The sequence below is a fragment of the Pontibacter sp. SGAir0037 genome (genome assembly GCF_005491705.1).
In the GTDB taxonomy this organism is placed as follows: Bacteria; Bacteroidota; Bacteroidia; order Cytophagales; family Hymenobacteraceae; genus Pontibacter.
In genome coordinates this window covers 1,787,819-1,845,489 of sequence record NZ_CP028092.1, presented here as the reverse complement: position 1 = coordinate 1,845,489, position 57,671 = coordinate 1,787,819, and the positions used below count along the sequence as shown (strand labels likewise).

Genomic DNA, 57,671 nt, shown 5'->3' with positions numbered 1-57,671 from the left:
TTCTAAAGCGGTTCGTGCATGATCTGAAAGGCAATGATCCTCAAATTGTTATTGTACCCACTGCATCTACAGTTCCAGAAGAAATCACCCAGGATTATGTAGACGTGTTCAAAAGCCTGGGTTTAAAAAACCTGGAGGTAATGGATATAAGGAACAGGGTTCAGTGCAAAGATCCTGCCTTTTGCGCAATGGTAGAACATGCGGCTGGATTTATGTTTACAGGTGGCGACCAGCTCCGGCTCACTTCTATACTGGGAGGATCACCTGTACTGGAGCTGATTAAAGAGCGTTTTACTTACGATGAAATAATAATTGCCGGTACAAGTGCCGGGGCTGCTGCTTTATCTACTCCTATGATCTACGAGGGAGAAACAGTGGGTGGTTATATTAAAGGAGATGTCCGTATTACCACAGGACTGGAGTTTTTGAGAGATGTAGCCATAGATACTCACTTTATCCAAAGAGGAAGAATTGTGCGCATGGCACAGGCTATTGCTACCAACCCTGGGTGTATAGGCATAGGCTTGGAAGAGGATACCGCTATTTATGTAACCGATGGCTATAAGCTTGAAGTACTGGGAAGCGGCCTGGTTACTATTGTAGATGGCATGGACATTTCGCGCACGAATATTTACGAGATAAATACGGGTGAGCCTTTTACGGTATGCGATTTAAAAGTGCATTTGCTTTCGAGAGGTGAAAAATATGATATCCCTACTTACGACCAGTTGCACTTATAAGAGAGCAGCCTTAATCTAACATTATACCTGAAACTACTGTATGAAAAGAGCTGAATGGATAGCTTTATGCCAGGGACTTTACTGGACCGTACCCGGCGTCTGGCCATTGATTCATATGCCGAGTTTTATTTGGGTAACAGGCCCTAAAGTGGATTTGTGGCTGGTGCGCACCGTTAGCATCCTGCTTGTGGTAATAGGACTTGTGCTCTTATTTGCTGCTGTCAGGAGAAGAGTGACACCCGAGATAAAGTGGTTGGGAATAGGAGGCGCGGCCGGTATGGCTTATATTGATTTCTACTATAGCCTGATAGATCGGATTAGAAATGTGTATATGCTCGACGGGGTTCTGGAGATTATTCTGATCATACTCTGGTTATGGGCCGGGAAAAAAGGGGTTCAGTATACAAGCAGACCAGATACAACCTGATCCTGAAGAAATATTGAACACGCCGGGCGTAGTTGCAGCTAGAAAGTTTTCCGATGAATTGAAGCAGGATCTGCCAAGGGCTACCTGAGTTTCATTTCCATCTGGTACAAATCAAAGCCTTCGGCCCAGTAGTCTTTCTGTTTCCTGACGAGCTTAAATCCTGCCTTTTCATAAAATTTATAAACTAGCTGCGAAGTTCTGACAATTAGTAGATTTATAGCGGGCTGTGTTTTCACTTCTGTTATTCGGAAATGAACCAACTGGCTGCCATAGCCTTTGCCCTGTGCATCAGGGTGAACAAGATCCCAGGATAACTTGGCACTTCCATCATCTTCGAAATAATTAATTCCGCCGGCACCTAAAACCATGCCTTCATCTTCTATAACATAATAATGCCGGGCATGATGGTTCAGGTAATCTCTAAAGTCCTGCTCTTCGTCAGGATGAAAAAAAGCTGGCATGTTCAGCCGTATCAAAGCTAAAAGATCATCTTTGTCTTTGCTGGAATATGCTCTGATTATCACAATGCAGTTTTTAAGATTTTTGTGCGTCAGGTTAAAAGCTTTAGTTGATGCGCTTATCCTGCTTTATACTTTAGCAGGTAATAGTATGGAAATATCCGCAAAATATTTACCTTGTTGTATAAGATTCAAATCTAATTCTCTCTCCTTCTATGTCAACAAACCGACGTCAGTTTTTGCAGCGTATGGGAAGTATAGCGGCAGGTGTTGCTGCCTTATCCGTTTCAGGGATGGATGCATTTGCATCTGGGGCTCCTAAAAAGCTGTTCTTTAAAATTTCGCTGGCTCAATGGTCGCTGCACAAAGCCTTGTTCAGCAATAAAATGAACACCCTTGATTTTCCGGGTATGGCCAGAAATACGTTTGGCATAGATACCGTGGAGTATGTGAGCCAGTTTTTCCAGGACAAGGCAAAGGATCATGAGTTTTTAAGGCAACTCTTAGCCAGGTCAAAAGACAATGGAGTTACCAATCATCTGCTGATGGTAGACCAGGAGGGGGAACTGTGTACGCCTGATCAGAAGAAGCGGGCTGAAGCTATAGAAGGTCATTATAAATGGGTGGATGCTGCCAGGTATCTGGGCTGTAAATCGGTACGCGTAAATGCTTTTGGTTCCGGATCAAGAGAAGATGTAAAGGCAGCGGCTGTGGATGGATTAGAAAAATTAGGGGAGTATGCAGCTAAAGCAGGTATTACGCTACTGGCAGAGAACCACGGTGGATATTCGTCGGACGCGGCCTGGCTTGCCGATGTGATAAAGCAGGTAAACAGTAAAAACGTAGGTACACTTGCCGATTTTACGAATTTTTGCATAAAACGGGAAGGCCCGGGCTTCTGGGAAGGGAAGTGCCTGGATTCGTATGACCCGTATAAAGGAGTGAGTGAACTTATGCCATATGCAAAAGGAGTGAGCGCTAAAACTTTCGAATTTGATGCACAGGGGAATTGTGTTGAAACTGATTATCCAAGAATGCTCAAGATCATTAAAGAAGCAGGCTTCAAAGGCTACCTGGGAATTGAGTACGAAGGTGATAGTTTACCTGAAGAGGAAGGCATCCGGAAAACGAAAGCTTTGCTGGAGCGGGTAGGGCAGGCGTTCAGTTAATCACTTTTGTTCCATTGCTCAAGAGTGTTCCCTCAAAGGCATTTTAACCAAAAGAGCGGCTTCCGTTAGCCTAAGCTAAACAGAAGCCGCTCTTTTTAATTGAGCTGTAAGAAGTGGTGCTATAGGTGCGCTTGTAATAATTAAGCCGTTACCATCTCCTTCAGCTCACTTACCACTTTGGTCATAGAAGATTTGGCGTCTCCGAACAGCATGAGACAGTTCGGGTAACCAAACAGCTCGTTCTCTATACCGGCATACCCGGCACTCATACCTCGCTTGCAAACAATTACAGTGCGTGCCTTGTCGGCATTCAGTACAGGCATACCAAAGATCGGGCTTCCGGGATTTGTTCTGGCTGCAGGGTTTACCACATCGTTGGCGCCTATAATAAGAGCTATATCTGTATTGGCAAATTCATCGTTGATGTGGTCCATCTCGATCAGTTTATCATAAGGTATATTTGCTTCTGCCAGCAGAACATTCATGTGCCCGGGCATGCGCCCAGCTACCGGGTGAATGGCAAACTTAACTGAAGTCCCTCGTTTTTCAAGCAGGTCGGTTAGCTCGCGCACCACGTGCTGGGCCTGTGCTACTGCCATACCATAACCGGGTACTATAATCACAGAAGAAGCGGAATCAAACAACATGGCAGTTTCTTCTACACCTACTTCTTTCACAACGATTTCTTCGCCACCGGCAGCGGCAGCGCCCGAACTTGTCTGTCCGAAGCCGCCTAATAGTACGTTTATAAGTGATCTGTTCATGGCTTTGCACATGATCTGCGTCAGGATGATGCCAGATGCTCCCACTAAGGCACCTGTAATGATAAGGACCTGGTTATTGAGCACGAAGCCAGTGGCACAGGCCGCTATACCGGAGTATGAATTCAGCAGGGAAATAACTACAGGCATATCAGCCCCACCGATCGGAATAACCGTCAGGATGCCCAGTAAAAGCCCGACACCAATCACACCTATCATCCAGATTTCATCATTCGGATTAAGTACCACCATAACCGATAACGCAAGTGCGGCAACAAAAAGAACGGCATTTAGCGCATGTTGTCCCCCGAAAGTAACGGATCTCCCGTTTATCAGGCCCTTCAGTTTGCCAAAGGCAACCATAGAGCCCGTAAAAGTGACGGCACCGATAATGATACTGATCACAACCGTTACGCCAACTACTACCGGCATGCTGAGATCCGCCTCATGGGCCAGCCTCCAGTATTCTGAGGCAGCTACCAACACCGACGATGCACCTCCGAAGCCGTTGAAGATAGCTACCATTTCCGGCATCGAGGTCATTTCTACACGGCGGGCGGCAATAAGACCAATGGCCGAACCAATCAGAATGGTAACAAAGATTTCTGTAAAGCTTAAAACCTGGCTATCGAGCAGCGTAGCCAGTACAGCTACCAACATGGCTACTGCCGATAAGGTATTGCCTCTACGTGCTGTGGCAGTTTTGCCCAGCATTTTGATGCCTACAATAAACAGCACCGAAGCGATGAGATATGCTATTTTAATGAGTAAGTCTTTCTCCATGAGCTGCTATTTTTTCTTTTTAAACATTTTCAGCATGCGGTCTGTCACCACATAGCCTCCAACCACATTCAGGGTGGCAAGAAGCAGTGCGGCAATACCAAGCCCTTTACTAACCGACCAGTGTAGGGAGCCGGAGGCAACAATGGCGCCCACAATGGTAATGCCCGAGATGGCATTGGAGCCCGACATCAGCGGTGTGTGTAGGGTAGGAGGAACTTTAGAGATAAGCTCAAAACCAATAAAACTGGCCAGTACCAGTACATAAAGGAGTACTAAGAGTGATTCTGCATTCATACTGTTTTAGCTAAGATTTCTTTTGTAAACTGATGTACCAATTTCCCCTGGTGAGTGATCAGGGAGCCTTTGGTGATTTCTTCTTCCAACTCCCACTTAAAGCCGTCTTTACCGGCCAGGTGGAGGAGTAGCGTACTGATGTTTTTGGCGTAAAGCTCGCTGGCGTTCACAGATACCATGGCCGGCAGGTTGGCCTCTCCGATAATGGTTACGCCATGCTTTACCACCGTCTGGTTAAATTCGCTCAGGGCACAGTTCCCCCCGGATTCTACGGCCATGTCCACAATCACAGAGCCTGGTTTCATACTGGCCACCATTTCTTCTGTAACCAGAATAGGAGCCTTTTTACCGATAACCAGCGCTGTGGTAATTACCAAGTCAGCATCAGCAATATGTTTGGAAATCAGTTCTTTTTGCTTTTGAAGGTATTCAGCAGATACCTCTTTCGCATAGCCTCCCTCTGTTTTTACACCCTCTGCCTGTACTTCCAGAAAGCGTCCTCCAAGCGATTCCACCTGCTCTTTTGTTTCAGGCCTCACATCGGTTACCTCCACTACCGCACCCAAACGCTTCGCTGTGGCAATAGCCTGTAAACCTGCTACACCCGCTCCGAATATCAGTACCCTGGCAGGAGTGATGGTGCCTGCAGCCGTCATCATAAGCGGGAAAATCTTACCCAATGCATTGGCGCCTAACAACACAGCTTTGTAGCCACCGAGGTTTGCCTGCGAGCTGAGCGCATCCATTTTCTGAGCACGGGAAATTCGAGGCACGGCATCCATGGCAAAAGCAGAGATCTTTTTCTGCAGGCAAACATCCACGACTTCCGGTACGGTATAGGCATATAAGAATGAAATGACGGCACTTCCTTCCCGCATCATCAGTACTTCTTCCGGTGTTGGTGCATTTACCTTTAACAGGACATCGGCATCACCGAGAAGGGGCGTCTTATCTGGGAAAATAATGCCCCCTGCGTTTTCATAGGCACTATCGTAAAAGCCTGACGCCATACCGGCTCCACTTTCTATGCCACATTTAAAACCGGCTTTTGTGAGCGACTTCACAACATCCGGCGAAAGCGCAACCCTTTGTTCGGGTACCTTGCTCTCTTTTACAACTGCTACATTCAAGGTGAAATAATTTAAGGTTATAACTATAGATTGAACATCAAGAGTGATTCCTCACTTTGTAAAAGTGTTAAAAATATAGCTGTAAATATATGATTTCATTTCTTAAACCAAGAATAATATATTAAATTAAATATCTGTATTTGATAAAGTGTGAATTTCGGACTGCATAGAAGCTGTTTCTATGAGAATTCAGTAATTCTACCTGACGCTTAAGCAGAGACTAATTTAGAATTAGGAATTAGGAATTCGGAATTAGGAATAAAGGAAAGGTGTGAGCCCCTCCGTAAGTATGATAGGAGCAGTTGCACGTTAACCTTCATTCGCGCATCTCCTAATTTCCACATCACCTAAAATAAACCTATTTCAGGTTGCTGAACTTGCGCTGCATGATTTCCTGCACAGGTACATTCTCAATCTTACTTTCCAACCAGGAAATAATATCGAGGTAAAGGAAAGGCCGCCTTTCAAAAGGGTTGGCAGCAATGGTGATAAGCTTCTCTTTAAGAGTGATGAAAGCGTCTTTCAACTCATGTGGCGTAATGTTGCCAAGGTTACGGAGAAATTTAAAGATCTCGACCTGCATCTGCTGCTGATCGTTCATTTTTCCCAGGAACCGGTATACCGAGCGAATCTGGTAATCGAGTTCATAGTCATCACCGGCATCGTAATGGGCAATTAAATTCAGGATGCGGGCAAAACACTGGATGTCTTCGCGCAGGTTAATGTCTTTATAGTGGATAATTTTGTTCAGGTACTTAATAGCCATCCGGTTATCACCGCTTCCGAAGTACAGGCTGGCAATTTTAAAGTAAAAGACCAGCATGCGGTGCGGGTCTAGCTGTGCCTGGTATTGTTTGAGCAGTTTTAACAATTCCGGAACAAGCTGCACCCCCTCCGAAAAATTACCTTTCATAAAAAAGGCGTTGATCTTATTGGTGTAAATGTACAGAAACAGCAGTACATCTGTATTAGGGTTACTGCGCCTGTCTTTGTCAGATGCGAAAGCCTCAAGCCTATCGAGCACCTTCACAAACTTGGTATAATAAAGCAGGTTGTATAAGGCCAGTAGCAGGTTATGAAGTCCTTTAATATACTGTGTGGTATGCGGGTTCTTCATCTCAGGATATTCCTCGAACAGGTCTACCCACTTCTGTGCATAGCGGTAGCAGGATCTGAAATCCTGAATCACATAATAATACCACACATTCGACTGGTAGTAATAAAGCCTTTCCAGGAAACTGGCGGTACGGATGTTCAGTTCAGGCAGATTAGCTTTAAAATAGGCTGTGATGGCATCATGATCTTCGCGGTTACGGGCATGTCCCAGGTTGATATACATCCCATACAGCCGAAGCGCCACATTCGACAGGCTATGAATACGGGATACATGAGAAGCAATTTCTATGGCTTCTTCAGATAAGGACTCGGCTTTGCCACGCAGACTTCGGGTTATGTACTGCGATTCGATTAGCTTCTCAAAATCGATGGCATTAAGGGCAATATGAGGCATTTGTGCCTGTAAGGCCGCTAATTTTACTTTCTCCAGCATTTTAAGGCTCTGCTGGTAAAAGCCTTTGTTGTAGAGTACTCGCGCAAAGTCTAGTTGCTCCCTGAGCTGTATATCCATATTCTGGCTGCCATGGTAGAGCCTGAGGCTGGAGAGCATCTGCTTGTACAGGTTAGCCTTTAGGTTAGCCAGTTGTACCCGTTTTATGCTCGGAACCTGTTGCAGTATTTTTTCATCGTCGTACTGCTCCTGGCTATCCATGGCATCAAAAAGTTGCAGGAACTTTAAACCTTCGTTAGATCCTTGTCTGTTTGTGAACAAACGGAAATGCCTTTTCTCTGAGCGGGTTAGAGATTTCACTAATTGAAAAACAGGATCATTAATTTCGTTAGACATTGTAGTTTTTTATTGTCTATCTATTTGTTATTCAATAATATATAATTTATAAAATTGTACTTAGAAATAGTAGGCAAAAGTTTAAATAGTTTTGGAAACCATCCTGAAAGCAGGAAATTTGAGGCAATACTATAAAAATGTTTCTGCATTAACGATCAAATAAAAGATGTCAGCACAGAAAATACAAATTTTTGATACCACATTGCGCGATGGAGAGCAAGTACCAGGTTGTAAACTTAACATGCAGGAAAAGCTTGTTATAGCCAGGCAACTGGAGCTCCTGGGAGTTGATGTGATAGAAGCTGGTTTTCCTGTTTCAAGTCCTGGTGACTTCGAAGCGGTAAAGGCTATTGCTGCACAAACCAGAGAAGCAACTGTGTGTGGCCTCACCCGTGCCGTTGAAAATGACATTCGTGTTGCTGCAGATGCTTTAAAATTAGCTAAATATCCAAGAATACATACGGGTATTGGCACCTCTGAATCGCATATTAAATTTAAGCTGCGCACCACACAGGAAGACGTGATAGAACGTGCTGTGGCTGCTGTTAAGCTGGCTAAAAGCTTCGTAGAGGATGTAGAGTTTTATGCCGAGGATGCCGGTCGTGCCGACAATGTTTTCCTGGCACGCGTTTGCGAAGCCGCTATTCAGGCGGGGGCCACTGTCTTAAACATTCCGGACACTACGGGTTACTGCCTGCCACATGAGTACGGCGCTAAAATAAAATACCTCTACGAAAATGTAAAGGGAGTAGAGAAGGTACGACTTTCTACCCATTGCCATAACGATTTAGGATTAGCTACTGCTAATTCCATTGCCGGTATTATGAATGGTGCGCTTCAGATTGAGTGTACTATAAACGGAGTAGGAGAGCGTGCCGGTAATACTGCCCTGGAAGAAGTGGTCATGATCATGCGTCAGCACCCTTACCTGAACCTGGATACCAACATCAATACAAAGTTACTGACAGAAACCTCTAACCTGGTTTCGCACATGATGCGCATGCCGGTGCAGCCTAACAAGGCAATTGTCGGCTCAAATGCCTTCTCTCACTCCAGTGGTATTCACCAGGATGGTGTGATCAAACATCGTGAGACGTACGAGATCATCGATCCGCGTGATGTGGGCGTCGACAATTCGTCTATTGTGCTTACAGCCCGCTCCGGACGTGCTGCCCTGGCTTACAGGTTGCAGAAAATTGGCTACGATTTCAGTAAAGAAACATTAGACAAAGCTTACGCGCTTTTCCTGCAGGTAGCAGACAATAAAAAAGAAGTAGTGGATGAAGACTTGCATTCATTGGTGGAACAAGAGAATCTGATTGCTGCAAACTAAAAGATGGCAAAGACATTATTTGAAAAAATCTGGGACGCACATGTGGTGCGTTCTATACCGGGTGGCTTAGATGTTTTTTACATTGACAAGCACCTGATACACGAAGTAACGAGCCCGCAGGCTTTTGATGAAATTGCAGCACGTAATCTGCCTTTGTTCCGCAAAGACCAGATTGTGGCAACTGCTGACCATAATGTTCCGACACGTAACCAGCACCTGCCTATACAGGACCCGCTGTCGCGCTCGCAGGTAGATAAACTGACCCAGAACTGTGCCAAGCACAACATAGAGCTTTTCGGCCTGGGGCACCAGAACCAGGGTATTGTACACGTAATTGGCCCTGAGCTGGGTATCACGCAGCCTGGCATGACCATGGTTTGTGGCGACAGCCATACGTCGACGCATGGTGCCTTTGGTGCTATTGCTTTTGGTATAGGTACCAGCCAGGTAGCCCAGGTAATGGCCTCGCAATGCTTGCTTTTAAGTAAGCCTAAGAAAATGCGTATTACCATAGAGGGAAATGTGCGTGCCGGTGTTACTGCCAAAGACCTGATCCTGTATGTGATTTCTAAACTGGGAACAGGCGGTGCGACTGGTTATTTTGTGGAGTATGCCGGTAGTGCCATCAGCGCGTTAAGTATGGAAGGCCGTATGACGGTTTGTAACATGAGCATCGAAATGGGTGCCCGTGGAGGTATGATTGCGCCGGATGAAACCACATTCGATTACCTGAAAGGCCGCACTTATGCACCGCAGGGAGAGCGTTGGGAGCAGGCGCTTGCTTATTGGCGTACCCTGTATTCAGATGCAGATGCTACTTTCGACAAAGAATATTTCTTTGCGGCGGATGAGATAACTCCTATGATTACTTATGGCACTAACCCGGGCATGGGCATAGCTATTACGGAGCCTATTCCCTCTACCGTGCCTTCAAACGAGGTTGTAAGCTTCGAAAAATCCTTAAAGTACATGGGCTTTCAACCAGGTGAATCACTGCTGGGGAAAGAGATCAATTACGTGTTTATAGGCAGCTGTACCAACTCCCGCATCGAGGACCTGCGTACAGTAGCTGCCTATGTTAAAGGCAAGCAGAAAGCACAGCACGTGGAGGCCATCATAGTACCGGGCTCGAAGCAGGTGGAAATACAGGCGAAAGAAGAGGGGCTTGACCGGATTCTGGCTGAAGCTGGCTTTGAATTGCGTGAGCCTGGCTGCAGTGCCTGCCTTGCCATGAACGAAGATAAAATTCCGGTAGGCGCTTATTGTGTATCTACTTCCAACAGAAACTTTGAAGGCCGCCAGGGCCCCGGCTCCAGAACCTTGCTGGCCAGTCCGCTTGTGGCTGCCATAACCGCTGTAGAAGGTAAGATTGTGGATATAACTCAATATCTGAACTAATGGAAAAGTTTGAAGTGTTAAGATCGTCGGCAGTTCCGCTTCCGATTGAAAATATAGATACAGACCAGATCATTCCGGCACGTTTTCTGAAGGCTACCTCCAGGGAGGGTTTCGGTGAAAACCTGTTCCGCGACTGGCGCTACGACAGCGATAACCAGCCGAAGTCTGATTTTGTGCTGAATGACAGCCGCTATAGCGGCAGAATTCTGGTGGCCGGGCAAAACTTTGGTTGCGGCTCCAGCCGCGAACATGCGGCCTGGGCCATATATGATGCTGGCTTTAAAGTAGTTATATCGAGCTACTTTGCCGATATTTTTCGGGGTAACGCCCTGAATAATGGGCTGCTGCCTTTGCAGGTATCAAACGAAATGCTCGAAAGGCTTTTTAGGCAGATAGAGCTGGACCCGGAAACAGAACTTGTAGTTGATCTGGTGAATGAGGAGTTTTTTGTTCCGGCCTGGAATGAAAAAGTTTCTTTTCAAATAGACCCTTATAAGAAAGAGTGCCTTATAAACGGGTATGATGACATTGATTTTTTAGTAAACCAAAAAGAAGCAATCGAAGCTTACGAAAAGAACAGAGCATGGGCGTATTAAAAAAGAGAATAGCCGTTCTATCAGGAGATGGAATAGGACCGGAAGTGTGTAATGAGGCAATTAAAGTTTTAGAAGCCGTAGCAGAGCGTTTTGGGCATCAGTTCACATTCGATGCCCAGTTAATGGGTGCTTGTGCAATAGATGCCACCGGTAAACCTTTACCGGAAGAAACACTGGATGCCTGTTTCGATGCAGATGCTATTTTGTTAGGCGCTATCGGCGATCCGAAATACGATAACGACCCGTCGGCTAAAGTTAGGCCTGAACAAGGATTGCTGCGTCTGCGCAAGTCGCTTGGGTTGTATGCCAATATTCGTCCTGTAACAGCTTACGATGTGCTGGTAGAGCACTCTCCGTTAAAGAACGACCGCATAAAGGGAGCTGATATGATGTTCTTCCGGGAGCTTACAGGAGGCATCTATTTCGGCGACAAAGGCAGAACAGCCGATGGAGCCTATGACCACTGTACCTATAGCCGCGATGAAATTGCACGGATTGCGCATCTGGCTTTTCAGGCTGCCGGAAACCGCCGTAATAAGCTAACCTTAGTAGATAAGGCCAATGTGCTGGAAACTTCGCGCTTATGGCGTGAAGTAGTACAGGAAATCGCTCCAACCTATCCTGATGTAGCCGTTGACTACCTGTTTGTAGACAATGCCGCCATGCAGTTGATCCTGAACCCAAAACAGTTTGATGTTATTCTGACGGAGAATATGTTCGGTGATATTTTATCAGATGAGGCTTCGGTTATTGCGGGTTCGCTAGGCTTATTACCCTCTGCCTCTGTAGGAGACCGGGTAGCACTTTTTGAACCGATACACGGCTCCTATCCTCAGGCCAAAGGCCGTAATATAGCCAATCCGATTGCCACTATCTTATCGGCTGCCATGATGTTGGAGCATTTTGGTTTACAGGATGAAGCGGGGCTTGTAAAAGAAGCGGTATTGAATGCTTTAGATAAAAAAATATTAACTCCGGATTTAAATGCAGCCACGATGGCTTATACCACAGACCAGGTGGGTAGCTTTATTGCGTATTATGTGCTGGAGGGTGCTACAGAAACCTTGCCTCACAGAAGTAATATTGAACTTGGGTTAAGCACCATCATTTAAATTTGTTGCTATAGTAGTAATAAAAAGTCCCTGGACTGTCGATCAGTCCGGGGCCTTTTATTTTATCAGCTCATGTATTCATTATACTCCGGGTGTCTCCGTGTATAAGCTTCTACTGCGGGGCAGGATGGTATAAATTTCAGGTTGTTCTCCTTTACATAATCCAGACCTGCCTTTACAAGTTTATTGGCAAGCCCCTGGCCCCGGTAATCTTCCGGGATAAAAGTATGATCAAAGTCCAGCACACCGTCCTCGGGATACGTATAAGTTAGTTCTGCTTCCTCATCTCCAAGCTTGGCATAAAACCTCAGATCATCGTCATCGTGAATCACATTCATTTCCATATTTCTACATTCAAGTGTAAAAGGTATACGGCAGTACCAGAGAGGTGTTCTGCTAAAGAAGCAACCACAAGCAGTTGCAGAGCGAGTATAAAAAGCAAGAGGTCAGACAACTTTAGCCTGACCTCTTGCTTTTTATATGATACTGGATGACTTAGTTACCAGGCCAGGAGATCCAGGGAATTCTGGCAAGTATTAGAATCAGGCCAATCGCATAAAATATGTAGATGCTGGAGAAGCCCTTGCGGTTCCCGATCATTCGTTTTGCTCTGGAATATCCAACAGTTATCAGTACAACTGCAATAATCATGGTAAGCGGGTGTTCCAGAAAATACAATCTTGAAACAGAGTCACTCATTGTTTCACCGGAGGCGAGGGAAGCACCACGGGGAGAAACAAAATACAATATAGCACCAAATACCCATTGCAGGTGAGTTGGGATAAGGCCCAGTAAGCCAAGCTTTCGGTCTCCATCTGTAAAAGGTCTGTTTTTGCTATAACCTACCAGGGCAGCTATAATAGAAATAGCCAGGCCTGTAAGAACCAGGTAAGCCATGTAGGAGTGTAAATGCAGTATTCCTGTATACATAGATTAGGTTTTGAAATTTGAGCGAAAGATAATTAAAAACCTATAATAAAGCGAGGTTTAACCACCTTCTACGCCTAAAAAACAGCAAAGCCCTGTACTCTGAGTACAAGGCTTTGCTGTCTGGTTATATCTTTAATTAAGCGCGTTTCACATTTACGGCGTTTAATCCTTTTCTCCCGTCCTGTAAGTCAAAAGTAACTTCATCGTTCTCTCTGATCTCATCTACGAGGCCAGAAACGTGTACAAAATACTCTTGGTTTGAATCTTTGTCTTTGATAAAACCGAACCCTTTCGAGTCATTAAAAAATTTTACTGTTCCGTAATTCATGATGTATGTTTTTATAGAAACCTTATACGTAAGAGTATCTATATTGGGTTTTATGAATTTTGATAAAAATGCAATAAAATAATTTATTTGTGCTAAAGGATTGATAATGAGTAAATTTATTATGAGTAGGAGGTGGTTCTCCTAACCACTTAGCACCCAGGAGGTATACCAGAAAGTCAGAAAAGCTAAAATCTAAAGGTTTGTAATACCTGTACCTTCCCTTTTCTTTGGTACCAGTCGTTGTACACCAGTTCTGCCTGCACTATCTCTGAGGAACCGAAATGGTAGTCCCTGTATTCCTCCAGCTTCAGCAAAAGCCTTTCATGTTGTTCTACCTGGCGGCGGAATCGTATAACTGTGCTATGTGCTGTTTGTATTGTATAGCGGCGGTCCATGGACTGCTGTAAGCCTGATCTTTTAAAAGTTTCCCTGATAACGTCTCGAAACTTGTTTAAGCTATTAGCTGCAGGAAAGCCCTGCACCATAATACAAGAGGGTGAGGCCGTAATACCTTTAAAGTGAATAGTGAAAGGATTAATAACAGAGACTGCTTCGGCTACCAGTTCAGTATAGTCTTGCAAGTTGATAGAGGAAAGAAGAAAGCCTTCGTAGCAGGAAATGATTGACATCACTGTAACATGAATATCTGAGGCAGGATAATAATACTGATGCGGCTCTAGCAACCTGATGTCTGCTAAAAAACCTTGTGTTTTTTCTAAAACGTGTGGGGCTGGCCTGAGAAGTAATGTAAGGCCATACCTCCGGTCGGAAGAGGCATCAAGGAGCGGGTCCAGCTCAAAAAGTCCTTGTTTGAAGGACTGAGACGACTGCTGCCAGAGCTGTCTATAATGCGTTTCTAGATTCATAACCGGTAAATTAAAATAAATACATATTAAGTGCTTCTGAACCCGTAGATGCAGATGGTATAGCTCGGGAAAAGAAAAAGAGAAATCTGTTTTTCAAATTTCTCTTTTCGGAAGCACGAATACAGGATATGCTACTTCTGTAATTTATAATGCACTTTAGGCAGCTTTCGCATGAGAGCAGCGCTTGTTTCCGGTGTTATGTCTCGCTGCGGATTTGCCAGCATCTCGTAGCCAACCATAAATTTTTTTACAGTTGCGGAACGAAGCAAGGGCGGGTAAAATACCAGGTGCATGTCCCATTCCGGGTGTTCTTTGCCATCGGTAGGGGCCTGGTGTATGCCTGCTGAATAGGGAAAGGAGATGCCGAAAATATTATCGTACATCACCGTAAGCTGTTTATAGGCATCGGCCAGCGAGCGTGTTTCTGCATCAGTTAATGCCGTTATATCCGAAATATGCCTTCGTGGAATAATCATGGCTTCGAATGGCCACACTGCCCAAAACGGAATTAAACCTACAAAATGCTCATTCTCGAACAAAATACGATCTTTTTTTTCAAGCTCGGCATGCAGATAGTCGATCAGCATGGTACGGCCGTACTTTTCGTAATAGCGGGAAAACTGAAGCTGCTTCTTAAGCGGTTCATCCGGAATGGATTCCTGTGCCCAGATCTGCCCGTGAGGGTGCGGATTAGAGCAACCCATTACCTGACCTTTGTTCTCAAAAATCTGCACATAGTTAACATAGTCCCTGGCGCCAAGCTCCACATATTCTTTCTTCCATAGCTCCACGACTTCTTTTATTCCTTCTACCTCCATTTCGGGTATGGTAAGGTCGTGGCGGGGCGAGAAGCAGATTACTTTGCAAAGCCCCCTTTCACTTTTAGCCAGGAAAAACTCTCCTTCCGCCATTTCGCCACTCGGTACATCTTCTGTAATAGCGGCAAAATCGTTCTGAAAAGAATAGGTGCCTGTGTAATCAGGATTTACTTCGCCGTTTGCACGTGTATTGCCGGGGCACAGGTAGCAGGTAGGATCATAAGCTGGTCTTTTAGCCTCAGAGACCTGCTCTTCCTGTCCTTGCCAGGGCCTTTTGGCGCGGTGAGGAGAAACCTGAACCCATTCAGCTGTTAAAGGATTATACCTTCTGTGCGAATGGTCCTCAAAATTAAACTGACTCATGTAAATAGTTTTCTAGCGTTAAAAGTAAATCTGGTAACGTTTAGGCTGTAGCAAGCTGGCTTGTACCGTTTGAAATAGCAACTTCATAGGTCTTCATGTCGACTCCAAATTCCTGCCTATAAGCCTCCCTGATCTGGCTGATGAAAGCTTCCTTCTCTTCTTTAAGTACAAGGTTAATGGTACAGCCGCCAAAGCCGCCTCCCATCATTCTGCTACCTACCACGGCAGCCGTATTTTTCGTGAAATCTACCAGAAAGTCAAGTTCAGGGCAGCTCACTTCGTATAAAGCGGATAAACCTGTATGCGAACCATACATCTTTTCTCCGAATCCTTCTATATTGCCCTGCTCTAACAAGGTACAGCCTGCCAGCAAACGCTCGTTCTCTTCAATGACATAGCGGCAACGGTTATACACTACTGTCCCGATGGCTTGCTTTACTTCCTCCAGCATTGGCAGCGTTACATCGCGCAGGCTTTTCACTTCCGGGTGTTTTTGCTGAACTGCGGCTACCCCTTGCTCACATTCCTGCCTTCTGGTATTATACTCTGAACTGGCCAGCGAATGTTTTACCTGGGTATCGCATAAAACGATCTGGTAGTTCTGCAGGTTTATCGGGAAATAGCTGAAATCAAGGGAGCGGCAGTCGAGCCGCAGGGCGTGGTTTTCTTTACCCATTACGCTGGCAAACTGGTCCATGATGCCACATTTTACACCGGCAAACTCATGTTCTGCTTTCTGGGCAAACTTAGCAAGCTGTGTTCTCTCTACCCCAAGGTTAAATAGCTGGCTCAGGGCAAAGGCTGCTCCGCATTCCAGGGCTGCAGAAGACGAAAGTCCGGCTCCAACAGGAACGTTTCCCCCGAAAACACAGTCGAACCCACCGATGGTATACCCAGCCTTTTGCATTTGGTCCACCACGCCTAAAATGTAGTTTGCCCAGCCCGTTTCAGAAGGTTTCAGGTTGCCGAGTTCTGTTTCGAAAGATTCCTGAAAATCGTAAGAATAAAGGCGGCAGTTGGTACGGCCGTTTTCAGAAATCGCAATGATCATTTCTTTATCTATAGCAGCCGGGAGTACAAAACCATCGTTATAGTCGGTGTGTTCACCAATCAGGTTAATTCTTCCGGGAGAGCGCACCAGCATCGGCGCTTTTCCATACAGTTCTTCAAACTTTTCTTGGATACCTTTAAAGTCCATGTTTAATTATTTACTTTAAGTTTATGCTTTTGTAAATTATAAATCCGATCAATAAACACTTCTATAAAGCAATACTGGTAAGCACGCTGCTTAAAAGGGCAAAACGGGCTTGGGTGCAGATTTTCAAAGTTATCAATTATCTTATGTCTGTACTTATATTATCTAAATTATTAGAAGCAGGATAAAGGCTTTTTTGGACATGGAACAGCGTAAGCAATTTATACAGCTCTTATATAGTACCAGGCAATTTATAACTAAAAGTAGTGGGCGCTCAAGAAGCTTTTTTTTGATAACAGGCGGCTTTTTTATACCTGTTGTAACTTATACTGTGTTTAAGCGTTGCAATCTGTTACGGAATTACAGGTGCAAAGCCTGTATATAAATTGGACTAAACGTATAACATCGATAATGAAAAAATATATTGCCATCTGTTTTACCTTTTGCAGCATGCTTTTGTTGGATTCCTGTGCCAAAAACCCTGTTACTGGTAAACGAGAGTTTATGTTTATTTCGGAGGAGCAGGAAATTGCTATGGGCAAAGAAGCCGATCCGCAGATTGTAAGTGAATTCGGCCTGTACGATAATGCCACCTTGCAAAACTTTATTAAGGAAAAAGGCCAGCAGATGGCAAAGATCTCTCACCGGAATAACCTGCAATACGAGTTTAGGGTGCTTGATTCGCCTGTGATTAATGCCTTTGCCGTACCGGGAGGTTATGTTTATTTTACAAGGGGCATACTCGCACATTTCAACAACGAGGCGCAGTTTGCCGGTGTGCTGGGTCATGAAATAGGGCATGTGGCGGCGCGGCATACCGCGCAACAGCAAAGCAAGTCTGTTCTGGCTCAGGGAGCTCTTATTGTGGGTATGGTGGTATCGCCGGAGTTCGGGCAATTTGCCGAAGCTGCCTCTCAGGGGGTTGGTTTGTTGTTTCTTAAATTCGGAAGAGACGCCGAACGCGAATCGGATAGGTTAGGCGTGGAGTATTCTTCTAAAATTGGGTATGATGCTCAATATATGGCAGACTTTTTTCAGACACTGCACCGCCAGCAGGTAGCAGCAGGAGGAGAGGAGATACCTGATTTCCTTTCTACACACCCTTCTCCGGAAGACAGGTATGCTACTGTGCAGCAACTGGCGGCTGAATGGAAGCAGAAATTAAGCTTAACCAGTCCGCAGGTAAACCGCAACAATTATCTGCGCATGATCGACGGTATTGTGTATGGCGAAGACCCTAAGCAGGGCTTTGTAGAAAGCAGCGTTTTTTACCACCCGGAACTCAAGTTCCAGTTTCCGGTACCGAATGGCTGGCAGCATCAGAATTCGCCTACCCAGTTCCAGATGGCCCCTAAAGATGGAAAAGCTATCATGAATTTAACTTTGGCAGCAGGATCGTCTTTGTCAGCGGCGGCACAGCAACTGGTGCAGCAATACCAGTTAGAGGTGCTGGAGTCTAAGAACGTGACGGTGAACAATATTCAGGCGCTTGCCATGGTCGTTGATCAGAAGCCGCAGCAACAACAGCAACAGCAGCAGCAGCAGCAGCAGCAGGCAATAAGAGGACTGATATACCTGTACCAGTACGGCGGCAATATCTACAACCTTATGGGGATCAGCACGCAAACCGATTTCAATAATTATGCACCTGCTTTTCAGGCTACCATGCAGGCATTTAAAGCTTTAACTGACACAGAAAAGTTAAACAGACAGCCGGAAAGGGTGCGGGTGAAAACAGTAGCACAGGCTACGACATTAACCCAGGCCTTACAGAACTATAAAGTAGCATCTAACAGAATGGAGGAAATGGCCATCCTCAACGGCATGCAGTTATCAGACAGGCTGGAGAAAGGCACACTGATTAAAGTAATCGAAAAATAAAGAATTGTTTTTAGCTTTTTCAGTTTTTCAGTCTTTTGTCCGGGGAGGTAATACAGTAATGGTGCTGTCTCCCTGGGCATCATAATTTATGATGATTTGCTGTCCTTCGCTGTCAGTGGTCATTTTAAAGCTGTTTTTCTTCACAAAAGCAGGTCTTTCACCTGGTTTATACTTTTTAACAGCTGCTTTGGCTGGCTTGGAGACTACTACGCGTCCATCGGCATAAGTGGTTTTAACCGGCCATCCGTCCTCATACTTTTCTTTCCGGTCGAGGGAAGCATCCTGGTGATAGTAAACCCACTCTCCGGTACGGTAATAACGGGTGCTATCCGGTATCAGGCTGTATGCTGCGGTGCCCGTAACGGCCACCGTTCCGTTAGGATAGTATTGGGTAGTATGAATAAGGCTTTCCCAGCCTTTTTTCCGGCATTTTTCTACCAGTTTTAAACTGTTGTCGGGGTAGAAGGTGCGCCATTTGCCTACCATAAAGCCATGTTTGTAGCGGCCCTTCACCTTTGTTCTTTCTTCAGGAGCTGTACCTTCGGTAAAGGTTACCCATCTGCCATGGTGTAAGCCCTGCTTGTCGAACTGGTTTTTAAAGAACAGGTTGATAACAGGGAAATGTTTTAACTGGGCATGGGCTTTGTTTGCTTCTAAAAACAGCGAAAAGCTAAAAAGGGAAATAAGGACGGTAATCTTTTTCATAGTAGTTCGATTAAGTTAAGAGCATCGGTAAAATCAAATTAACTATATTTTTAGTTAAAAGCAACTTAACTTTTTTGATTTTTAGCAGAACTTAATTTATACAGCTGAAACATCAACATTAGAAGAGTAAAAGCGGTAAGACCTAAAGGAGGTGGGCAAGTATGAGGCTGCATATGGCCGTAAAGTTTAATAGCTACCTTTGTATAAACAAACAGCAAGAAGATGCATTACAGAAAACTAGGAAAAACAGGATTCAATATTTCTGAAATATCATTAGGAACCTGGCAGGTCGGTGGGCGCTGGGGCGATCCTTTTAATGATAAGAATGCGGAAACGATCATCAACAAAGCAATTGATGCCGGAGTTAATTTTATTGATACTGCGGATGTATACAGTGATGGCCTGAGCGAAGCGGCTGTGGCGAGAGTTGTAAAAAACAGAAGCGAGGAAATTTTCATAGCTACGAAATGCGGTCGCCAGATTCAGCCGCACACGGCTGAAGGATATACGGCGGAAAAGCTGGTAAAGTATGTTGAGGAAAGCCTGCAGAACATGAAACTCGACACGCTCGATCTGGTTCAGCTACATTGCCCGCCAACTGAAGTATATAATCGGCCTGAGATTTTTGAAGCCTTTGACAGGCTAAAGGAGCAGGGGAAGATAAAGAATTTAGGTGTTAGTGTGGAACTGGTGGATGAGGCGCTGATGGCAATGCAGTACCCGAATGTGGCGACGGTGCAGATCATCTACAACATGTTCCGTTTAAAGCCTCATGAAAGATTCTTTGCCAGAGCCAAAGAAAACAACTGCGGCATAATTGTGCGGGTGCCGCTTGCCAGCGGTTTGCTGACAGGTAAAATGTCTGCCGACACTACATTTGGTCCTGAAGATCACAGGTCCTTTAACCGGAACGGAGAAGCGTTTGATAAAGGCGAGACGTTTTCGGGTGTGGATTTTAACCTGGGGTTGGAAGCGGTAGAGGAGCTGAAAAAGCTGTTTCCCGGTCAGGAGCCTTTGGCAGCCTGGGCCTTAAGATGGGTGCTGATGTTTCCGGAAGTTAGCACGGTGATTCCTGGTGCATCCAAGCCGGAGCAGGTAGATTCCAACATACAGGCAGCAGAACTGCCTGCCCTCACACAAAATCAGATGCAAGGGGTGCAGCAGATTTACGATAAGTACATCAAACCCACGGTGCATGATTTATGGTAATTTGTCTGATATGTAAGCAGGTGAAATGAAGTATAGTAAACTAGGAAAGTCCTCGCTTCAGGTGAGCGGGGTAAGTTTTGGATGTATGTCTTTGAGCGGTAGCGAAGACGAGAACATCAAATTGCTGCATCGTGCATTCGATAAAGGAATAAACTTTTATGATACCGCTGATCTGTATGGGGCAGGTGCGAATGAAGCTACCGTGGGCAAAGCCTTTAAAAACCTGCGCAACAAAGTGCTTTTAGCCACAAAAGCAGGTAATCAACTGCGCGCAGATGGGAGTGGCTGGGACTGGAACCCGAGCAAAAGCTACATCCTGGAAGCTGTAGAGAAAAGTTTAAAGCGGCTGCAAACTGATTATATTGATTTGTATCAGCTGCATGGCGGAACCATAGAAGACCCGATAGACGAAACCATCGAAGCCTTTGAACTGCTGAAACAACAAGGTAAGATCAGGTACTACGGTATTTCCTCTATCAGGCCCAATGTGATCCGGGAATACGTGAAGCGCTCAGGCATTGTGAGTGTTATGATGCAATATAGCCTGCTCGACAGAAGGCCGGAGGAAACTGCTTTAGAATTGCTGCAGGAAAACCAGGTGGGGGTGCTGGCAAGGGGAAGCTTTGCACAGGGCCTCTTACTGGGGAAGGAGCCTAAAAGCTACCTGAGTTATAGCTCGGTTGAAGTTTCGAAAGCAGCTGAAGCTATTACGTCTGTTGCAGCTACTACTAGAGATGCGGCAACAGTGGCCGGGCGGTTTGTGCTACAAAATGGGGCTGTCACTTCGGTAGTGGCCGGTATACGCACCGAGGAGCAACTGGAGCAGGCGTTGCTTATAGCGGATGCTCCGGCTTTATCTGAAGAAGAAATGGCTTATTTAAAGCAAGCAATAGCTGTTAATCAATACGAGCAGCACCGTTAAAAACAAAGTCGCTGCCTGTACATACAAGGCAGCGACTTTGTTCTTCTTTTCTAAAACGGGCTGTTATTCCACCTCTTCCTGCTGTGCAGCTAATTGTATGAGATTGGTAGTTGAGGTATTATCGAACAGATCCACATCCGGCCATACCTGGTGTTGCAGAATCACATCTTTTATAGCATTGTTAATCTCTTCAGCCACTAACAGCGGTTGCTCTTCGTTGCGGGTGTTAGCCAGTACAACAAAGCTAAACTCGTCATTCAGCCTGGTTAGCATCGCCGAAGTGCCCGGTAAAGAGCCGGAATGGCTCCAATTCAGAAATCCCAGGTAACTTCTTTTTAAAAGGCTGCTCAGTACAAAGTCCTGCTTAGACGGGTTCCTGTCTATGCGCACCATAAACTTCATCAGGTCTGTAGCGGTTGCTACCCAGCCTCCATTGGCATCCATGCGGCTGATGTTATACATATAGGGCGTAGCATCGTTCTGGTAGTACTTTACTTCTTGCGGAAGGTGTTGCTCAAAGGTATTTCCGGCAATCTCCATATCTGTAATGCCCGAAGGAAGCAGTATTTCTGTTCGGATATATGCGGCATAAGGCATGCCTGAAACTTTTTCGATGATGCGGCCTAGTATGCAGTAGCCTAGGTTGGAGTAGTTGTAACTGGTGCCGGGGGTATATTTCAAAGGCTTGTTAAGTAAGGCGTCAGTTATCAGCTCCTTTTGTGAGGAGCTAAAGTTCATGAACATCGGGTCTCCCTTCTCGTTCACCCAGCCTGATTTATGCTCCAGCAGATGCTCCACAGTTATTTTATCTATATCAGAGCCAGGTCTTGGAGTACCATAGTCAAACTGAAGCACACCACGGCTGCCAAACACTCTGTCGTTTAAGCTTAACTTACCCTCTTGTACCAATTTAAGAACGGCAATGGCTGTAATAGGCTTTGAAAGACTGGCAATCCTGAACTTACTGTTGTTTTTGACCAGTTCGTTCTGTTCGATGTTTGCATACCCATAGCTCTTGGTTGCTACCAGCTTTTCGTTCCTGACAATGGCAACCGACAAACCCGGTATCTTATACCGTTGCATTACCTGTCGCGCCGCGAGGTCCAGATCAGGAAAGTAAGAGTTAAGCTCTACATTAAAACTAATCGCAGCGCCTGTTTCAGTTACCAGTTTATAATATACGGGGCTGGAGAAATCATTCCTTGTCAGGCTGCTGACCTGCTCAGCATCGTCTACATACAGCTTCGATTTGGCAGATCGGGTGGTGTAGGTTGCAACAAGCTGCTCCGGGTTAACATGGTCCGGAACTGTAAGTATAATGTTTGGTCCTGAAATGTCGGCAGCAATGTCTGCCGAAAGGCTTGGGTTATTCGATTTTAAGAAGACATAGGAAAGCAATTCCGATTCGGCAGAAATCGCCTCTGGAATAGCAGCTTCGCTGGCTTCGTTAATCTGGCAACCAAATATAAAAATCAGGAGAAAAATGGCTAAAAGTTTTCCCGTTTTCATTTAAAGTTGAAAAGTAAATATGGCTGATTTGTAGCTGGCTATAAAAAAGCTATTGATTTTTTATATCATTGTTAAGTATAATTTTTAGTGTTAGATGTTAAGCTATTCACACAGTGGCCGCTTTCGAATAGGCCTGTTGCGTCTGATGCAAATATAAAGATAAGCTTCAGAATTCAGATAAATTATAATATGAATAAATAAAGAATATGCTTGAAAAATAACAATAAAATATAACTTTATATATGCAGTTAAAAAGATATTGCTATTTCAAATTTTATCTGTTCCTGATAAAGTTATAAAATCAACATAAGCTATATAGGAATTCTTGTGGCCAAGCCTGATCATGGTAATGTTCTAACTATGGGTCGGGCGTGTGCTGTAGATAGCATGTGCGGGACAACTGGTAGAGGCTTACTATTGATTGGGGTTACCTGTTCTGAATAGATTTTTCAGGAATTGTAATTATAATGGATAGCGCTTTTATAATGCGATAAAGACGTACTATCAGTGAATTTACTGCTTATTAGGTAATCTTATTATAGGCCTGTAAGCTTCCGGTATTACAGCTAAATGTAAGGAGTTATAAGATTGTAGAAGTGGCAGAAGCATAGAAAAAAGCTAATTTTAAAAAAAACTCCTTATATTTAAGAATTCAAAAAATAGTGCTCTTTTGCTGCTATTTTTTAACACAAAATAGCTTTTAGTGGTATTTTTTCAAATATAGTCCTGGTTTACAGGGAGAACCTATAAATTAACGTATTATTGATTAAAGAAAGAACTTTTATGAGCGGCACTGCTAATAGTACCTTACAGATTTACAATAAACAGGTAGGTCTAAAATTCCAGTTGTACAACAGCCTTTTTACTGCACTTCCTTTTCACCGCGTGGAGAAGACAGGTGTGCTGTTATCTATTTTCCTGGTGCACTGCGAAGAAGGTTATGCCAAGCAACAAAGCCCTGTAGAAATCATCAGTTCATTCCTGAAACAATATACCTCTTATAAGCACGAGCAAGAGCAGATTGATCTGTTATATCGTTTTGTACAGTATGCAGAACGGCAGGTTGTTCTTTTTGATGCTTTGGAAGATGCTGCCTACCGCGATATAAACGATACTACCGGAGCAGGAACTTTAAAGCATCTGAAGTCAGAACTGATGCACCCGCAGGCACAGGTGCAGCTGGCCGAAAAGTTAAAGGATTTTTCGGTAAGGCTGGTGTTAACGGCACATCCCACGCAGTTTTACCCGAGTGAAGTGCTGGGCATCATCAATGATTTGTCGAAAGCGCTTATGAGCGACAATACGGCCCAGGTAAACAGCTACCTTCAGCAGTTAGGAAAAACTCCTTTCTTCAAAAACGAAAAGCCGACACCTTACGACGAAGCCGTTAACCTGATCTGGTACCTAGAAAATGTCTTTTATCAATCAGCCGGACAAATCCTGCATTACCTGAAAAGCCAGTTTCCGAAAGAAGTAAGTAATACAAACCAGCTTATCCGGCTTGGCTTCTGGCCGGGGGGCGACCGGGACGGCAATCCTTTTGTAAATGCAGGCATCACTCTAAAAGTAGCGCTGGCTTTACGGGGCAGTATCATTAAATCCTATTACCTGGATGTGCGCCGGTTAAAGAGAAGGCTCACCTTTAAAGGTGTGGCTGATGTTTTGGCTAAACTCGAAGATAAGCTATACAACAATCTGTTTATACCGGGTTATGAAATAGATCTTACCAAAGAAGAGATTCTGGATACCCTCACCCGTATCCGTGAAACTATTATTCAGCGCCACAACAGCCTGTTTCTGGACATGGTTGAAACGCTTCTCCGGAAGGTGGAGCTGTTCGGGCTATTCTTTGCCTCGCTTGATGTTCGCCAGGATAGTTCAGTGCATGCTGAACTTCTGGAAACAATTGCCCAGGAAACCACTGCGCTGCCAAAAAACTACAAAGAGCTAACGGATGACGAGAAAATGGAGGCTTTGCTTGCAGCAGATGCAACAGTTGATGCTGCTGAGCTGGAAAATGAGCTGTTCCGTGATACGATAGAGACAATGCAGGCCATCAAAACCATTCAGCTCGGAAACGGGGAGGATGGCTGCCACAGGTACATTATCAGCCACAGCACAAAAGCACTGGATGTAATGGAGGTTTATGGCTTGTTCCTGCTAAGCGGCTGGCAGCGCCACGAATTAACGATAGATATAGTACCGCTGTTTGAGTCTATCGAAGACTTGAGAAATGCAGCTGATGTCATGCAATCGCTTTATGAGAACAAAACCTATAGAGCTCATCTGAGAGCGCGCGACAATATCCAAACCATTATGCTGGGCTTTTCGGATGGTACGAAAGATGGTGGATATTTAATGGCGAACTGGAGCATTTACAAAGCAAAAGAACAGCTTACCCAGATATCGAAGCAGTATGATGTGGAGGTGATCTTCTTTGATGGCAGAGGAGGACCTCCGGCACGCGGCGGCGGCAGGACCCATCAGTTTTACGCTTCGATGGGAAATAATATCTCCAATAAAGAAATACAGCTGACGATTCAGGGGCAAACCATCAGTTCTAACTTCGGAACAAAAGATTCTGCCCAGTTTAATATGGAGCAGTTGCTGCATGCGGGTATCAGAAGTAACCTGTTTACGTCGCAGGATACTACCCTGAAACCTGAAGAAGAAGAACTGCTGGTGCGGCTTGCCGATGAAAGTTTCAAGGCATACAGTGAGCTGAAGAATCATCCGGAATTTCTGGAGTACCTGAACTATGCCAGCCCGTTGCGGTATTATGCCGAAGCGAATATCGGGAGCAGGCCCTCTAAACGCAAACCGGGTAAGTTAAACCTGAATGATTTGCGCGCCGTGCCTTATGTCGGCTCCTGGAGCCAGTTGAAGCAGAACCTGCCGGGTTATTACGGAGTAGGTTTTGCCATGCAGAAACTCGAAGAAGAAGGCAAGGGAGAAGCTATAAAAGAGCTTTACCAGCGTTCGCTTTTCTTTAAGACGCTGATGGACAACTGCGAAATGGCCATGAGTAAATGTTTCTTTCCGCTTACGGCTTTTCTGGCCAAGCACAAGAACTATGGAGAACTCTGGAAGAAAATATACGAAGAGTTTGAGCGATCGAAGAAGTATGTACTGGGCTTGTCCGGTGCTACTCATTTAATGGAAGACAAACCAGTGAACAGGCTGTCAATACAGATGCGCCAGCGCATTGAATTGCCTCTTTTAACCATACAGCAATATGCACTTACCAAGATAAGAGAAATGGAAGAAGAGAATAAACCAGCCGGCAACAAGCAGGTATACGAAAAGCTGGTAATGCGCTGCTCGTTTGGTATTATCAATGCGGAGCGAAATTCTGCTTAAAGTATATTGCTATTTTAATGGCTTTGTAGTGGCGGTATTAGCATTTATCGTTTATTTCCACCACTACGTTGTCTCCTGTTTTGTGTGAACCTTTTATAATAAACAATGCCAGCTTATATTATTGTTGAAGTAGAAATTACAGATCCTGAAGCTTATATAGGATATACCAAACTCACACCCGCCACCATTGCTGCCTATGATGGTAAATTTATAGTGCGCGGCGGTAGTACAGAATCGCTGGAAGGAGAATGGCAGCCTAACCGGATGGTGGTGCTGGAGTTTCCCAGTGTTGATCGGGCAAAAGAATGGTGGAACTCTCCTGAATATGCTCCAGCCAAAGAGATACGGCAGAAAGCTGCCAATACTAAAATGATTGTCGTAGAGGGCTTTGCTAATTAGCAAGGCCTTTTTTATAAACAAGTATAATATTTCAAAACTTTATTGGAATTCTCCTGATTATATTGTTGATTAAAGTGATGTGATTAGTGTGTGAGTACTCTCATACAGTTTATACTACTGCTGAGGTTCGTTTGCCATCATCTCATGCATAAGAAGGTTTGTTATGAATAAAGCTACTCGTAAATCTTCCTTGTTTCAATCAGAACTTGTATGGCCGTTTGTTCTGATTACCAGTCTCTTTTTCCTTTGGGGCTTAGCTAATAACATGACGGATACACTCTTGTCTGCTTTTCAGCGGATCATGTGTATGTCCGACTTCCAGACCTCCTGGATTCAGATGGCTTTCTACGGTGCCTACTTTTGCCTGGCGCTTCCTGCCGCCATTCTTATCAAGCGCTATACTTATAAAACTGGTATACTGGTTGGGCTGGGTATGTTCATAGCAGGCGCACTGTTGTTTTACCCGGCCAGTATCACCATGAGCTTTGGTCATTTTCTAATTGCTATATATATTCTGGCAGGCGGACTGTCCGTTCTGGAAACAACTGCCAATCCTTACATTGTGGCAATGGGACCCGAAGCATCAAGTACCAGGCGTTTAAATCTGGCGCAGTCGTTTAACCCCATTGGCTCTATCACCGGTGTTTTATTGAGCAAGTTTTTCATTCTTTCGCAGCTAAACCAGTTCGGTGCAGCCGAAAGGGCCGCTATGAGTAGCGAAGAGCTGGCTGCAGTGCAATCAGAAGAATTAACGGCAGTAATGGGACCGTACGTAGGTGTGGCTGTCTTTTTGTCGCTTATCTGGCTGTTGGTAAAGTTTACCAATATGCCCAGGGCGTCTGATTCAGGGTCAGTCCTGCACATCGGTTCTTCTTTTCAGCGGCTTATCCGGACACGCCATTATGTATGGGCGGTGGTGGCGCAATTTTTCTATGTCGGAGCTCAGATTTGTGTCTGGTCTTATACTATTCGCTACGCCATGCAGGCATTAAGCATAAATGAGGATGCTGCAGCCACTTACTATACCATCGCCCTGGTTGTCTTTATGGCGTCGCGTTTCATCTTTACCGGCCTGATGAGTTTTATTAGTCCCAGGGCGCTATTACTCCTGACAGCTGTGGTGGCTGCACTGCTTACCTTTCTGGTTATTTATAGCGACGGACAAACAGGAGTTTATGCGCTTATAGGCATTTCGGGTTGTATGTCGCTGATGTTCCCGACTATTTATGCCATGGGTATCAAAGGTTTGGGAGAAGATACAAAATTAGCCGGCTCAGGTTTAATTATGGCCATACTGGGTGGTGCTGTCTTAACCTCTGTGCAAGGCTATGTTTCCGATGCCACACAGAATATCCGTATAGCCTTTTATGTGCCTCTGGCCTGCTTCGCCCTGGTGGCTGTTTATGCTGCCATTGCCGGGAAACTAGAAGCGGCTTTCAGGAATAAGAGCGTGGGGGATACCATGGCCACCGACCACTTGCCAATACATAAAGTGGCGGGCTGATCAGAAAATTACAAAATGATTCTGCGAAAGTATTTGGCTATGTTAGATCAAATGCCAATATTAACATATAACATTAAACTTCATGTTTGATTTAACTGATAAAGTGGCTGTTGTAACCGGGGGAGGAAGCGGAATCGGGAAAGCCGTTGCGCTAACTTTTGCTGCCCAGGGTGCCCTGGTGCATGTGCTGGATGTAAACCCGGGTCAGGCCATGCAGACTGTAAACGAAATTGAGCAGTCGGGAGGACAGGGAGTACCGCTGGTATGTGATGTAACAAACCAGCAGGAAGTTGTAGCCGCGTTCCATCGTTTGGATAAAATCCATATACTGGTTAACAGTGCCGGTATCTCGCATATAGGAAAAGCAGATACCACTTCTTGAACAGGATTTTGAGCGTGTGCTGGCTGTAAATGTAAAAGGAGTTTACAATTGCCTTTTTGCAGCCATACCACGCATGAAAGCAAACGGAGGAGGTGTTATTCTGAACATGGGTTCTATTGCGGCAGTAGTTGGCTTACCGGATCGTTTTGCTTACTCTATGAGTAAAGGAGCTGTGATGGCCATGACCATGTCGGTGGCGAAAGATTACCTGCAGGAGAATATCCGCTGTAACAGTATTTCGCCTGCCAGAGTACACACACCTTTTGTAGATGGGTATCTTGCCAAAAACTATCCCGGACAGGAGGCGGAGATGTTTCAGAAGCTCTCCAAAACACAGCCCATCGGCAGAATGGCAAATCCGGATGAAGTAGCCAAGCTGATTCTGTACCTCTGCTCGGATGAGGCATCTTTTATCACCGGAAACGACTACCCGATTGATGGCGGTTTTGTTAAATTGAATAACTGAAAACTAACAGCCTGCTTGCAAGGCCAAACCAGAAAATGAGATTGATTCGACACGGAGAACTCTCAAAAGAGAAAACAGGCATTGCCATAGGAGATGTTTTATATGATACATCTGCTTTTGGAGAAGATTACAACGAACAATTCTTCGAAAGCGATGGCTTAACACGATTACAGCAATTTGTGGAAGCCAATGAAGGGAAATTAGCGCGTGTGCCCGAGGGCAGCCGCCTGGGAAGCCCTGTTGCACGTCCTTCAAAAATAGTATGCATCGGATTGAACTATGCCGACCATGCCCGCGAAACCAACGCAACACCACCCGCAGAGCCGGTTATATTTATGAAATCCACCACGTCCCTGGTTGGTCCGAACGATGCTGTGATGATTCCGAAAGACTCTGTTAAAACAGACTGGGAGGTAGAACTGGCATTTGTGATAGGTAAAAAAGCCCGCTATGTAGAAGAAGCTCAGGCAATGGACTATGTGGCAGGCTATGTGCTGCACAACGATGTGTCTGAACGGGAATTCCAGCTGGAGCGGGGAGGGACCTGGGACAAAGGCAAAGGTTGTGATACGTTTGCGCCACTCGGACCATACCTGGTTACCACAGACGAAGTACCGGATGTAGACAACCTGCGCCTCTGGCTGAAGCTAAATGGTGAAACAATGCAGGACGGCAATACAGCTGATTTTATTTTCAGGATACCGCACCTGGTTTCTTATGTCAGCCGTTTTATGACTTTGCTGCCGGGCGATGTTATTTCTACGGGTACTCCGGCTGGCGTAGGACTCGGCATGAAGCCGCCTGTGTATCTGAAGCCGGGGGATGTGGTGGAGTTGGGTATAGATGGTTTGGGAACTTCCAGGCAGCAAATTATAGCCTATGCTACGCATTGATGCACATCAGCATTTCTGGAAATACGATCCGGTAAGGGAGGAGTGGCTGACAGACGAAATGGCTGCCATCAGGCGTGATTTCATGCCCCAGGACCTGCAGCCTGTGCTGGCGAAGTATCAGTTTGACGGTTGCGTGCTGGTACAGAATGGCGAACCGGAACTGGAAAATGATTTTCTGCTGGAATGTGCTGCAGCGCATGATTTTATTAAAGGTGTTGTAGGGTGGGTAGATTTACTGGCTCCGGATATAAATGAAAAACTGGCTAAATACCGGATATACCCGAAACTGAAGGGTTTCCGGTATATCCTGCAAAGCAGTTATGACAGGGCGCTTATGTTAAAGCCGGACTTTATGAGAGGCATCAGCGCCTTGGGTGAAAACGGCTATACCTATGATATTCTTATTTACCCGGACCAGCTTAAGCATACCAAGTATTTTGTCGCTACCTTTCCGGATCAGGCTTTTGTAGTGGATCATCTGGCTAAACCTAATATCAGAGAACAAAAACTTTATGATTGGAAACGGGATATGCTTACCCTGGGGCACTTCGAAAATGTTTTTTGCAAACTATCAGGTATGGTGACGGAAGCTGATTTAAAAAACTGGAGAAAGGAAGACTTCAGGCCTTATCTAGATACTGTTGTGGAGGCTTTCGGAACTAAAAGAATTATGTTTGGCTCAGACTGGCCGGTATGCCTGGCGGCAGGTTCTTATGATGAAATACTGGGAATTGTGCAGGATTACTTCGCTGAATTCAGTCAATCGGAGCAAGCTGATTTTTTTGGTGGTAATGCAGCAGCCTTTTATAAACTCAGATAAACAGGCTTCACATGGATTTGAATCTTCAAGATAAAGTGATTATCGTTTCTGGCGGGGCCAAAGGAATAGGGCTTGGCATCGTAAAAGTGCTGGCGGCAGAAGGGGTTGTGCCAGTTATCCTGGGGCGCGATGAAAACGATAATGCAAAGGCTCTGCAAGAAGTAGAGGAAGCTGGTGGCAAAGCTTATCAGGTAGTGGCGGAACTGACAAAACCTGACGCCTGTGAAACAGCTGTACAGGCAGTACTTCAAAGATGTGGCCGAATAGACGGACTCGTGAACAATGCCGGTTTAAATGATGGGATAGGGCTGGAGAACGGGAACTATGAAATGTTTCTGCAGTCATTGCACAACAGCCTGGTACATTATTACCTGCTGGCACATCATGCCTTGCCGGCTCTTAAAATATCCAAAGGCGCCATTGTAAATATCAGCTCCAAAACGGCAGAAACAGGTCAGGGCGGCACTTCAGGCTACGCTGCTGCAAACGGTGGGCGCAATGCACTAACCCGGGAGTGGGCTGTGGAATTGCTCAAGTATGGCATTCGGGTAAATGCCATTGTCGTAGCCGAAAGCTGGACCCCTCAGTATGAGAAATGGATTCAGACCCTGCCTGACCCTAAGGCAAAACTTAAAGAGATAACAAGCAGAATTCCGCTGGAGAACCGAATGACTACACCCGAGGAAATCGCCAATACCGCTGCCTTTTTGCTTTCGGAACGAGCCAGCCACACAACAGGCCAGATGTTGTATGTGGATGGAGGGTATGTACACCTGGACCGGTCTCTAGCCAATGCCTAAGAACACGCTTATTAACTTATTTACACGCGCAGGCTCTTCATGATGAAGCCAATGAGTGGCATTGTTTAGGAACTCGAGTTTGCCATTGGGGCACTTGCCGATGCTGGGTTCCGCCATTTCCTGCCCTAGCGTCGCATCGTTTTTTCCCCATATCAGCAGGGTTGGCGTTTCTACTTCTTTATCGATAAAGAGGCTGCTGTATTTGTAGGCTCTGTACCAGTTAATCATGGCTTCGATGGCATTGGGTTGTTGCCAGGCTTCTTTATAGGCTACCAGATCTTCTTCTGTAAAAGCGCCTTCTCTGGCTGTGCCCGTCATGCTCTTGACCAGAAATTTAAAGTCGAATGCTTCAGCTGTTTTTTCTGGCAGAAAAGGCGCCTGAAAAAAGCCGGTATACCAGCTCTTCAGCATTTGCGAAGGGTTCTTTTGCAGGTTTTCTTCCATAACAGCCGGGTGTGGCATATTCAGGATCACCAGTTTTTGGAGCAAATGCGGGAAGTGCATGCCCATTGCCCAGGCTACAGCTCCGCCCCAGTCATGGCCTACCAGTATTACTTGCTGTTTCTGTAACTGTGCTATCAGCTTTACAATATCACCTGTGAGCTTCTCCAGCGTATATTCCTGCACATCCGAAGGCTTGCTGCTGAGGTTGTAGCCCCTTTGGTCAGGCACTACCACATGGTAGCCTTTCTCAGCAAAAAAGCGAAGTTGCTTATGCCAGCCATACCAGTGCTCCGGGAAACCGTGCAAAAAAATTATAGTGTCGTTCTTCGAATCACCGGCTTCAACTACATGTAAACCAATGGCCGCTTCTGTGTGATAGGTGCTGTGATGTATTTCCATAGTGCAAAGCTTGAGCAGTTGTTCTACGTTGCTTATACACGAGCTAACGGAAGAGGTTTAGAAGCTGCCTTGCATTTTCTTTTGCAGGTTTGAGGCGCTCCAGTGGCCGCTGGCAATCAAGCGACGTATGGTATACAAAGGTTCTTCTTCATCGCGGGAGGTAGAAAGCTGAAAGGCGGCCGCTATGCCACGGCTTTTCAGTTCCGGAATAGCTTCTTTGTTCCAGAGGCCAAACGGATAGGCAAAATACTTCACAGGCTGGCCGGTGATCTCCTCCAGCTGCCTGGAAGGCTTCTCCACCTGTGTTACCCAATCCTGTTCCTTCAGCTTTTTTACATTCTGATGATCCCAGGTATGGGAGCCGATAACGTGGCCGGCATCTGCTAATTCCTTTACTTGTGCTCTGCTCATGTAGCGAGGTCGCCCCAGCGATACTGTCATGATAAAGAATACGCCCTTAAAACCATGCTTCTCAAGCTCGGGCAACGCTACTGTATACTGGTCCAGATTGGTGTCGTCGAAAGTGAGAATAACAGGTTTGTCAGGTAAGGGAGCACCCGTAGCCAGGTAAGCGAACAGCTGGTCTGGCAGGATGGTTTGATAGCCACTATCGGCCAGCATCTTCAGCTGCTCTTTAAACCGTTCTACCGGCACAATATAATCTTTGGCAGCCTGTGAGTCTCTGGCGTTCCAGTCCCTGATCTGGTGGTAGCAAAGAATCGGAACCTGCTTTCTGGCTAAAATTTCAGCAGGAGTAGCCATGGCAGGAGAGGGAGCTTCCGCCGTTTTTTCTGCAACAGTATTTATTGTTGGGATAGAGTCGACTGGTGCTGCCGTACTGCTTGTCTGTACTGCCTCCTTCCTGTTTAATTGAAATCCTGATGTATCACCTGACTTATTATAAAAACACACATACACAATTCCTGCAGCTAATATAGCAACAGCCAATAGCTTTAAACTTCTCCTCATCTGCTAATCCTAAATTAGAGGTACAAGATAAGGTTTGTCGCTGATTATGCCTTTGGGATAATCAAAAAGAGCAATAATTTTCTGAGGAAAAACCGTGTGTCATGCTTCATCTTGGTTGCGGAAAGATGAAGCATCTACCGGGCGGCCGTCAGGGTTAATAAACTGTACCTGCTGCCTTGGATAAACAGGTATGATTTTATGAAGGTATACTTCTTTGTTCAGCTCTTTGGTAATGCGGATGGTAAGTTCACTTTTCCATTTTCTTCTTTCACGGGCACCAACCAGGTAGCGAATGGTGATGTTGGACCAGGAATCGTCCATCGAAAGGAACACCTGGGGCTTATCCGTAACCACATCATGCAAACCTACTTTTTGCAAAAGCAGCGCATAGGTACGTGCCGGTTCTATCATATAGTTGCCTAACAGCTCTAGTGCAACCCTTTCCAACACCTCCATTGCCAGCTGCATGTCAGATTCATTGGCTACGGCTACAGCTAGTTCATCCCATACATAAGGGAAATCTCCTGTCAGGTTGATGACGGTGCCTGAAAGAATCTCATTGTTCGGAAAGGTAACCATTCTGCCTGTAGGCTGCTCTGCCTGCACAAAACCGGACTGGTAGGGGCCCCCGATTTCCCAAACTGTGGTTGTGAGGAAATCTATGCGGTATACATCTCCGAACACATCTCCCACACGAATGCGGTCGCCTACGCGGTAGTAGCCCTGGAAAGAGTTCAGGAGCCAGCCTGTAAAGCTTTCGATCGGTGTTTGCAACGACCAGGAAAGCGCAAGGCCTATCAGTCCGAAAGAGCCGACTAAAGCTCTGATATCACCGGCAACCACACTAAAGGCAATGCCAATGGAAAACAGCCATACTGCAATAGTAGCCATGGTTATAATGGCATTAGAGCTGTGCCAGTTCCCGATCAGTTTCTGAAGCAGCATCTTCACAAGCCGTGCAAACAGCCAGGCAAGGAGCAATGCAATAAGCGCAATAAAGATTTTAGGAAGGTTATACAGAAATCCTTCCCACAGGTCCTGCAGCGCCCCGATGGCTTCGTCGGCCGATTCTTTTGTAGAAGGCCCTTCATTTACTGTAGCTGCTGTATCGGTTTGCTGCAGATCATCTACCGCTATTTCATTTATTGTAGCAACAGTGTCAGAAATTTGTTCGGTTTGCTCTGTTTCCTGTTCCAGCAGCCCTGCTTCTCCGGGTGTGAGAAGCAGCAGGATAAAACCAGTAATGGCAACAGCCAGAACAGATGCCTGCCGGAAGTTCTTTAGCCTCTTTTCCGCAGCACCTCTTACGTTGGCACCTCTTCTCATTTTCTTTTGCCTGGTGCCGTTGATGCGCTTCTGCTGCGGCCGTGCACTTACAGCGCCTGTCGGATGCTGTTGTAACAGTTGCTGTTCTCTTCTGGTGGCGGGCCTTGTATTAGTGTTTTTATTCCTGGCGTTTTTATTGCTGTTTGGATTTAGCATGTTGTGCAGTAACAGTTCATGGTTTTATTTCTCAGAACTTATACGGCTGTTACAGGAGAATAGAAAAGGTAAATGGATCAGTCTAAACGAATGCGGCTGTTCTGCCAGATAAAATGGAGAAGTGCTCACTTTAAATCAGCTCAGCAGTTCTCCCACATGCTTGCGGATGTTGTGGCAAATCTGGTCGATCGGCAAATCGTTGGCATCCGAACCAAAGGGATTTTCAATCTCTTCTGCTATCAGTTCTAAACTTACCAGGGCATAAAGTATCAGAATAACCACAGGAATAACAAAATAGCCCATGCTGAACACCCACCCGAAAGGAAGCGTCATGACGTAAAAGAAGACGAACTTCTTGATAAAGACACTATAGGTAAATGGTATAGGCGTATTTTTGATGCGTTCACATGCGCCACAGTGATCAGTCAGAGCATGCACATCCTGCTGCAGCGCCAGTGTTTGTGAAGTGGAAAGATGGCCGATTTCGTGTAGAGCGTTTACCTTGGAAAACAGAGATGCTGCAATCTGGTTGGGCAGATGCTTTTCCCGCTTCAGGTCCAGCACCGGGTCAATTTCATGAAAGTCCTCATTTTCCCGGAGGAGGTACTTTAAGGCAAATGCATAACTCGGAATAACCTGCCGGAAGAATTTGCGGTCTTCAGGATCTTTCACACAAGCCTGCACTTTTATGGCCAGGTTACGGGAAGTGTTGGTTAGTCCGCCCCAGATTTTACGTCCTTCCCACCAGCGATCATAAGCCGTATTCGTTCTGAAAACAAGTAACAGTGAAATGACGAAGCCCAGCACACTATGCATCATTCCTACGTTGCGGATGTACTGCGACTCGGCCAGGTTCAGGAAATTAAGTTCTACATAGGCAATTAAACCGGAGTAAATACCTATGCCAATCATCAAGGGCAACAGTTTGCGAAAAGTATCGGCCCTGGAAAACCTGAAAATAAAGATAAACCAGTCTTTAGGATTGTAGTTGATCAAGGGTAGTTAGATGGTTAAATGTTAGAACGATAAATGCTTAAGAGTTAAGTTTTTAACTGATGGGTAATGTAGGCTTCATGGGGGGTGCTTGTTCTAAAGCAAGCATTTGCAGCACCATTGAAAGTTTAAACATGTTTTCAATGGTGCTGGTGCATGATAGGGAATGAGCTCCTTTTTTGATAAGCTTTAGGTTTAGTTTCCGAGATACGGGGTAGCTTTATAGCAAGCTTACTGTTTTGTCCATATCTCATAAATAGGACTGCCGGTGCTGCTTAAGCCTTTATGGTGCCATTCATTTCCTTTCACCTCATAATCGAAGCTTAGTACCGCGCCGACTCTCTTCGGATCGCGGGAGAAGAAATCAATCGTTTCGGTATACTTACCGTTGGCAGCGGTATAGGTGCCGCCGCCTGTGCCGGAGAACTGCTTGGTTTCGGTATTATAGGCAACCCACTGAAAGCGGGAGCCGGAAAGAAACTTGATCGTTTTGCGGGCCCCCTGCTGCATGGCGTTTACCTTGCCGTCCTGACCGGCTCGGCCTGTAATGCGCCAGGCTCCTGCCAGAGGAGTTTGCGTATTTGCCTGATCCAGCCTTTCCCAGGTTTGCTGTTGATTTCCAGACCCACTGAGCTGCCACCTGCCCTGCTGTTGCCTTACCTGAAAGCTTGACGAAGTTCCGACCTGCGTCGAATCCCAGGTATTGAATTCATAGGTTTCGGTATAGGTGCCATTCGAAAGTAGGTAGGTGCCGCCATAGGTGCCCAAAAACTTTTTATCTGTTTGGTTGTAGAAGGCGATAGTAAAGTAGCCATCAGAGGCAATTTTTACAGCAGTTATGCCTTCGCCAAGCTTACTTACCGCATCGCTGGCCGCTACCAAACGCCAGGCACCGGCCATATTAGCTGCCTGTGGTGCTGTTGAGGCGCTAACTGCTGTACTGTGTTGCAGCAGGCCAGGGGAGGAACAGCTCAGGCAAAGCACGCTGAATAAGACAATGGCAAATAGCCGGGTTAAGTTTAAAGAAGCTTTCATGACAATAGTTGGTTTTAATGTATATAGGCAGGATGTTAGCGATCAGAGGCCAAGTACCCGGTTCAGCTCCGGCATCTAACATTCTGCCTGTTCTTATCATTTCAGCATTTCATCCAGCGTGCTGGTAGATACAGCATGGTAATTAGGTCTGGCTTTGGCATAAATAGCCGCAGCTTTTCGTTTACCGGCCGGTGTGGCTGCCAAGGCCTTGTAAATAGGCACCAAAAACTTACGGCGGCCTACATGCGTCAGGAAATTGTCTAAAGCCTGATCGGCAGCTGTATAGTTGTTGCGTATGGTATGCAGGAACCAGGCGGCCAGAATTTCTGAGTTGCCAGAGTTGGTAAAGTTAAAAGCCTTATCCAGTGCCGCCATCTGTTGCTGCGGCATCTGCTCAGGCAGCAGCCTGATAAAGTGCAGCCATTCATGGCTCGACCAGTCCTGGGTTTGTAACTGTGCAGCAGGCGTGCCCTGGCTCCAGGAGGTGTAAGCCTGTTCTACATTGGCGAAGCGGCTGGAACTTGGCTTGTAATGGTTTTCGGGTAAGCCTGGGGAATAAACCCAGCCATTGATGTTGATTTTTTCTTCCAGTTGTTCGTCTCCCCGGATTAGTTCTGACTTCAGGAAGTTCAGGAAGCGGTCGGTGTCGGTTGTTTGAAAGGCAAAGGTTTTAAAGTATTTGTTCAGAAAAGCATCAAAACGCTCACGGCCTACGGCTGCCTCTATGTTTTTCAAGAAGAAGTTTCCTTTTTCATAAGCAATATCTGTTAAGCCCTCGTCCGGATCACGGCCTTCCAAATCCAGTTTTAAACGGGTGTCTTCGCTGTCTCTGCCAATATCATCCAGGGTATGCTGCAGATCCTGGTAACCGAGCACCTGTAGCATATCGGCATATTCTTTTCCATAAAGTTCTTCCATAATGCGCTGCTCGAAATAAACGGTAAAGCCTTCGTTTAACCAGAAGTCGTTCCAGGTAGCATTTGTAACCAGGTTGCCGCTCCAGCTATGGGCCAGCTCGTGTGCAATAAGGCTGGTGAGGGAACGGTCTTTGGCTAAAACAGTTGGCGTAACAAAGGTCAGACGCGGGTTTTCCATGCCTCCGAAAGGGAAAGAAGGTGGCAGTACCAGCAGGTCGTAACGGTCCCAGCGGTAGCGACCATAGAGTTTTTCGGCAGCCACCAGCATCTTGTCCATCTCTGCAAATTCATAAGCTGCCGCATCAATGGTGGCAGGTTCTGCATAGATGCCGGTTTTCTCACCTATCGGCCGGAAGACCAGGTCTCCTGCTGAAAGCGCCATCAGGTAAGAGGGGATAGGCTGACGCATAAAGAACTTGTATTCGCCGGTGGCATTCTTTTGCTGTGGGTTTTCGGCACTCATCACAGCCAGCAGCTCTTTCGGCACTTTTACCTTGGCGCTATACGTAATGCGGATGCCCGGGCTGTCCTGAATCGGAATCCAGGTGCGGGCCAGGATAGCCTGTGACTGGGTAAACAGGAACGGGTATTGTTTACCGGCTGTCTGCTGCGGATTAAGCCACTGCAGGGCTGCCGCCTCAGGCGAAGTGCTGTATTGGATGGTGATAGACTTTGTTTCCGGCTTAATGGCTATCGACAAAGGCTGGCCGAAAGGTTCTTTTGCCTCTCCTAATTTAAAGGTAGTTTCTGTTCGTTCATCACCTAAAAAAACTTTTTCAATCTGGAGATCGCGGGCATCCAAAATAATTTCGTCCGTCTTTGCCAGATTTTCTATCTGGTAAGTAGCTGTGCCGCTGATGATTTTTTGTTCAAAATCCACGGCAATATCCAAGTCGAGATGCTTTGTGACTGCCTCAGTTGGTTTCGAATAGCTGTGCACATCCCGTGGTAAGGTGCCTGAATTTTCTTCTGTAGTACTCATTGTCTGGTCAGATTTAGCATTCTGGTTATTGCAGGAGGTAAGCATTAAAGAACCAGCCACGCAACATCCTAATAGGTATCGGTACGTTTTATTCATTTTTATAAAGGTGCTTTACAATTGGAAAGTTACAGGTTTTATGGGGAAAGGGAAAATCAAGTGACAGGAAGCATATCGAAACTTTTTTAGGAGGCAAGGTTAAGCTGGGTATAGTTCTTGTAGTGCTTTTATTATGTTAAATATTGATTACTTAAATTATTCTGTTGTGGATAAGGTCTGACACAAAACATTTTACTGGAAATTGAAGTACATAAAGCTTAAGTAGCTAAATGCCCTTATCAGGAGTAGTTAATTAGCACTAATCTAATATTAATATACTCGAAATTCTATACTGGACAAAGCTCCGGCGCAATTAAATACTAAAAGATATTAAAATGAACCCTTATATAAAAATGAAACCAACCTATCTGGCTGCTCTTTGCCTGCTTTTGTTGGCCACCTTTGGCTGTAACAGAAACGGAGGCGATGGTAAAAATGGCGACGGCTCAGGCGGACTTTTCGGAAGTAAGTCTGATGAGGTAAAAACAGACAGCCTATTCATTAAAAAATACATCAGCAATAAGCAGGCATTCAAAGAGCAGGAAGAGCTGGTGTACTTGTTCTACGGCGACCGTGACTATACGTTGGGCTGGTTTAAAGATGATAAACTGGTGCCTCAGACAGAGCGGTTTTTAGAAGTCATTAACCGGGCTACCAAGGAGGGCCTTGACCCGAAAGAGTATAAAGTGGTGAACTTCGAGGAAATGTTTAAGCGGTATGATGCAATGAGCAAGCGCGATACAGCCCGTCACCAGCTTCAACAGGAAATCGATGTGGCTTTAACGGCATCTTATTTTAATTATGCTTCTGATTTCTATACCGGGCGTATCAACCCTTCTGATACAAAGCAGGTGAACTGGAATGTCAGGAAAAATAAGATAAAGCTTCATAAAGCCCTTCAGACGATTCTGAAAGAGCGGGAGAGTACATACCCCTATTATGAATTTGAAGCCCTGCACGATGGCTATGTGAAGCTGCGGGAAGCCCTGCAGACTTACAGAGCTCTGCAGGAAAAAGGAGGCTGGCCTAAAGTAGAACTCGGTGCCAGTAAGTCGCTTAAAAAAGGAGACACGGCTGAGGCTGTTCTGACTATACGCAAACGCCTGAACCCCGGGCAGCAGTTAGATCCGGCCAATCCGAGCTTAAGGCTATTCGACGACAACCTGGACAAGCAGGTGAAGCAGTTCCAGCGTTTACACGGCCTTGCCGAAGACGGTGTTGTGGGTGGCAATACTCTTAAAACCATGAATGTGTCTATTGAGGACCGGATTGACCAGATTATGATCAATATGGAAAGGTGGCGCTGGATTCCGAAACGCATGGTTCCTAAAAAGCTGGACCAGAAGTATGTGTGGGTAAATATCCCCGAGTACAAACTTTATATCTACGAAGATCCTGATAACGACCCGGAGGCGGAGCGTCAGTATAAAAAAGTAGAGGAGATGCGGGTAATTGTAGGTAAAACTATGCACTCGACCCCGATTTTCAGTGAGAAGATGGAGTATGTGGTCATGGCGCCTTACTGGAACGTGCCCAACAGCATTGTTGCCAATGAGATAAAGCCTGCTATCATGCGCGATCCGAACTACCTGAACCGCAATAATATGGAGATTGTGACTAAAGACAAAGCAAACAATCCGATCTCACAGGATGCTATTGACTGGGCTAGTGTAACCGAAGAAAACTTTCCATACCTGATCCGTCAAAAGCCAGGACCAAAGAACTCTTTAGGCTCTATTAAATTCCTGTTCCCGAATGAGTATTCCGTATACCTGCATGATACACCGGCAGATGCACTTTTCAGCCAGACAGACCGTAACTTCAGTCATGGATGTGTGCGTGTGGAACGGCCCGTCGATTTAGGAACTTATGTCTTGAAAGATATGCCAGAGTGGAATGCCGGCAAAATTCAGGAAACGATTAACGGCGGAGAGGAAACCTGGGTTACTTTACCGAAGCCGATACAGGTATACCTCGTCTATTTTACCAGCTGGGTAGATGACAATGGCAACCTGAACTTCCGGGAAGACATTTACGGGCATGATAAGAAGCTGGAAAATGAGTTCTTTAGCTAAGGGCTCTCTTCCGATTTAATTTTAGATTATGAAGAACTATAAATGGACAGGTTTATTTCCGGCGCTTCTCTGTATAATGATGGCTTGCGGGCCACAGCAGGCAGAGGAAACAGCTTCTGCTCCGGCAAAGACAGAAGACTCTCTGGCCGCTAACCAACAACTGCAGATGGCCGGGGATGCGCAAAAAGAACCGGACAGCACCTTACAGGACCTGGAGGAGCTAACCCTGCATGCCATTGGCGACGATAATGACAGCACCAGATTCGATCAGGATACGCTTGAAGTAAAGGCTGGTGCCAAAGTGGTTCTCCTCTTGATTAACGAAGGAACAGAGCAGTCCATGATACACAACATCATCATTACAAAGCGTGGTAAAGCAGGGGCAATCGAAAGGGCAGGTAAGAAAATCGGAGCATCTGGTAGCTATGTGCCCACCAGCCCAGATGTAATTGCTTCGTCACCTCTGGCCCTGCCAGGGCAGAAGGTGACGATTGAGTTTAACGCGCCTGCAGAGGCGGCTACCTACGACTTTGTCTGTACTTATCCGGAGCATCATCACCCAAGAACTGGTCTGCTTGTGGTGAAAAAATAATTAGACTAATTTTATATGGCAAAAGCCTGCTCTTTTTGAAAGGAGCAGGCTTTTTTATTTAGTATTTCCTGTGTCTGATGGCCATATACTGCATAGGTGTCTGTAAAAGTACAATTTTGATTGCCCTAGGTGTTTGTTGTTGCCCGAAAGTTTTCAGTAGAGCGGTCAGGGCCCGATGCTTCCATTCATATGCTAAGCCGCATAACCCAAGGCAGGTAATGCGAGTGGGGGAGAGGAGGAGGCAGGCGCTTCCGATGGTTAAGGAAGGGGTAATGTTATGACTACCTAACTGGCAAAACTGAGGCGTCTACAGAAGAAAGTTTCCCGCTTATTAATCCTTCTTTGCCTACAGTCGTGCCGGTGAAGGCCTGCTGTTATCTATAGTTAGGTAAAGCTTACAGGTGGTTTTCGCTGTTAAAACGGCAGAAATTATAGAGAAGAATCTATGAGTCAGAATAGGAGACCACAATATAAGTTTAAAATACTGTTTACAAATGTATATAGAAATGTAAATAGTAAATTATAGTTCCTATCGTAAATGTTATAATTGTATTATATTAGCTTGATTATGAGTGTAAAATGATGATGATTTAAAGTTTTTGTTTGCATTTAAAGAGACTATTTATTTTACCTTATAAACAAGCATTATTAAGCTTCAGAAATAAAGTTTACATTTGTATTACAATTGTAAATAGTGATATGATTGATCGGATAAGGCAATTAATGGAGTATAAAGGGCTATCTTCGTCTCAGTTTGCAGATAGCATTGAGATTCCGCGGGCGGTGCTCAGTCATATACTGAGCGAAAGAAATAAACCCAGCCTGGATGTAATGGTCAAGATTGCTGCAGCCTTCCGGGACATTCGCATGGCTTGGCTTTTTATGGGTGAAGGAAGTATGGTAGAAGCAGCAAAGGAATCTACGGCTCAAGCTGCTACTGCTGCGGAGGAGGTAACAAAACCAGAGACTCCATCTGAACCATGGCAGGAAGGGGCAACAGGTCCTGCGCCTGAAAGAACGCAGCCATCTCCGGAAAATGCGCAAGCCAAGGCTGCAGCTGATACTGGAAATGTTATAAATAAAGAAACTAATGCCTCCTTTCTGCAGGCGATACTTGCCAACCCTAAATCAATTGAGCAGGTTATGATCTTCTACACAGACAGGACATTTGCCGTCTATAAGCCTGGTTAAGAATTGAATTTTGCCAATATCTGTCATCGTGTTGCTTAAAGTACCTGTTAATTGATCCGGACATCAAATCCGGCTCCGCTATGTGTAATCAGGCAGTGAAACTTATAGACCTTTTAGCGCTGAACCGGCCAGTCCTCCTTTACCTCTATCCGCCGGTGTTCCTGCTTAAATCTGGGTGTGGCCTGATATGAATCAGCTCCTGTGCTGACAATTGTCATCTTTTCCAACAGAGCGTCCTTCTACTTTTGTACTAGTCTTAAACAAAGAAACAAGAGATGGAAGCCGCACTCCAAACCGATGTTCATACCTGTTATCATTGCGGGGACACCTGTAATGAAGCACCCATTGTCGCACATGATAAAACGTTCTGCTGCGACGGGTGCAAAGCCGTGTATGAGCTCCTTGAAGAAAACAACCTCTGTACTTATTATAACCTGGAGCAGAGCCCGGGTATTACAGGTAAATCTACTGCAGGGGAAGCCAGGTTTGCCTACCTGGATGATGCCGGTGTAGAGCAACAACTGATCAATTTCAGGAACGAGTCTATTTGCAAGCTTACTTTTTACATACCCCAGATGCATTGTAGTTCCTGTATCTGGTTACTGGAAAACCTGTTTAAGCTGAACCCGGGCATTTCTGAAACCACGGTTAACTTCCTGCGCAAAGAAGTAGCCATTACTTATTTTCATCAGAAGACAACTTTAAGGGAGGTAGTGCAGCTGCTTTCCCGCATCGGGTATGAACCATCCATGACACTGGCCGATACCGACGGGAAAAAGAAATGTACACAGAGCCGCGCCATTATCTATAAATTAGGAATAGCAGGCTTCTGCTTCGGTAACGTTATGCTGCTGGCTTTCCCCGACTACCTGGCGGTAACCGAAGGGTTGCAACGTACTTTTGGCTCCTTCTTTGGCTATTTAAGCATTATCCTTTCCATTCCGGTTTTCCTGTATAGCGCCAGGGGGTTTTTCACTTCCGCACTGGAAGGCATCCAGCAGCGTATGGTGAACATCGATCTGCCTATCTCTACGGGTTTGCTGGCCCTGTTTATAGTTAGCATCTTTGATATTGTGACCCATCGCGGCCCGGGGTACCTCGATTCGTTTACCGGGCTCGTGTTCTTTATGCTGATCGGAAAATATTTTCAGCAGCGAACCTACGATACCTTATCGTTCGATAGAGACTACACCGCTTATTTCCCGGTTTCAATTACAGTGCTGAAAGACGGAGTGGAAGAAGCAGTGCCTGTGCGAAACCTGAAAGTGGGAGATCGCATCCGTATCCGCAACCAGGAGCTTATACCTGCTGATGCCATACTCCTGCGGGGGCATGCAATGATCGACTATAGCTTTGTATCAGGCGAATCAGATCCGGTGCAGAAAGTAGCAGGCGAAGTGATTTACGCAGGTGGTCGCCAGGTAGGGGAGAGCCTGGAACTGGAAGTGGTAAAAGAGGTGTCGCAGGGTTACCTTACGCAGCTGTGGAACGACCATGTCTTCTCCAGGAAAGAAGAGCAGAAATTACATACTTACTCCAATGTGGCGGGTAAATGGTTTATCATTGTTACCTTGTTTGTAGCCGCCGGGGCACTTTGGTACTGGGTGCCGCGCGACATGGATATGGCCATGAAAGCTTTTACCTCGGTTCTTATAATTGCCTGCCCATGTGCCTTATCGTTGGCGACTCCATTTGTACACGGGCATACCATGCGGGTATTTGGCAGAAACAAATTCTATCTTAAAAATACCTCTGTTGTAGAAACACTGGCAAAAATTGATACGGTTGTTTTTGATAAGACCGGAACCTTGACGGAGCCCAGTGCTGCTGAGATTACCTTTACAGGAAAAGCCCTGAATGCCGCAACAGAGCAGACGGTACGGTCGGTATTGAGCCATTCCACTCACCCGCTGAGCCAGCGCATTTACGAAGTGCTGAAAGGGGATACACTGGAGGTGCGGCACTTTAATGAAGTACCCGGCAAAGGCCTGGTTGGTGAGGTAAACGGACACCTGGTGCGCATTGGCTCTGCCAGCTACCTTGGGGTTCCGGGCGATGCTTCTAAAGATACTTTAAAGACCAATGTTTATGTTGCTATAAATGGGGTACTGCTTGGATTTTATACCTTCTATAATGTATACCGCGAGGGAGTTCAGCAGGTATTAAACGGACTTCAGGATAAGAAGATTGCTGTATTATCAGGTGATAACAACCACGAAGAGGCCAGGTTGAAGGAGCTGCTGGGAGATGAGGCCGAACTGAACTTTAACCAGTCGCCGGTGCAGAAGCTGGAGTATATTCAAAAGCTGAAGGAACAGCACCACCAGGTACTGATGGTAGGGGACGGACTGAACGATGCCGGGGCTTTGAAGCAGAGCGATGCGGGCATTGCCTTGACTAACAGCATTACCAACTTCTCCCCGTCCTGCGATGCCATTCTGGATGCATCTTCTTTTGGCAGGCTCAGCACCTTCCTGGCCTTCTCAAAAAAGACGATGAACATTATCCTGGCCACTTTTGCGGTTTCGCTGATCTATAATGTGGTAGGGCTATCGCTGGCCGTGCAGGGACTGTTTTCTCCTATTGTATCTGCTATCCTGATGCCGATCAGCTCTCTCAGTGTAATCTTGTTTGCCACCTTGTCTGTAAAAATTGCAGCAAAGCGTGCGGGATTGTAAGTATCTGAACCAGGATTTTCAGGATTAAAGGATAATCTGGATTGCCTTCAGACGATGAGTCGTCCTTTCAACTCTTAACTCTTAACTCCCAGCAATATGTTCATCATTTTTCTATTGATAGGTATCAGTGTAACAGTGGCAGCTGCCTTTTTAGGAGCCTTTCTCTGGGCTGTACGCTCCGGACAGTACGACGACGATTATACACCAGCCGTGCGCATGCTTTTCGAGAACGAAGTGCCTGATAACAAGAAGCCAGCAGCAAAAGCCGACTAACAAAAAGAGATTACTTCTTGCCAAGGCCTCACAGTGTTTTTCAGGCCTGAGCGTGTCGGAACCACCAGCAGCAACTGACTACTATCATCGCTTAAACTGACATCGGTCATCTTTTTAAAAGCTCTTCTTTCGGAATTTTGAAACATCAAATTCACCATGGAATCAACATCAATACACATAGCACAATTAACTAAAATGGAGGACACCGCACATGTCAACTAATGTAGCAGCAGTCTTAGAACATGCTCCAAAGAGTATTACACCTCCGCGTAGTAATGACCCAGGGGCACCCGAAACGTTCTATTACGATAATACGATCGTTCGGAATTTTGCCATTGCCTCGGTTTTCTGGGGTATTGCAGGTATGATTATAGGTACCCTGATCGCGTTTCAGCTGGCAAACCCAGACCTGAACATGGGTACCCAGTATACCACCTTTGGCCGTATCAGGCCCCTGCACACTAATGCGGTAATTTTTGCGTTCGTAGGTAATGCAATTTTTATGGGCGTTTACTACTCCCTGCAGCGCCTTTGCAAAACGCGCATGTACAGCGACAAACTCAGCAAGCTCAATTTCTGGGGCTGGCAGCTGATTATTGTGGCGGCACTCATAACCTTACCGCTTGGAATTACCACTTCAAAAGAGTATGCCGAGCTGGAGTGGCCAATCGATATCATGATTACCCTGGTGTGGGTGGTATTTGGCTGGAACATGTTTGGTACCATTGCGAAGCGTCGTGAGCGCCACATGTATGTTGCCATCTGGTTCTACATTGCCACCTTCCTAACAGTGGCTGTACTGCACATCGTAAACTCGTACGAGATGCCTGTAAACTTCCTGAAAAGCTACTCTGGCTATGCCGGTGTGCAGGATGCGCTGGTACAGTGGTGGTATGGCCACAATGCGGTGGCGTTCTTCTTAACCACTCCCTTCCTGGGCCTGATGTACTACTTCCTGCCAAAAGCTGCCAACAGACCGGTTTACTCGTACCGCTTGTCTATCATTCACTTCTGGTCCCTGATCTTTATCTACATCTGGGCTGGACCGCACCACTTGCTTTACACCGCGCTGCCAGACTGGGCACAATCATTGGGTGTGGTATTCTCTGTAATGCTGATCGCCCCGAGCTGGGGTGGTATGATCAACGGTTTATTAACCTTGCGCGGTGCCTGGGATAAAGTGCGTGAGGAGCCGGTGCTTAAGTTCATGGTGGTAGCTGTAACAGCTTACGGTATGGCTACCTTCGAAGGCCCGATGCTGTCGCTGAAAAACGTAAACGCCATCGCTCACTTTACCGACTGGATTGTAGCGCACGTGCACGTAGGTGCTCTTGGCTGGAATGGCTTCCTGACCTTTGCACTGCTCTACTGGCTGTTCCCACGCCTGTACAATGTAAAACTACACTCTAAGAAGCTGGCAAATGCACACTTCTGGTTAGGTACGCTGGGTATTCTTTTCTATGCTATTCCCATGTACTGGGCTGGTTTCACACAGGGTTTAATGTGGAAACAGTTTACTGCTGAAGGTACGCTCCAGTACTCAAACTTTCTGGAAACAGTGCTGCAGATCATTCCAATGTACTACCTGCGCGGTATTGGCGGTGTGCTTTACCTGAGCGGCGTATTCCTGATGGTGTACAACCTGTACAAAACTGCAAAGGCTGGTGCCCTGGTTGGCGACGAAGTGGCTGTGGCTCCTGCCAGAGTAACTGAAGAAAGCCATAATGCGAGCCACTGGCACAGCTGGATTGAGAAGCGCCCGATGCAAATGGCGGTATGGGCAACAGTTGCCATCCTGATCGGTGGACTGGTAGAGTTTATTCCAGCCTTCGTGATTAAGTCGAATGTACCGACTATAGCCAGTGTGAAACCTTATACTTCGCTGGAGTTGCAGGGCCGTGATATCTACATGAAAGAGGGATGCGTTAACTGCCACACGCAAATGATCCGTCCATTCAGATCAGAGACAGAGCGTTACGGAGAATATTCCAAAGCAGGCGAGTTCGTGTACGATCATAACTTCCTGTGGGGGTCGAAGCGAACCGGCCCGGACCTGCACCGCATCGGTGGCAAGTACCCGAATTCATGGCACTACCACCACATGCTTGATCCGACCTCTATGTCGCCAGGCTCTATTATGCCTCCTTACCCGTGGTTGTTTGAGCAGGACGTGGACCTGAGTACTACCCAGGATAAACTGAGAACGCTGAAAAAGCTTGGTGTGCCTTACGAAGATGAGTATATCGCTAATGCCAATGAGGAGCTGATGAAGCAGGCGAACCAGGTAACAGCTGATCTGGCCAAAGAAGGCCTGGAAGTAAAACCGGAATCAGAAATCGTGGCCCTGATCGCCTACCTGCAACGCCTGGGAACCGATATTAAAGCGAAAACTGAGGAATAGTTTGTTAGACACAAGACTCAGGACGCAAGACACAGGACTAGAATTGGAAAGTCTATTGTATTGAAGAATAAGTGCAAGAGGAGAAAAATGTCTTGAGTCTTGTGTCTTACTTCCTGAGTCTAAAAAAATAAAAAAATGTATAAAAACGTACTGCAAGCCATAGACGGCATCGAAATATATCCGCTAATATCGTTCTCGATCTTCTTTCTGTTCTTTCTCGGGCTGCTGGTATATGTGGCGCTGCTGGATAAGAAACATGTGCAGGCCATGAGTGGCGTTGCCTGCTCACCGGAAGATGAATCAGACGCAACAATAGGAGGGAACAAGCAATGATTTCTTTTATCGGAACAATCATAAAAAACGGGCTGGCTCTGCTGGCCAGCCTGCTGCTGCTGGGCAGTTCAGGCAACACAGCCTACGCACAGGATGCTGTTGCCGGGGAAAAGATTTTTGAAAGTAATTGTACCGCCTGCCACTCTATCGATGCGGATATCGTAGGTCCGGCACTGAAGGATGTCCATAAGCGCAGGGGAGACGAGTGGATTACAAAATTCATCAAAAACTCACAGGAACTCGTAAAAGCAGGCGACAAAGACGCTGTTGCCTTATTCGAGAAGTTTAAGAAGGTACCGATGCCAAGCTTTGGCAGCACGCTTTCGGATGAAGAGATCAGTCATGTGATTGCTTATCTGAAAGAAGCCAGCGATAAACCGGCTGACGTGATGGCACAAGCTCCTGCAGCAGATGCCACGGAAGGTGGAACACCCGCGGTACCTGTAGAAGTGGCTTTTCAGGACATGCCGTTCATGTTACTTTTTACAGTTGCCCTCACAGCTTTAGTGGTCATGTTGCTGATAGCTACCCTGTTTTTGCTGGTGCGCCTTTTCATCCCGATGATGGGAGATTCTATTTATGAAGAAGATTTTCGCGAATCTTGGGCTGGCCGCCTGATCTTCCTGCTGCGAGGTGATTTTGCGGTGGTAACAGGTAAAGCAAAAGACGTAATTCACTCGAACCACGATTTTGATGGCATTCAGGAATATGATAACGACCTGCCGCCATGGTGGAAGTATATGTTCTATGTGTCTATTGTGTTTGCAATAGGGTATATGCTGCACTTCCACGTATTTAAAACAGGTGCTTTGATGGCACAGGAGTATGAGATGGAAATGGAAGAGGCTGCCTTGCTTGCTGCGAAGAATGCCGACGCCGTAACCAATTACGAACTACTGACAGAAGCTGCAGCCTTGGAATCTGGTAAAGCGATTTTTGCCCAAAACTGTGCTGCCTGCCACGGTACCGAAGGACAGGGCACTGTAGGTCCAAACCTGACTGATGCGTACTGGTTGCATGGTGGTGATGTGAACGATATATTTAAAACAGTGAAGTTCGGGGTGCCAGCCAAAGGAATGGTTCCCTGGCAGGGTAAACTTACCAAAGATCAGATCTTAGAAGTAAGTAGCTATATCCTCTCATTGCAGGGGTCCAACCCGGCTAATGCCAAAGAGCCGCAAGGAGAGAAAATGTAATTTGGAGGTTTGAAGGTTAGTTGTATTTCCTGAATTTAATCGGAATAGCAGGCGCTGTGTGGCCTGCTATTTTTTTATACTATAGCTGCTGTAGTAGACCTGGCACTGGATCTGAGCGTTGCACCAGGTGGCAGTTTGTGTTATGCAGAAGCTACCGCACATAAAGAATTACTGCAGGAATTTAGCTATATAAGTGCAGTAGCAGAGCAACCTTACTGATTACAATCAGCTGGCCTAATGACTTTGGTCATCTTTTTAAAGGGGGCGAATATCGAATTTTGTACCAGCAGATTATTCTAATCTCAGAGTTCACCTTTTATAAATAAAACAGGCAGGATTAATATCCGCACAAATTAAACTGCCATGACAGCTACAACGAAAACAAAACCAACCGATGAATTTCGGGACCATATTTCCACAGTTGACGCTGAAGGGAAAAGGGTCTGGGTTTATCCCAAAAAGCCCCAGGGCAAACTTTATAAGTATCGCTCCTGGGTAAGTTATACCTTGCTTGCGTTTCTTTTTGCAGGACCGTTCATCAAAATGAACGGCTTACCGCTGCTCATGCTGAATGTGGTGGAGCGTAAGTTTGTGATATTTGGTGTGCTGTTCTGGCCGCAGGATTTCTTTATCATGGTGCTGGCTTTTCTGGCCATGATGGTGTTTATCATTCTTTTTACAGTAGTATACGGCCGCCTCTTTTGTGGCTGGGTTTGCCCGCAGACTATTTTTCTGGAGATGGTGTTCCGCCGGGTCGAGTATGCCATTGAAGGCGATTATACCAGGCAAAAGGCTTTAAACAAAATGCCTTGGAACACAGAGAAAATCCTGAAAAAAGGAGCGAAAACTACTGTCTTTCTACTGATATCCTTTGTAATTGCCAATACTTTTCTGGCTTATATTATTGGTATAGATGCCCTCAAGGCAATTGTTACAGACAACCCGGTAAACCATTTGGGCGGTTTCGGTGCTTTGCTTGCCTTTACCGGGGTTTTCTACTGGGTTTTTGCTTATTTCAGGGAGCAGGTTTGTACCATTGCCTGCCCGTATGGTCGCCTGCAAGGGGTTATGCTGGATAAGAAAAGCATGGCCATAGCCTACGACTATGTACGGGGCGAACCACGTGGAAAACTGCGCAAAGGGCAGCAGCGGACCCAGGGAGATTGCATCGACTGCAATCAATGTGTGCAGGTTTGCCCTACGGGTATAGACATCCGGAACGGAGCGCAGCAACTGGAGTGCATTAATTGTACCGCCTGCATAGATGCCTGCAATAACATAATGCGCATGATTGAAAAACCGGAAGGACTGATCCGGTACGATTCAGAGGAGGGTATTGCGGAGGGCAAAAAATGGATGCTGTTTACACCGCGTGTCATGAGTTATTCAGCTATACTGGTACTACTGGTAGCTGCTCTTAGTACCTTACTTCTAACCCGAGACGACGCTGAAGCAACCATCCTGCGTACGCCGGGCCAACTATACCAGAAAACAGAAGCAGGCACCATTAAAAACCTGTATAACATTTCTGTGATCAATAAAACAAATGCCGAGATGCCGCTTACTCTCAAACTGCTTTCACAGGAGGGAGCCATAAAAGTGATCGGGAATGATCTGATTTTACCTGCACAAGGCATAGCAGAGGGCGTTTTCTTCACCGAAATACCAAAATCACAGTTACACGGCATGAACTCTAAGATAGAAATAGGGGTGTACCACGGCAATGAACTGATTACAAAGCAGGAAACAAAATTTCTGGCTCCGGCTAAGTAAAAGGTTTGATTAATAAAGTACCAGGAATTGAAATGAAAGGCTGTTGCTCCGGAAAATGCCTGGGTGAGCATAAGCAAACAAACCTCCTTCTGCAGGACAAAGCATTCTTCTAAAATATTTAAAAGATATCTACTATGACAACCGGAAATAATCAACAGAAAAAAAGCTTCACGCTATGGCCTTATGCTATAGTTGGTTGTATGCTTCTTTTTATGGGCTATATCGCTTCTTTTGTTTACAAAGCCATGCACCTGGATGTGAACTTGGTAAGTAAGAATTACTATGAACAGGAAATTGCTTTCCAGGAGCATATTAACACCGTAGACAGAACCAGGGCAGCCGGGGATGTTGTCATCAGTTACAACGAAGCAAACCAGACTATCCTGTTGCAGTTACCTGAAAGCTTTAAAGGACAGGCAGTGGCAGGTAAAATAGATCTTTTTCGTCCTTCTAATGATAAGCTGGACCAGCAGCTGCCTTTACAATTAGGTAGAGATCTGAGCCAGCTTATCGAAGCTCAAGGGCTTGAAAAGGGGCTGTGGAAGGTGCGCGTGAATTTTCATGCGGGCGAAGCTGCCTATTATGCAGAACAATCCATTCAATTGAAATAAGGCCATGATCTGGGCAGGATTTTTATTTGGTTTAGTCGGCAGTTTCCATTGTGTCGGGATGTGCGGCCCTATAGCGATGGCCTTACCATTTGGCGGGAGCAGCGGCTGGCGTTACTATGCTGGCCGGCTCCTGTACAATGGGGGGAGAATAGTAACCTATTCTTCTCTAGGGGCTTTGGCAGGTGTATTCGGGCAATCATTACAGTTAGCGGGATTACAACAAACGGTTTCCATTGTTTCCGGCATTATTATTCTTTTACTGCTGGTTTTACCCGCTGCTTTAAAAGGCAAGGCTTCTAGTGTTTTGCGTACAGATAGAGCGATGAACTGGCTCAGAAAGAAACTTGGGTATTTCTTTCGCAAGCAAAATTTAGGTGCCTTGTTTATGGTTGGATTGCTGAACGGCCTGCTGCCTTGCGGCTTTGTGTACATTGCCCTCGCAGGAGCTATCAGTGCACCCGGTATAGGGGGAGCTATGCTGTATATGCTGTTGTTTGGCTTCGGAACCTTTCCGCTGATGTTCCTGGTATCTCTTTCCGGAAAACTCATCAGTCTGAAGCTTCGCCATACGTTCAATAAGCTGGTGCCTTATGTCGGCATTTGCCTGGCCATGCTTTTTATAGTGCGTGGAATGGGCTTAGGCATTCCGTACCTCAGCCCAAAAGTAGTGCAAACCGCCAGCCACACCACCGAAATGAGCTGCTGCCATAAACCTTAGGCTTCGCGGCATAAAAAAAACAAGAAAGTAGTTTCATGAAATTACCTTCTAAATGCGGCGCAACGATCCTGAAACAGCTAAAAAATCATTACGCATTCACAATTAATTAGGCAAAATTCTTTAACGCTGATATTCGTCATTTTTTAGCTGGTGCTACAGCTCTAATTTGCGGCTTCAGGAAAGAGACCATAAAACCGGAAAAGAAAACTATGTGCAAGTCAAAGTATGTGAAGCGAATACTGGTTCCAGTACAGTTCAATAAAGAAAGTGAAGAATTGCTTCGTTATGCTGGCAACCTGGCTGAAACAATGGGAGCAGAGCTACTTCTGCTGTTTACCAGCCAGACAAAGGACCTCACCTACACGCAGCAGAATCAGCATATAAAGCTGTTGCGCGCGTTCGGTGAACGCATTTTATCACAGGAGATGAAGTTCAGAGCCAGGGGCGTTGGGTTTGAGTGTGTGGTTCGCCCTGGTACGGTGTCTGATTGTATTGTGGCTGTTGTGCAGGATTATGCAGCAGACCTGGTTTTAATGGAGACCTGCCCGCTACACCAGGAAGAGGAGCAGGCCGACCCAAACCATGCGGCAGTGGTGATGGAGCTGGTTGCCTGCCCGGTGCTGGTCGTGCCGTGTACTGCCAGGTATCACAAGCTGGAGAACCTGGTATTTGCAACCGACTTCACAGACCAGGAAGAGCACGTACTAAAACAGATTATTGCCTTTGCAAGCCAGGTGGGAGCTCATTTAACATTTGTGCAGGTATTTGATAGGAGCGAGCGACAGTACCTGAGCAGCTATAAAGCCGCTATGACCCACTTGCAGCAAAGATGGAAAGATAAAAATATTAGTTTTAAATTGTTGGAAGAGGAGGATGTGCTGGAAGGGATCAGTGACTTTGCCGAACTTGCTGCCGCCGATATGCTGATTATGGCAACGCAGGATAATTATTTGTTAAAGCGTTTGTTCAGCAGTAACTATATAAAAACCAGGGCCTATCACACAAGGTTTCCCATTCTTACATTCAGGCAGCTAAAGCGCAAGCCTTGCTCCGGCGCCTGTGCCAATTGTAAAAGCAGGCAGCAACATCAGCAGGCTACCATAGCTGTGCAAAGCCTTCCGTATTAGCTTCTTGTTATAGTTAAGCTAAATCCGAACCAAGTGGTTTAACCATAGATGGTATGTAAAAGCAAAATATACAAGAAGGTTTTTTGATTTGTAAAATGCTGTTCCGGCACCTGGAGCAGCATTTTTGTTTTAACCATAAGATCAGAATTGAAGTAGAAGGAACAGGTATTACGCCAATTCAGGAAATCAGTCCCCTTACTTCATGAAGAAAATTTTAAGTAAGATCAAGCTTATCTACTATTACATCATCAGTAGCATAGGGTTCTTCCCCACTTTGATCAGTGTACTGTTTGCTGCTTTGGCAATCCTGATGGTTTACCTCGAAACCAAGGGAATCAGTGAGGGACTGCACGACAGATTTCCTTTCTTAATCATTACAAGCGGCGAGACAGCACACACCATCTTAAACTCAATTGCAACAGGTATCATATCGCTCATTGTGTTCAGTTTTACAATGGTGATGCTGGTGCTGAACCAGGCTGGCTCTAATTTTTCACCGCGAGTTATTCCCGGACTCATCTCCCATCAGTCAAACCAGAAAATATTGGGTATATACCTCGGAACACTTATTTACTCCCTCATCATCATGGTCAATATCCGTTCCGAAAGTTATTATGAAGAGCTACCGGGTATTGCTGTTTTCTTGTCTATGGCATTTACCTTCGTATGCCTGGGATGTTTTGTTTACTTTATCCATTCCATTTCGCAGTCTATCCAGATTGATCATATTTTAGCGGGCATTCATCGCATAACCAAAAAGAAGCTAGAGCAGCTCATCCGGCAGGATAAGCATCTTCTGGTTACGAAAGCATTCGAAGAAGCCACCTGGGTGGAGCTGAATAGTCCCCGTTCAGGCTATGTGCAAAGTATAGACCTGGAGTCGGTGCTGGCATTGTGTTATAAATATGATGTGGTGATGGAGTTTCTTCAGCCTTTGGGGAATTATGTACTTGAGGCAACTCCTTTTGTGCGTATCAACAGGCCGGTGGCAGAACTGGAGGAATTTTGCAAAGAGTTAGCAGCACATGTAAACTATGGACAGGGAGAGCTGCCGGATTTAAATTATTTGTATGGCTTTAAGCAGATTACAGAAAGTGCTGTAAAAGCACTGAGCCCAAGCGTAAACGATCCTGGTACGGCTATGAAAGCCATCGATTACCTCTCCGAACTGTTTGCCCTGCGCATGAAGCTGACGGATGAGCAGTTAGTGGCTGATAAAGAGAAAGTAGTCAGAATCAGGTTTAAGCAGGAGACATTTGATCACTTGTTTTCGCTTTGCCTGTCTTCAATCCGAAACTATGGGAAGCACGACAGCCTGGTAATGTCACGACTGCTGTACATGTTCAAAAACCTGCTGTATATAACCATTCATTTTATACATCGCCGACAGATCCTTTACAAAGAAGCACTGCTGCTGGTGCATGCGTCCAGGAAATCGCTATCAGACCCGGGAGACAAGGAGATGATAAACCGTCACCTGAAAGAAATAAATGCAATGAAGGTGCTTGCGAAGGACTTGCCATTGCTCAGCCTGACAGATTAGGCTACTTTAGCTAAAAAAGCTATTTTTACCCTGTTTTGACCAACCAGCATATTTCATGCCTCTAAATGCAATAAAAAATTCGATTGATAAGATTTTAGATATTTTACCCCAGACAGACGAAGCAGGCACTATACGCGAAATAAACGATAAGATACCTGTTCGTGGCAACAACACCTGGATGCTGATCTGTTCGGCTATTCTGGCTTCTATTGGTTTGGATACTGGTTCTGGAGCTGTGATAATCGGGGCCATGCTTGTTTCTCCCCTGATGTCTCCTATATTGGGTGTAGGCCTGGCGGTTGGCATCAACGATAGGGAAATGATGATAGACTCTTTGAAAAACCTCTCTATTGCAGCTATTGCCGGCCTTTTCTTTAGTACACTTTATTTTAAAATAACGCCGCTCGGCGAGCCAACCAATGAACTGCTGGCCCGTACTACACCCACTTTACTGGATGTGATGGTGGCGTTTTTTGGGGGTGTGGCAGGTATCATATCAATTTCGAGATCAGATAAATCGAATGCCATACCGGGGGTAGCCATTGCAACTGCTTTAATGCCTCCGCTCTGTACTGCAGGTTATGGCCTGGCACTGGGCAGGTTCGACTTCTTTTTTGGAGGCTTTTACCTGTTCTTTATCAATGCGGTTTTTATAAGCCTGGCTACCTTTCTTATTGTAAAGTATCTTAAATTTCATACAAAGACATATATCAACAAAGAGACAGAAAGACGTGTAGCCAGGATAATGGCTGTTGCACTGTTTATAGTTGTTTCCCCCAGCATCTATTTTCTCTATAATATTTACCAGGGAGTACAGACAAGAAAGAAGATCGAGAACCTGATCATCAGCGATTATACCAATCGTGAGAATGAAATTATTAAATGGGAAGTAGCGCAAACAGATTCTATCAATACAATCAAAATATACAGTGTTGGCAATAAGGTAGATGAAAGCGTAGCCAGCCACTATAACCAGGTGCTGGAAGAGAATGATCTGCCTTCTTACAAGGTAAAGCTGATCCAACTGGATATTTCGCCTGATGAGGTCAGAGAGATGGCTTCGGAAGTAACCAATAATATTACCAAAGACTTTCTGAAGACGGTTGAGATTCAGAAAATGCAGCAGAGCAGGTTAGACAGCTTGCGCAGGCAAAGCACTGTTTATACCACTGCCAATGCTACTTCCGATCTTAAACTGCTGTACCCGAATGTTACCAAGCTGCAGATCGGGGAAATGCTGATCACCAACCAGCAGTCGAAGCAAGATACGGTAATGGTGGTGATGATTGATTGGGAAAAACCTGGCAGAAATACCCAGAACAGAGCTGGCAGGGCAGACGCAGCCAGAATCAGGGAAAATGAACAGCAGATCAGGCGATTCCTGGCAGCTAAGTTAAAGAAAGATTCGGTGCAGGTTGTTTCTAGCTTTTAAGTTTGCTTCAGCTGTTCGTTAGGATCTGAAACACCGTATACATACCAACAAGCCATCAAGATAGATGAAGCGCATAAAGGACACACTCTATACCGTTATTTTCGAAGCTGAAACACCTGCCGGAAAAGCGTTTGATATAGGGTTGCTGGTCTTTATTTCTATTAGTATACTCACTGTTATGCTGGAAAGTATAACAGCTATCAGACGCGAATACCTGCAGGTGTTAATGGCAGTAGAGTGGGGGCTGACCTTAGTTTTTACCATAGAATATTTTCTGAGGATTTACAGTTCGCCACAACCGGCCCGCTACATCTTTTCAGCTTTAGGCATTATTGACTTTCTGGCTATTATTCCGACTTATTTAAGCCTCTTTATAGTCGGGGCTCAGTACCTGCTGGTAATAAGAGCACTAAGGTTGCTGAGGATGGCCCGGATATTAAAGCTGACCCACTTTATCTATGAAGGCCAGATACTGGCCAATGCCTTACGGGCAAGTTTACCCAAGATTACCGTCTTTATCGGAACAGTAATAACGTTGGTTATAATTGTTGGCACGGTGCAGTACGTGGTGGAGGGAGCTGAGAGTGGCTTTACCAGCATACCCGTTAGTATTTACTGGGCAATAGTTACTTTAACTACTGTTGGTTACGGCGATATTTCACCGGTTACACCGCTTGGTCAGTTTCTGGCCAGCTGCCTGATGATTACCGGCTATGGTATAATTGCAGTGCCTACCGGCATTGTTACCGTAGAACTGGCGCAGGCCGACAGAAAAGCGGGCAACACAATTGTGTGCCCTAATTGCCATAAAGAAGGGCATGCAAAAGATGCCAACTACTGCAGTAACTGTGGTTATCGGCTTCGAGAAGATGTACCTGTATGATTAGCGGCCTGTAAGGCAATGCCACTAATCATACAGGTACTTTATTATTAAGCGGTAGCTTAAAATTAATTTTT

At 45.7% G+C, this 57,671-nt stretch carries 51 protein-coding genes and 1 pseudogene (2 of these 52 running past the window's edge); 32 read left to right on the top strand and 20 right to left on the bottom strand.

Going from position 1 to position 57,671, the window contains the following annotated elements; genetic code table 11:
* Both C1N53_RS07625 and C1N53_RS07620 read left to right on the top strand, forming a co-directional pair.
* On the top strand, window positions 1-740 hold the 3' portion of the coding sequence (locus C1N53_RS07625; protein ID WP_137758742.1) for a cyanophycinase. 154 nt of this gene lie to the left of the window's left edge; the window shows 740 of its 894 coding nt (coding positions 155-894); the start codon falls outside the window, past its left edge; it ends in the stop codon at window positions 738-740.
* A 40-nt stretch (window positions 741-780) separates the two neighbouring features.
* The gene (locus tag C1N53_RS07620; protein ID WP_137758741.1) at window positions 781-1,167 is read left to right on the top strand and encodes a hypothetical protein; all 387 of its coding nucleotides are present in this window, start codon (window positions 781-783) and stop codon (window positions 1,165-1,167) included.
* An 80-nt stretch (window positions 1,168-1,247) separates the two neighbouring features.
* Here the strand turns inward: C1N53_RS07620 and C1N53_RS07615 are convergent, their stop codons facing one another.
* Entirely contained in the window at window positions 1,248-1,691 is a 444-nt protein-coding gene (locus C1N53_RS07615) for a GNAT family N-acetyltransferase (RefSeq protein WP_240773425.1), read from the bottom strand.
* Window positions 1,692-1,840: 149 nt separating this feature from the next.
* Here C1N53_RS07615 and C1N53_RS07610 point away from each other — a divergent pair, with 149 nt between their 5' ends.
* On the top strand, window positions 1,841-2,794 hold the full coding sequence (locus C1N53_RS07610) for a sugar phosphate isomerase/epimerase (protein WP_137758740.1): 954 nt from the start codon (window positions 1,841-1,843) through the stop codon (window positions 2,792-2,794).
* 140 nt (window positions 2,795-2,934) lie between these two features.
* On the opposite strand, the gene C1N53_RS07605 is transcribed toward C1N53_RS07610, so the two are convergent.
* From C1N53_RS07605 to C1N53_RS07590, 4 genes are all read right to left on the bottom strand, one after another.
* Window positions 2,935-4,338 (bottom strand): NAD(P)(+) transhydrogenase (Re/Si-specific) subunit beta, encoded by a 1,404-nt coding sequence (locus C1N53_RS07605; protein WP_137758739.1) that lies wholly within the window; start codon window positions 4,336-4,338, stop codon window positions 2,935-2,937.
* Between the two features lie 6 nt (window positions 4,339-4,344).
* Complete coding sequence (locus tag C1N53_RS07600) at window positions 4,345-4,632, bottom strand: NAD(P) transhydrogenase subunit alpha (RefSeq protein ID WP_137758738.1); 288 nt, start codon at window positions 4,630-4,632, stop codon at window positions 4,345-4,347.
* The gene (locus tag C1N53_RS07595; RefSeq protein ID WP_137758737.1) at window positions 4,629-5,762 is read right to left on the bottom strand and encodes a Re/Si-specific NAD(P)(+) transhydrogenase subunit alpha; all 1,134 of its coding nucleotides are present in this window, start codon (window positions 5,760-5,762) and stop codon (window positions 4,629-4,631) included. Before C1N53_RS07595 ends, C1N53_RS07600 begins: the two co-directional genes overlap by 4 nt.
* A 358-nt stretch (window positions 5,763-6,120) precedes the next feature.
* On the bottom strand, window positions 6,121-7,665 hold the full coding sequence (locus tag C1N53_RS07590; RefSeq protein ID WP_137758736.1) for a hypothetical protein: 1,545 nt from the start codon (window positions 7,663-7,665) through the stop codon (window positions 6,121-6,123).
* Between the two features lie 166 nt (window positions 7,666-7,831).
* Between C1N53_RS07590 and C1N53_RS07585 the strand changes: the two genes are divergently transcribed.
* The 4 genes from C1N53_RS07585 to leuB are packed head-to-tail and all read left to right on the top strand — an operon-like array spanning window position 7,832 to window position 12,104.
* The gene (locus C1N53_RS07585; protein WP_137758735.1) at window positions 7,832-8,998 is read left to right on the top strand and encodes a 2-isopropylmalate synthase; all 1,167 of its coding nucleotides are present in this window, start codon (window positions 7,832-7,834) and stop codon (window positions 8,996-8,998) included.
* Window positions 8,999-9,001: 3 nt separating this feature from the next.
* Complete coding sequence (gene leuC, locus C1N53_RS07580) at window positions 9,002-10,396, top strand: 3-isopropylmalate dehydratase large subunit (RefSeq protein ID WP_137758734.1); 1,395 nt, start codon at window positions 9,002-9,004, stop codon at window positions 10,394-10,396.
* Window positions 10,396-10,992 (top strand): 3-isopropylmalate dehydratase small subunit, encoded by a 597-nt coding sequence (gene leuD, locus C1N53_RS07575; protein ID WP_137758733.1) that lies wholly within the window; start codon window positions 10,396-10,398, stop codon window positions 10,990-10,992. Before leuC ends, leuD begins: the two co-directional genes overlap by 1 nt.
* Window positions 10,980-12,104 (top strand): 3-isopropylmalate dehydrogenase, encoded by a 1,125-nt coding sequence (gene leuB, locus C1N53_RS07570; RefSeq protein WP_137758732.1) that lies wholly within the window; start codon window positions 10,980-10,982, stop codon window positions 12,102-12,104. The genes leuD and leuB overlap by 13 nt, the downstream gene beginning before the upstream one ends.
* A gap of 65 nt (window positions 12,105-12,169) precedes the next feature.
* Here leuB and C1N53_RS07565 read toward each other — a convergent pair whose 3' ends face one another.
* The 6 genes from C1N53_RS07565 to C1N53_RS07540 all read right to left on the bottom strand — a co-directional run bounded on the left by C1N53_RS07565 (window position 12,170) and on the right by C1N53_RS07540 (window position 16,607).
* The gene (locus C1N53_RS07565) at window positions 12,170-12,442 is read right to left on the bottom strand and encodes a GNAT family N-acetyltransferase (protein WP_137758731.1); all 273 of its coding nucleotides are present in this window, start codon (window positions 12,440-12,442) and stop codon (window positions 12,170-12,172) included.
* 157 nt (window positions 12,443-12,599) lie between these two features.
* A complete protein-coding gene (locus C1N53_RS07560) occupies window positions 12,600-13,034 on the bottom strand; it encodes a hypothetical protein (RefSeq protein ID WP_137758730.1) in 435 nt (144 codons plus the stop codon).
* A gap of 136 nt (window positions 13,035-13,170) precedes the next feature.
* The gene (locus C1N53_RS07555) at window positions 13,171-13,362 is read right to left on the bottom strand and encodes a cold-shock protein (RefSeq protein WP_137758729.1); all 192 of its coding nucleotides are present in this window, start codon (window positions 13,360-13,362) and stop codon (window positions 13,171-13,173) included.
* 185 nt (window positions 13,363-13,547) lie between these two features.
* On the bottom strand, window positions 13,548-14,228 hold the full coding sequence (locus tag C1N53_RS07550) for a 2'-5' RNA ligase family protein (protein WP_137758728.1): 681 nt from the start codon (window positions 14,226-14,228) through the stop codon (window positions 13,548-13,550).
* Window positions 14,229-14,359: 131 nt separating this feature from the next.
* A complete protein-coding gene (locus C1N53_RS07545; RefSeq protein ID WP_137758727.1) occupies window positions 14,360-15,409 on the bottom strand; it encodes a UDP-glucose--hexose-1-phosphate uridylyltransferase in 1,050 nt (349 codons plus the stop codon).
* 40 nt (window positions 15,410-15,449) lie between these two features.
* Window positions 15,450-16,607, bottom strand: a complete 1,158-nt coding sequence (locus C1N53_RS07540) for a galactokinase (protein WP_137758726.1) — start codon at window positions 16,605-16,607, stop codon at window positions 15,450-15,452.
* A gap of 408 nt (window positions 16,608-17,015) precedes the next feature.
* Here C1N53_RS07540 and C1N53_RS07535 point away from each other — a divergent pair, with 408 nt between their 5' ends.
* Window positions 17,016-18,485, top strand: coding sequence for a M48 family metalloprotease (locus C1N53_RS07535; protein ID WP_240773424.1), 1,470 nt, complete (start codon window positions 17,016-17,018; stop codon window positions 18,483-18,485).
* Between the two features lie 27 nt (window positions 18,486-18,512).
* Here the strand turns inward: C1N53_RS07535 and C1N53_RS07530 are convergent, their stop codons facing one another.
* A complete protein-coding gene (locus tag C1N53_RS07530) occupies window positions 18,513-19,190 on the bottom strand; it encodes a toxin-antitoxin system YwqK family antitoxin (RefSeq protein ID WP_137758725.1) in 678 nt (225 codons plus the stop codon).
* A 222-nt stretch (window positions 19,191-19,412) separates the two neighbouring features.
* Here C1N53_RS07530 and C1N53_RS07525 point away from each other — a divergent pair, with 222 nt between their 5' ends.
* Together C1N53_RS07525 and C1N53_RS07520 are read left to right on the top strand one after the other, a co-directional pair.
* On the top strand, window positions 19,413-20,399 hold the full coding sequence (locus C1N53_RS07525; protein WP_137758724.1) for an aldo/keto reductase: 987 nt from the start codon (window positions 19,413-19,415) through the stop codon (window positions 20,397-20,399).
* A gap of 25 nt (window positions 20,400-20,424) precedes the next feature.
* Window positions 20,425-21,321: an aldo/keto reductase gene (locus C1N53_RS07520; protein WP_137758723.1), complete on the top strand. Its 897-nt coding sequence runs from the start codon at window positions 20,425-20,427 to the stop codon at window positions 21,319-21,321.
* A gap of 63 nt (window positions 21,322-21,384) precedes the next feature.
* Here the strand turns inward: C1N53_RS07520 and C1N53_RS07515 are convergent, their stop codons facing one another.
* Window positions 21,385-22,830 carry a serine hydrolase gene (locus C1N53_RS07515; protein WP_137758722.1) on the bottom strand — a complete coding sequence of 482 codons (1,446 nt, stop codon included), beginning with the start codon at window positions 22,828-22,830 and terminating at the stop codon, window positions 21,385-21,387.
* A gap of 762 nt (window positions 22,831-23,592) precedes the next feature.
* Here C1N53_RS07515 and C1N53_RS07510 point away from each other — a divergent pair.
* The 7 genes and pseudogenes from C1N53_RS07510 to C1N53_RS07480 all read left to right on the top strand — a co-directional run bounded on the left by C1N53_RS07510 (window position 23,593) and on the right by C1N53_RS07480 (window position 31,454).
* Window positions 23,593-26,190, top strand: a complete 2,598-nt coding sequence (locus C1N53_RS07510) for a phosphoenolpyruvate carboxylase (RefSeq protein WP_240773423.1) — start codon at window positions 23,593-23,595, stop codon at window positions 26,188-26,190.
* A 105-nt stretch (window positions 26,191-26,295) separates the two neighbouring features.
* Window positions 26,296-26,589 (top strand): DUF1330 domain-containing protein, encoded by a 294-nt coding sequence (locus C1N53_RS07505; RefSeq protein WP_137758721.1) that lies wholly within the window; start codon window positions 26,296-26,298, stop codon window positions 26,587-26,589.
* 163 nt (window positions 26,590-26,752) lie between these two features.
* Window positions 26,753-28,093: an L-fucose:H+ symporter permease gene (gene fucP, locus C1N53_RS07500; RefSeq protein WP_137758720.1), complete on the top strand. Its 1,341-nt coding sequence runs from the start codon at window positions 26,753-26,755 to the stop codon at window positions 28,091-28,093.
* Window positions 28,094-28,175: 82 nt separating this feature from the next.
* Window positions 28,176-28,941: pseudogene (locus C1N53_RS07495) on the top strand (SDR family NAD(P)-dependent oxidoreductase).
* A gap of 35 nt (window positions 28,942-28,976) precedes the next feature.
* A complete protein-coding gene (locus C1N53_RS07490) occupies window positions 28,977-29,834 on the top strand; it encodes a fumarylacetoacetate hydrolase family protein (RefSeq protein WP_137758719.1) in 858 nt (285 codons plus the stop codon).
* A complete protein-coding gene (locus C1N53_RS07485; RefSeq protein ID WP_137758718.1) occupies window positions 29,821-30,654 on the top strand; it encodes an amidohydrolase in 834 nt (277 codons plus the stop codon). The genes C1N53_RS07490 and C1N53_RS07485 overlap by 14 nt, the downstream gene beginning before the upstream one ends.
* An 11-nt stretch (window positions 30,655-30,665) precedes the next feature.
* The gene (locus C1N53_RS07480) at window positions 30,666-31,454 is read left to right on the top strand and encodes an SDR family oxidoreductase (protein ID WP_137758717.1); all 789 of its coding nucleotides are present in this window, start codon (window positions 30,666-30,668) and stop codon (window positions 31,452-31,454) included.
* Here the strand turns inward: C1N53_RS07480 and C1N53_RS07475 are convergent.
* The 6 genes from C1N53_RS07475 to C1N53_RS07450 form a co-directional block, all read right to left on the bottom strand.
* Entirely contained in the window at window positions 31,440-32,297 is an 858-nt protein-coding gene (locus C1N53_RS07475) for an alpha/beta fold hydrolase (protein WP_137758716.1), read from the bottom strand. The genes C1N53_RS07480 and C1N53_RS07475 overlap by 15 nt on opposite strands.
* Window positions 32,298-32,354: 57 nt before the next feature.
* On the bottom strand, window positions 32,355-33,266 hold the full coding sequence (locus tag C1N53_RS07470) for a polysaccharide deacetylase family protein (RefSeq protein ID WP_137758715.1): 912 nt from the start codon (window positions 33,264-33,266) through the stop codon (window positions 32,355-32,357).
* Window positions 33,267-33,365: 99 nt separating this feature from the next.
* A complete protein-coding gene (locus C1N53_RS07465) occupies window positions 33,366-34,748 on the bottom strand; it encodes a mechanosensitive ion channel family protein (protein WP_240773422.1) in 1,383 nt (460 codons plus the stop codon).
* 135 nt (window positions 34,749-34,883) lie between these two features.
* Window positions 34,884-35,744, bottom strand: coding sequence for a bestrophin family protein (locus tag C1N53_RS07460; RefSeq protein WP_137758714.1), 861 nt, complete (start codon window positions 35,742-35,744; stop codon window positions 34,884-34,886).
* A gap of 228 nt (window positions 35,745-35,972) precedes the next feature.
* Window positions 35,973-36,776 (bottom strand): membrane or secreted protein, encoded by an 804-nt coding sequence (locus tag C1N53_RS22675; RefSeq protein ID WP_206077625.1) that lies wholly within the window; start codon window positions 36,774-36,776, stop codon window positions 35,973-35,975.
* Window positions 36,777-36,872: 96 nt separating this feature from the next.
* On the bottom strand, window positions 36,873-38,771 hold the full coding sequence (locus C1N53_RS07450) for a M1 family metallopeptidase (RefSeq protein WP_240773421.1): 1,899 nt from the start codon (window positions 38,769-38,771) through the stop codon (window positions 36,873-36,875).
* Window positions 38,772-39,124: 353 nt separating this feature from the next.
* On the opposite strand from C1N53_RS07450, the gene C1N53_RS07445 reads away from it, so the two are divergent.
* From C1N53_RS07445 to C1N53_RS07375, 15 genes are all read left to right on the top strand, one after another.
* The gene (locus tag C1N53_RS07445; RefSeq protein ID WP_240773420.1) at window positions 39,125-40,846 is read left to right on the top strand and encodes a murein L,D-transpeptidase; all 1,722 of its coding nucleotides are present in this window, start codon (window positions 39,125-39,127) and stop codon (window positions 40,844-40,846) included.
* A gap of 28 nt (window positions 40,847-40,874) precedes the next feature.
* Window positions 40,875-41,438: a plastocyanin/azurin family copper-binding protein gene (locus tag C1N53_RS07440; protein ID WP_137758712.1), complete on the top strand. Its 564-nt coding sequence runs from the start codon at window positions 40,875-40,877 to the stop codon at window positions 41,436-41,438.
* 699 nt (window positions 41,439-42,137) lie between these two features.
* Window positions 42,138-42,629: a helix-turn-helix domain-containing protein gene (locus C1N53_RS07435; protein WP_137758711.1), complete on the top strand. Its 492-nt coding sequence runs from the start codon at window positions 42,138-42,140 to the stop codon at window positions 42,627-42,629.
* Window positions 42,630-42,904: 275 nt separating this feature from the next.
* Window positions 42,905-45,307 carry a heavy metal translocating P-type ATPase metal-binding domain-containing protein gene (locus C1N53_RS07430; RefSeq protein WP_137758710.1) on the top strand — a complete coding sequence of 801 codons (2,403 nt, stop codon included), beginning with the start codon at window positions 42,905-42,907 and terminating at the stop codon, window positions 45,305-45,307.
* Window positions 45,308-45,403: 96 nt separating this feature from the next.
* Entirely contained in the window at window positions 45,404-45,580 is a 177-nt protein-coding gene (ccoS, locus tag C1N53_RS07425; protein WP_137758709.1) for a cbb3-type cytochrome oxidase assembly protein CcoS, read from the top strand.
* A gap of 211 nt (window positions 45,581-45,791) precedes the next feature.
* Window positions 45,792-47,981, top strand: coding sequence for a cytochrome-c oxidase, cbb3-type subunit I (ccoN, locus tag C1N53_RS07420; protein WP_240773419.1), 2,190 nt, complete (start codon window positions 45,792-45,794; stop codon window positions 47,979-47,981).
* 135 nt (window positions 47,982-48,116) lie between these two features.
* Window positions 48,117-48,314, top strand: coding sequence for a hypothetical protein (locus C1N53_RS07415; RefSeq protein ID WP_137758708.1), 198 nt, complete (start codon window positions 48,117-48,119; stop codon window positions 48,312-48,314).
* Window positions 48,311-49,510 (top strand): c-type cytochrome, encoded by a 1,200-nt coding sequence (locus C1N53_RS07410; RefSeq protein WP_137758707.1) that lies wholly within the window; start codon window positions 48,311-48,313, stop codon window positions 49,508-49,510. Before C1N53_RS07415 ends, C1N53_RS07410 begins: the two co-directional genes overlap by 4 nt.
* A gap of 363 nt (window positions 49,511-49,873) precedes the next feature.
* Window positions 49,874-51,283, top strand: coding sequence for a cytochrome c oxidase accessory protein CcoG (gene ccoG, locus C1N53_RS07405; RefSeq protein ID WP_137758706.1), 1,410 nt, complete (start codon window positions 49,874-49,876; stop codon window positions 51,281-51,283).
* Between the two features lie 134 nt (window positions 51,284-51,417).
* Window positions 51,418-51,894 carry a FixH family protein gene (locus tag C1N53_RS07400; RefSeq protein WP_137758705.1) on the top strand — a complete coding sequence of 159 codons (477 nt, stop codon included), beginning with the start codon at window positions 51,418-51,420 and terminating at the stop codon, window positions 51,892-51,894.
* Between the two features lie 4 nt (window positions 51,895-51,898).
* Window positions 51,899-52,612: a sulfite exporter TauE/SafE family protein gene (locus C1N53_RS07395; RefSeq protein ID WP_137758704.1), complete on the top strand. Its 714-nt coding sequence runs from the start codon at window positions 51,899-51,901 to the stop codon at window positions 52,610-52,612.
* 209 nt (window positions 52,613-52,821) lie between these two features.
* Window positions 52,822-53,739 (top strand): universal stress protein, encoded by a 918-nt coding sequence (locus C1N53_RS07390; protein WP_137758703.1) that lies wholly within the window; start codon window positions 52,822-52,824, stop codon window positions 53,737-53,739.
* Window positions 53,740-53,941: 202 nt separating this feature from the next.
* Window positions 53,942-55,282 carry a DUF2254 domain-containing protein gene (locus tag C1N53_RS07385; RefSeq protein ID WP_137758702.1) on the top strand — a complete coding sequence of 447 codons (1,341 nt, stop codon included), beginning with the start codon at window positions 53,942-53,944 and terminating at the stop codon, window positions 55,280-55,282.
* A 55-nt stretch (window positions 55,283-55,337) separates the two neighbouring features.
* Window positions 55,338-56,714, top strand: coding sequence for a TIGR00341 family protein (locus C1N53_RS07380; RefSeq protein WP_137758701.1), 1,377 nt, complete (start codon window positions 55,338-55,340; stop codon window positions 56,712-56,714).
* A gap of 64 nt (window positions 56,715-56,778) precedes the next feature.
* Window positions 56,779-57,597, top strand: a complete 819-nt coding sequence (locus tag C1N53_RS07375) for an ion transporter (protein ID WP_137758700.1) — start codon at window positions 56,779-56,781, stop codon at window positions 57,595-57,597.
* 72 nt (window positions 57,598-57,669) lie between these two features.
* On the opposite strand, the gene C1N53_RS07370 is transcribed toward C1N53_RS07375, so the two are convergent.
* Window positions 57,670-57,671 carry a 2-nt sliver of a PAS domain S-box protein gene (locus tag C1N53_RS07370; RefSeq protein ID WP_137758699.1) on the bottom strand. It continues 4,666 nt past the right edge of the window, so just 2 of its 4,668 coding nucleotides fall inside the window; the start codon falls outside the window, past its right edge; the stop codon is cut by the window's right edge — 2 of its three bases fall inside, at window positions 57,670-57,671.

Bases quoted from the DNA above. Each gene is read 5' to 3' on its own strand.
- C1N53_RS07620 (WP_137758741.1), top strand. From the start codon at position 781: ATGAAAAGAGCTGAATGGATAGCTTTATGCCAGGGACTTTACTGGACC.
- C1N53_RS07610 (WP_137758740.1), top strand. From the start codon at position 1,841: ATGTCAACAAACCGACGTCAGTTTTTGCAGCGTATGGGAAGTATAGCG.
- C1N53_RS07605 (WP_137758739.1), bottom strand. From the start codon at position 4,338: ATGGAGAAAGACTTACTCATTAAAATAGCATATCTCATCGCTTCGGTG.
- C1N53_RS07600 (WP_137758738.1), bottom strand. From the start codon at position 4,632: ATGAATGCAGAATCACTCTTAGTACTCCTTTATGTACTGGTACTGGCC.
- C1N53_RS07590 (WP_137758736.1), bottom strand. From the start codon at position 7,665: ATGTCTAACGAAATTAATGATCCTGTTTTTCAATTAGTGAAATCTCTA.
- C1N53_RS07585 (WP_137758735.1), top strand. From the start codon at position 7,832: ATGTCAGCACAGAAAATACAAATTTTTGATACCACATTGCGCGATGGA.
- leuC (WP_137758734.1), top strand. From the start codon at position 9,002: ATGGCAAAGACATTATTTGAAAAAATCTGGGACGCACATGTGGTGCGT.
- leuD (WP_137758733.1), top strand. From the start codon at position 10,396: ATGGAAAAGTTTGAAGTGTTAAGATCGTCGGCAGTTCCGCTTCCGATT.
- leuB (WP_137758732.1), top strand. From the start codon at position 10,980: ATGGGCGTATTAAAAAAGAGAATAGCCGTTCTATCAGGAGATGGAATA.
- C1N53_RS07565 (WP_137758731.1), bottom strand. From the start codon at position 12,442: ATGAATGTGATTCACGATGACGATGATCTGAGGTTTTATGCCAAGCTT.
- C1N53_RS07560 (WP_137758730.1), bottom strand. From the start codon at position 13,034: ATGTATACAGGAATACTGCATTTACACTCCTACATGGCTTACCTGGTT.
- C1N53_RS07555 (WP_137758729.1), bottom strand. From the start codon at position 13,362: ATGAATTACGGAACAGTAAAATTTTTTAATGACTCGAAAGGGTTCGGT.
- C1N53_RS07550 (WP_137758728.1), bottom strand. From the start codon at position 14,228: ATGAATCTAGAAACGCATTATAGACAGCTCTGGCAGCAGTCGTCTCAG.
- C1N53_RS07545 (WP_137758727.1), bottom strand. From the start codon at position 15,409: ATGAGTCAGTTTAATTTTGAGGACCATTCGCACAGAAGGTATAATCCT.
- C1N53_RS07540 (WP_137758726.1), bottom strand. From the start codon at position 16,607: ATGGACTTTAAAGGTATCCAAGAAAAGTTTGAAGAACTGTATGGAAAA.
- C1N53_RS07535 (WP_240773424.1), top strand. From the start codon at position 17,016: ATGAAAAAATATATTGCCATCTGTTTTACCTTTTGCAGCATGCTTTTG.
- C1N53_RS07530 (WP_137758725.1), bottom strand. From the start codon at position 19,190: ATGAAAAAGATTACCGTCCTTATTTCCCTTTTTAGCTTTTCGCTGTTT.
- C1N53_RS07525 (WP_137758724.1), top strand. From the start codon at position 19,413: ATGCATTACAGAAAACTAGGAAAAACAGGATTCAATATTTCTGAAATA.
- C1N53_RS07520 (WP_137758723.1), top strand. From the start codon at position 20,425: ATGAAGTATAGTAAACTAGGAAAGTCCTCGCTTCAGGTGAGCGGGGTA.
- C1N53_RS07515 (WP_137758722.1), bottom strand. From the start codon at position 22,830: ATGAAAACGGGAAAACTTTTAGCCATTTTTCTCCTGATTTTTATATTT.
- C1N53_RS07505 (WP_137758721.1), top strand. From the start codon at position 26,296: ATGCCAGCTTATATTATTGTTGAAGTAGAAATTACAGATCCTGAAGCT.
- fucP (WP_137758720.1), top strand. From the start codon at position 26,753: ATGAATAAAGCTACTCGTAAATCTTCCTTGTTTCAATCAGAACTTGTA.
- C1N53_RS07490 (WP_137758719.1), top strand. From the start codon at position 28,977: ATGAGATTGATTCGACACGGAGAACTCTCAAAAGAGAAAACAGGCATT.
- C1N53_RS07485 (WP_137758718.1), top strand. From the start codon at position 29,821: ATGCTACGCATTGATGCACATCAGCATTTCTGGAAATACGATCCGGTA.
- C1N53_RS07480 (WP_137758717.1), top strand. From the start codon at position 30,666: ATGGATTTGAATCTTCAAGATAAAGTGATTATCGTTTCTGGCGGGGCC.
- C1N53_RS07475 (WP_137758716.1), bottom strand. From the start codon at position 32,297: ATGGAAATACATCACAGCACCTATCACACAGAAGCGGCCATTGGTTTA.
- C1N53_RS07470 (WP_137758715.1), bottom strand. From the start codon at position 33,266: ATGAGGAGAAGTTTAAAGCTATTGGCTGTTGCTATATTAGCTGCAGGA.
- C1N53_RS07465 (WP_240773422.1), bottom strand. From the start codon at position 34,748: ATGCTAAATCCAAACAGCAATAAAAACGCCAGGAATAAAAACACTAAT.
- C1N53_RS22675 (WP_206077625.1), bottom strand. From the start codon at position 36,776: ATGAAAGCTTCTTTAAACTTAACCCGGCTATTTGCCATTGTCTTATTC.
- C1N53_RS07450 (WP_240773421.1), bottom strand. From the start codon at position 38,771: ATGAATAAAACGTACCGATACCTATTAGGATGTTGCGTGGCTGGTTCT.
- C1N53_RS07445 (WP_240773420.1), top strand. From the start codon at position 39,125: ATGAAACCAACCTATCTGGCTGCTCTTTGCCTGCTTTTGTTGGCCACC.
- C1N53_RS07440 (WP_137758712.1), top strand. From the start codon at position 40,875: ATGAAGAACTATAAATGGACAGGTTTATTTCCGGCGCTTCTCTGTATA.
- C1N53_RS07435 (WP_137758711.1), top strand. From the start codon at position 42,138: ATGATTGATCGGATAAGGCAATTAATGGAGTATAAAGGGCTATCTTCG.
- C1N53_RS07430 (WP_137758710.1), top strand. From the start codon at position 42,905: ATGGAAGCCGCACTCCAAACCGATGTTCATACCTGTTATCATTGCGGG.
- ccoS (WP_137758709.1), top strand. From the start codon at position 45,404: ATGTTCATCATTTTTCTATTGATAGGTATCAGTGTAACAGTGGCAGCT.
- ccoN (WP_240773419.1), top strand. From the start codon at position 45,792: ATGTCAACTAATGTAGCAGCAGTCTTAGAACATGCTCCAAAGAGTATT.
- C1N53_RS07415 (WP_137758708.1), top strand. From the start codon at position 48,117: ATGTATAAAAACGTACTGCAAGCCATAGACGGCATCGAAATATATCCG.
- C1N53_RS07410 (WP_137758707.1), top strand. From the start codon at position 48,311: ATGATTTCTTTTATCGGAACAATCATAAAAAACGGGCTGGCTCTGCTG.
- ccoG (WP_137758706.1), top strand. From the start codon at position 49,874: ATGACAGCTACAACGAAAACAAAACCAACCGATGAATTTCGGGACCAT.
- C1N53_RS07400 (WP_137758705.1), top strand. From the start codon at position 51,418: ATGACAACCGGAAATAATCAACAGAAAAAAAGCTTCACGCTATGGCCT.
- C1N53_RS07395 (WP_137758704.1), top strand. From the start codon at position 51,899: ATGATCTGGGCAGGATTTTTATTTGGTTTAGTCGGCAGTTTCCATTGT.
- C1N53_RS07390 (WP_137758703.1), top strand. From the start codon at position 52,822: ATGTGCAAGTCAAAGTATGTGAAGCGAATACTGGTTCCAGTACAGTTC.
- C1N53_RS07385 (WP_137758702.1), top strand. From the start codon at position 53,942: ATGAAGAAAATTTTAAGTAAGATCAAGCTTATCTACTATTACATCATC.
- C1N53_RS07380 (WP_137758701.1), top strand. From the start codon at position 55,338: ATGCCTCTAAATGCAATAAAAAATTCGATTGATAAGATTTTAGATATT.
- C1N53_RS07375 (WP_137758700.1), top strand. From the start codon at position 56,779: ATGAAGCGCATAAAGGACACACTCTATACCGTTATTTTCGAAGCTGAA.